Consider the following 57489-nt stretch of genomic DNA (forward strand, 5'->3'; position numbering starts at 1 on the left):
CCGCACGCAGTACGCGCGGCCCGGCGTCCGGCGTTCCCGGGGCCCCCGGTCCTAGCGGCCGGGCCGGCTAGCGGACCAGCTTGTTCTGCAGCTTCATCAGCGTCCGCAGGTCCAGGCCCAGACCGTCCGTGAGGTAGCCGTAGAAGCTCCCGTAGTCGGCCTCCAGCTGCGCCGTCGCCGCGTCCAGGTAGTCCTGGCGGACCTCCTGGAGCGGGATCAGCAGGTCCGGGTTCTGCATCCGCCCCGACTGCTTCAGACCCGCCCGCACCTGGGCGTCGTACGCCGCCCGGAACGTGTTCGAGGCCAGGTAGTCCCGCTCGGCCGTCTCCTCGGGCACGGCCAGCGAACGCAGCAGGACGTAGCTCAGCCAGCCCGTACGGTCCTTGCCGGACGTGCAGTGGTACAGCAGCGGGCCCTGGTTCCCGTCCGCGATCTCCCGCAGCGTCGCCGCCAGCTGCGCCCGGTTCTCGGGGCTGGTCACGAAGGTGCGGTAGATGTCCCGCATGTACGCCTCGGCGCGCCCGCCGCCGAGCATCTGCTCCTGCTTCACGGGGTCGCCGGTGGCGATGGCGCCGACCAGGGTGCCGTACAGGCCCAGGTCGCTGATCGGGCGGGAGGTGGCCGAGAGCCCGGACGGCAGCCGGTCGGCGCCGTCGTACTGGAGCTCCATCGGAATGCGGAAGTCCACGACCTTCGTGAGGCCGAGACCCGAGACGGTGGAGATGTCCGCCGGGGTCAGCTTGCTCAGTGCGTCGGAGCGGTACACCAGCCCCTGGCGGACCTGACCGCCGGTGTAGGTGCGGTAGCCGCCGAGGTCCCGGAGGTTGACGGCGCCCTGGAGGGGGATCTGCCGGATCGTCTCCGGCGCGTACTGCCGGTGGTACGGGTGCCTGGCGGAGGCGGCGCCGTCCGCCGGCGCCGCGTACGCGGAGGCGGCGGGCAGGGTCCCGACGGCGAGGGCGGCGGCGGCCGCCGCCCTCGCCAGGCGGATTCGGGCACGGCTCATCTTTGCGACTCCTGTAACGGAGAAGGGGGATCACCCTGGTGGTGGCAGGGCGTGGAGCGAGTGCAGTGCTTCCATTGCCTGTCGTGCTTCGGCCATGACCCGGGAGACGAGTTCCGCACAGGACGGCAGATCCTCGATCACCCCCGCGACCTGGCCCGATGCCATGACGCCGAGGTCCGTACGGCCCTCGACCATGGACGCCTTCAGGAGCATCGGGGTGTTCGCCGCCAGCAGGACCTGGCTCCAGGACAGGTCCTTGCCGTGTTTCATCGCCAGGCCGTCGCGCACCATCTGCGCCCAGGACAGGCCCGACAGCTTCCGGAAACCGGCCGCGTGCCGGACCGCCCGCGCCAGCGCTCCGGCCCGGCCCGACCGCTCCAGTGCGGTGACCAGCTCGCTGCGCAGCATCCGGTGCGGCAGCCCGTCGACGGCCGTCGTGACGGTGACGTCCTTGACCGTGGCCTTCAGGTACTCGGCCTTCACCGCGTCCGGGACCGTGGAATCGGAGGTGAGCAGGAAGCGGGTGCCCATCGCGATGCCCGCCGCCCCGAACGCCAGGGCCGCGACCAGGCCCCGGCCGTCGCTGAAGCCGCCCGCCGCGATCACCGGGATGTCCACCGCGTCGACCACCTGCGGCAGCAGCACCGTCGTCGCCACGTCACCGGTGTGCCCGCCGCCCTCGCCGCCCTGTACGACCACCGCGTCCGCGCCCCAGGCCGCGACCTTCTCGGCGTGCCGGCGCGCCCCGACCGAGGGGATCACCACCACCCCGGCGTCCTTCAGCCGGGCGATCAGCTCCCGGGAGGGGGCGAGCGCGAACGAGGCCACCCGCACGCCCTCGTCGATGATCAGCCGCACCCGCTCGGCCGCGTCCCCGGCGTCCGCCCGCAGGTTCACCCCGAACGGCGCGTCCGTACGGGACCTGACCTCCTGGACCGCCGCCCGCAGCTGGTCCACGGTCATCGTCGCCGATGCCAGGACGCCCAGCGCGCCCGCGTTCGCCGCCGCCGAGACCAGACGCGGCCCGGCGACCCAGCCCATGCCCGTCTGCACGATCGGGTGGCGGACCCCGACCAGCTTGGTGAATGCCGTCTCCATCGCAGCCTCCTCGCTCCCGCGCCCCCGCGCCTCAGACCCGGACTTCCCGGTCGCGCAGCCCCCGGGGGTCGATCACCTCGCGGATCAGCCGCAGCTCCTCGGCGCTCGGCTCCCGCGTGTACGGGACCGCGTCCGCGACCGCCAGCTCGAACCCGGTCGCCGCGCGGACCTGCGCGACGGTGACGCCCGGGTGCAGGGAGGCCAGGCGCATCGAGTGGTCCGGGCCGGTGAAGTCGAAGACCCCGAGGTCGCTGACCACCCGCGGCAGCCGGTGGAAGCGGGTCACCCCGGCCGCCCGCGCGCGGTCGTACCCGACGCCGCTGACCATGTCGACGCGCTCCACGAACACCCGGGTGGAGTGCTTGGGCACCCAGTAGCTCACCGGGTTGTTCAGGGTGTTGACGGGCGCGCCGCGCACCCCGAGGAGCTGGCGGGAGGGCCGCTCCCAGTCGCCGATGCAGGAGATGTTCTGGTTGCCGTACCGGTCGATCTGGCTGGCGCCCATCATCACGTGCCGCCGGCCGCCGGTGACCATCGTCAGGTGGCGGCGGTACGGCAGCCAGCCCTCGGGCGTGCCGTCGAGGCCGACCAGCATGGCCTCGCCGTCGGTGAGCAGCAGGTCGGGGGAGAAGGTGCGCTTGGCGAGCCGGGCCCCGAAGGAGGGGATCAGCCCCATCGGGCTGGCGAGGACCTCGCCGTTGTCGCGCCAGGCCTCGGCGCAGGCGATCACGCAGTATTCCTGTCGGGTGGCGGCGGTCGCGGCGGTCAATTCTGCTCCTCGTGCCAGGTCCGGACGGCGGTCTGGTAGTCGTGCTCGCCGCCGCCGGCCAGGAAGCGGGCGGCGAACTCGGGCCAGGGGGTGGACGCGTACAGCTTCTGGAAGGCCTCGTCGCGGTCGTAGTCGGGCGCGCAGGAGGTGAAGTGCGCGCCGTTCGGGGTCTCCACGACCCCGGTGACGGAGTGCCGGCTGACCAGGAGGGACTGCGGGGGGCCGGACTTGGCCAGCTCGGCGGTCTCCACGAGCTGTTCGCAGGAGACGTAGGCGGCGTCGGCGGCCTCGCAGAAGAGGTCGTCGAAGTAGGGGTCCGGGCCCAGGTAGCGGGCGTTGCCGAGCCGGTCGGCTCGGTTGAGGTGGACCAGGGCCGCGTCCAGGCGCAGGGCGGGGACGGCGACGAACTCCTCGCCGTCGGCGTACGGGGAGGTGACGGTGCGCAGTTCCGGGTTGACCCGCATGACGTCGGAGCCGATGCCGGCCCGGACGGGCATGAAGGGGAGCCGGTTCGCGGCGGCGTGCAGCCCCCACATGAACATGGCCTCGTCGTACTCGGTGAGGGCGATGGCCCCGCTCTCGCGGGCGGCCCGGAAGTTCGGCTCCAGGGCGATGGAGTCGAGGGTGGCGAAGGGGGCCACGAGTCTGCGGATCCGTCCGGCGGCGGCCAGCAGTCCGACGTCGGGGCCGCCGTACGCGACCACGGTGAGATCGGTGATCTCGGAGCGGAGCAGTGCCCGCACCAGGGCCATCGGCTTGCGCCGGGAGCCCCAGCCGCCGATGCCGATGGTCATTCCGCTGCTCAGCTGCCCGACCACCTCTTCGGGGGTCATCGTCTTGTCCGTCATGCGGTCCGTCCTTTGCCGAAGGTGTCGCGGACGCGGTCGGCGACCCCGCTGAGGTTGGCCTCGAAGGTGAAGCCCTGCTCGAAGCGGTAGCTGCGGCGCACGTCCACGGGGTCGATGCCGTTGATGGCCGCCTTGGCCAGGCGGATCAGGTAGCCGTCCTTCTTGGCGATCTCGGCCGCCAGCTCCAGGGCGGCGTCCCGCAGCCGTTCGGGCGGGACCACCTTCCAGACGGAGCCGTGCGCGTGGAGTTCGGCGGCGGTGGCGGTGCGCGAGGTGTAGTACAGGGCCCGCATCAGGTGCTGCGGGACGAGCCGGGCCAGGTGGGTGGCGGCCCCGAGGGCTCCCCGGTCGAGTTCGGGGAGCCCGAAGACGGCGTCCTCGCTCGCGACGATCGCGTCGGCGTTGCCGACCAGGCCGATGCCGCCGCCCAGGCAGAAGCCGTTCACGGCGGCGACCACCGGCACCTCGCACTCGTAGACGGCGGCGAAGGCCTCGTAGCAGCCGCGGTTGGCCCCGATGAGGGCGCCGTGCCCGGTGTCGCGCTGCATCTCCTTGATGTCGACCCCGGCGTTGAAGCCCCGGCCCTCGGCGGCCAGGACCACGCAGCGGACCTCGGGGTCCCGGCCGGCGGCGCGCAGCGCGTCGGCGAGGTCGTACCAGCCCTGTACGGGGAGGGCGTTGACGGGCGGGAAGTCGGCTGTGACGAGTGCGATGCCCTTGGCCGGGCCGGAGGTGGAGACACCCATGAGCGGATCAGCTACCTTTCCACCAAACATTTGTTAGGTGAGGAAGGTAGCAGCCGATGGAGCTCAATGGGAGGGTTGTCGTCGTCACCGGCGGAACCCGCGGGGTGGGCGCCGGGATCGCGCGCTCGTTCCTCACGGCCGGGGCGGAGGTCGTCGTCTGCGCCCGGCGGCCGCCGGAGGAGCCGGTGTCGGCGGGCGGACGGCGGGCCGCGTTCACCGCCGTGGACCTGCGCGACCCGGCGGCCGTACGGGAGTTCCTCGACGCCGTCGGCGAGCGCCACGGGCGGCTCGACTGCCTGGTGAACAACGCCGGCGGAACCCCGTACCGGCTGCTGGGGGAGGGCGGCGCCGAGCGGCACGCGCGGGTCGTCGAACTCAACCTCGTGGCCCCGATGACGGCCTCGCTCGCCGCGTACCCGTGGCTGCGCGAGAGCCGCGGCTCGGTCGTGATGGTCGGCAGCGTCAGCGGCACCCGCCCCTCGCCGGGGACGGCCGCCTACGGCGCGGCCAAGGCGGGCCTGGAGAACCTGGCCCGCTCGATGGCCGTGGAATGGGCCCCCGAAGTACGCGTCAACTCGCTCGTGCTGGGCATGGTGCGGACCGAGCTGGCGCACCTGCACTACGGGGACGAGGCGGGCGTCGCGGCGGTCGGAGCCACCGTGCCGCTGGGACGGCTGGCCGAGCCCTCGGACGTGGGGGAGGCGGCGGTGTTCCTGGCCTCCGCCCGGGCGGCCTACGTGAGCGGCGCGAGCCTGCTGGTGCACGGGGGCGGGGAACGGCCGGCGTTCCTGGACGCGGCAACGGTCAACAAGGAGAGCTGAGGCGGACATGGGCATTGCGGACGGACGCGTGGTGATCGTGACGGGCGCGGGGCGGGGACTGGGCCGGGCCCACGCCCTGGCCTTCGCGGCGGAGGGCGCGCGGGTGGTCGTCAACGACCTCGGAGTGGGCCTCGACGGCCGCCCGGGGCCCGACAGTCCGGCGTCGCTGGTCGTCGAGGAGATCAGGGCGCTGGGCGGCGAGGCCGTGGCGCACGGCGGGGACATAGCCTCGGAGCAGGGCGCGGCCTCGCTGGTGGACTGCGCGGTCTCCGCCTTCGGCGGCCTGGACACCCTGGTCAACAACGCCGGGTTCCTGCGGGACAGGATGCTGGTCAACCTCGGGGAGGCCGACTGGGACGCGGTGATGCGGGTCCACCTCAAGGGGCACTTCCTGCCGCTGAGGGCGGCGGCCGCGTGGTGGCGGGCCGAGGCGAAGGCCGGGCGGCCGCGGGCCGCCCGGGTGGTCAACACCTCGTCGGGGGCGGGCCTGCTGGGCTCCGTCGGCCAGGGCAACTACAGCGCGGCCAAGGCGGGGATCCTCGGCCTGACGCTGGTGGCGGCGGCCGAGATGGACCGGTACGGGGTCCAGGTCAACGCCATCGCCCCGGCGGCGCGGACCCGGATGACGGAGCAGACCTTCTCCGAGTCCATGGCCGCGCCGGAGGGCGGGGACTTCGACGCGATGGCCCCGGAGAACGTGTCGCCGCTGGTGGTGTGGCTGGGGTCCGGGGACTCGGCCGGGGTCACCGGGCGGGTGTTCGAGGTGGAGGGCGGCCGGATCACGGTGATGGAGGGCTGGCGGCCGGGTCCCACGGCGGACCGCGGCGCCCGCTGGACTCCGTCCGGAGCGGGGGCCGCCGTCACGAAGCTCCTCGCCGACGCGGAGCCGGCGCAGCCGGTGTACGGGGCCCGGTAGGTTCCCCGGCCGGGGGTGGGCCCGGTGGGGGGCGGGTGCGGGTGGTGGGCCGCTGCGCGGGGCCGGGGTCCCCTACCCGCCCTTCGCCCGTTCCCCGGGGGCTCCGCCCCCGGACCCCCGCGCCTCAAACTCCCCCAGCTACCGCTGGGAGGTGCCCCCAGGCGGGGCTGGATTTGCCGCTGCGCGGCAACTTCCAGCCCGCGCGGCGTTTGAGCGCAACGGGGTCAGGGGCGGAGCCCCTGGGAACGGTGGAAGTGGGGGTCCCCCCGGACGGAGTCTGGGGGAGGGTAGGGGACAGCCCCGCGCAGCGGCGCGCCCCCCGGGGGAACCGGACATCGTGTGCCCCGGGGTGGATCAGGGGCGGCGGGCCCCGCCTGATGGGCGGGGTGGCGGAGGCGCCGGCTCCGCCGGTTCCGGCCAGGAGGAGGCCCCGGCGGCCCCCCGGCACGGCGTTGGCCGTATCACGCCCTCCCCGCCCCAGCGGCAGCGTGATGGCATGTCCACGCCGAAATCCCAATTCCCGATCCGAATGGGGACCCCGCATGCCGCTCCGCAGAATCGCCGTCGGCGCCGCCATCACGGTGCTGTCGGCCGTGGCCGCCGCACCCGCACAGGCGCACGCCCCCGCCGACCCCCCGTCCGTCCCGCCGCCCGGCCGCATCACCGTCGACGTCGTCGGAGTCAACGGCTCCGGCTGCCCCCAGGGCACCGCCACCGTCGCCGCCGCCTCCGACAACACCGCCTTCACCGTCACCTACAGCAACTATCTCGCCCAGACCGGCGCCGGCTCCGGCGGCACCGACTTCCGCAAGAACTGCCAGCTGGCCCTGCGGATCCACGTACCCCAGGGGTTCACGTACGCCATCGCCCGCGCCGACTACCGCGGCTTCGCCCACCTCCAGCGCGGGGCCTACGGCCAGGAGCGCGCGAACTACTACTTCCAGGGCAACGCCCAGACGGCCCGCACCACCCACCAGTTCAACGGCCCCTTCACCGACAACTGGCAGGCCGGCGACCAGACCGAGTACGCCGACCTCGTCTGGGCCCCCTGCGGCGAGGAGCGCAACCTCAACGTCAACACCGAACTGCGGGTCTACGGCGGCACCTCCAGCCCCCAGGCGCTGAGCTTCATGAGCATGGACTCCACCGACGGCAGCGTCAGCACCGTCTACCACTTCGAGTGGAAGGAATGTCCCGCCAGCTGACGCCGACGCCTGAAGCAGTTACCCGAAGGTCAGGAGTGACAACGATGTCTCGTCCCAGGACCCGCACCCTGCTCATCGGCGCCGCGGCCGCCGCCCTGGTCACCGCGTCCACCCCCGCCGTCGCCGGCGGCCCGATCACCGTCCCGCCCGACAAGATCGTGATCGAACTCGCCACCGTCAACGGTTCCGGCTGCCGAGAAGGCACCGCCCAGGTCGCCGTGGCCCCCGACAACACCGCCTTCACCGTCACCTACAGCGAGTACATGGCCCAGGTCGGCCCCGGCGCCCCGCCGACCGCCTTCCGCAAGAACTGCCAGCTCAACCTCCGCGTCCACGTGCCCTCCGGCTTCACCTACGCCATCGTGCAGGCCGACTACCGCGGATTCGCCTTCCTCCAGCCCGGTGCGACCGGCCAGGAAAGGGCGAACTACTACTTCCAGGGGATGCCGCAGACGTCCCAGCGGACCCACCAGTTCACCGGCCCCCTCAACGACAACTGGCAGACGAGCGACAAGACGGAGTACGCCGACCTCGTCTGGGCCCCCTGCGGCGAGAAGCGCAACTTCAACATCAACACCGAACTCCGCGTGAACGCCGGCACCTCCAGCCCCCAGACCACCAGCTTCATGGCCATGGACTCCACCGACGCCAGCGTCAGCACCCTCTACCACCTAGCCTGGCAGGTCTGCCCGGGCGGCCCGAAGAAGGGCTAGCGCACGCCACCCGGCCGGTGTTCCCGCTCAGCGGGAACACCGGCTCCCGCACGTCACCGCCCCGCGCCTACCGTCTGCGGCACCACACACCACCGCAGCCGGGAGGACCCCCATGCCGAACGAACGGCTCAGGCGCGAGGCCGCCGGGCTGCTGCGCGCGGCGGAGCTGGCACGGACGCCCGTACGGCCGCTGGCCGAGCTGTTCGAGGGGATCGGCACGCAGGACGCGTACGAGATCCAGCTCCTCAACGTCCGCCGCCGCTGCGCCGACGGCGCCACCGTGACCGGCCACAAGGTCGGCCTCTCGTCGCCCGTCATGCAGGCCATGATGGGCGTCGCCGAACCCGACTACGGCCACCTCCTCGACACCATGGAGCTGCGCCCCGGCACCCCCGTCCGCGCCGCCGCGTACTGCGCGCCGCGCATCGAGGTCGAGGTCGGCTTCCTCCTCGGCGCCGACCTGCCGGGGGAGGGCTGCACCGAGGCCGACGTACTGGCCGCCACCGAACGCGTCGTGCCCGCCCTGGAGCTCATCGACAGCCGCATCGCGGACTGGCGGATCACCATCGCCGACACCATCGCCGACAACGCCTCCTCCGCCGGCTACGCCATCGGCGAGGGCCGCGACCCGCGCGAACTGGACCTGAAGGCCATCGGGGCCCGCCTCGACGCCGACGGCGAAACCCTCGCCACCGGCCGCTCCGACGCCGTGCTCGGCGACCCCGCCACCGCCGTGGCCTGGCTGGCCCGCACCGTCGCCCGCTTCGGCGTCCGCCTGCGCGCGGGCCACCTGATCCTCCCCGGATCCTGCACCCGCGCCGTCGACGTCCACGCCGGACGGACCTACACCGCCACCTTCACCGGGCTCGGCCCGGTCTCCCTCTCCTTCTGTTGAGGTGCGCATGAGAAAAGCGACCGCCGCCATCGTCGGCTCCGGCAACATCGGGACCGACCTGCTCCACAAGCTGCTCCGCTCCCCGTACGTCGAACCCCGCTGGATGATCGGCGTCGACCCCGGCAGCGAGGGCCTCGCCCGCGCCCGCCGGGCCGGGATCGAGGCCTCCCACGAGGGCGTCGACCGGCTCCTCGCCCGACGCGAGCTGCCCGACCTGGTCTTCGAGGCCACCTCCGCGCACGTGCACCGGGCCAACGCCCCCCGCTACGCCGAACTCGGCATCAAGGCCGTCGACCTCACCCCCGCCGCCGTCGGCCCCGCCGTGGTCCCGGCCGCCAACCTCACCGCCCACCTCGACGCCGCCAACGTCAACATGATCACCTGCGGCGGCCAGGCCACCATCCCCATCGTGTACGCCGTCTCGCGCGTGGTGCCCGTCGCCTACGCCGAGATCGTCGCCTCGGTCGCCTCCGTCTCGGCCGGCCCCGGAACCCGCGCCAACATCGACGAGTTCACCCGCACCACCGCCCGAGGCATCGAGGAGATCGGCGGCGCCGCCCGCGGCAAGGCGATCATCATCCTCAACCCCGCCGAGCCCCCCGTCGTCATGCGCGACACCGTCTTCTGCGCCATCCCCGCCGACGCCGACCGCGAGGCCGTCACCGCCTCCGTCAAGGCGGTCGCCGAGGACGTCGCCTCGTACGTACCCGGCTACCGGCTGCGCGCCGAGCCGCAATTCGACGACCCCTCCCCGCAGAACGGGGGCACCGCCCGGGTCGCGGTCTTCCTGGAGGTGGAGGGCGCCGGCGACTACCTGCCGCCCTACGCCGGGAACCTCGACATCATGACCGCCGCCGCCACGAAGGTCGGCGAGGAGTTCGCGAAGGGCCTCCAGCTGTGAATCCCGTGAAACCGGTGAAACCCGTGAAGACGTACTCCGACACGCTGGACGTCCGCGTCACCGACTCCTCCCTGCGCGACGGCTCCCACGCCAAGCGCCACCGGTTCACGGTCGAGGACGTACGGGCCGTCGTCGCCGCCCTCGACGACGCGGGAGTCCCCGTCATCGAGGTCGCGCACGGCGACGGACTCGGCGGCTCCTCCTTCACCTACGGCTTCTCGAAGACCCCCGAGCAGGAACTGATCAAGGCGGCGGCCGAGACCGCCCGCCACGCGAAGATCGCCTTCCTGATGCTCCCCGGGCTGGGCGTCAAGGACGACATCCGCGCCGCCCACGCGAACGGCGGGCGGATCTGCCGGATCGCCACCCACTGCACCGAGGCCGACATCTCCGTCCAGCACTTCGGCCTCGCCCGCGAGATGGGCCTGGAGACCGTCGGCTTCCTGATGATGGCCCACTCCACCACCCCCGAGGCCCTCGCCCGCCAGGCCCGGATCATGGCCGACGCCGGCTGCCAGTGCGTGTACGTCGTCGACTCCGCCGGAGCGCTCGTCATGGACGAGGTCACCGACCGCGTCGCGGCCCTCGTCGCCGAACTCGGCGACGACGCCCAGGTCGGCTTCCACGGCCACGAGAACCTCGGCCTCGGCGTCGGCAACTCCGTCGCCGCCGTCCGCGCCGGAGCCCTCCAGATCGACGGCTCCACCCGCCGCCTCGGCGCGGGCGCCGGCAACACGCCCGTCGAGGCGTTCGCCGCCGTCTGCCGGAGGATGGGCATCCGCACCGGCATCGACGTCCTGAAGATCATCGACGCGGCCGAGGACGTGGTCCGCCCCGTCATGGACGAGGAGTGCCGCCTCGACCGGATGGCCCTGCTCATGGGCCACGCCGGCGTCTACTCCAGCTTCCTCAAGCACGCCTGGCGCCAGGCGGACCGCTACGGGGTCCCCGGCGCCGAGATCCTGCTGCGCGCGGGCGAACGCCGCCTGGTCGGCGGCCAGGAGGACCAGCTGATCGACATCGCGCTCGAACTCGCCGCCGAGCGCTGAGCGCCGAGCCGTGCCCCCGTCCGAGACCGCTCACCCCGAAGAAGTGGAGGGCGCCAGCCCATGACCTCGACCACCCCCACCCCTACCCCCACCCCCGCGTCCGCCGCCGACCCCGACGAGGGCCCCCGCGTCATCCGGGCCGCCGCCGTTCCCACCCGCTTCGCCCGCGGCTGGCACTGCCTCGGCCTCGCCGCCGGCTTCCGGGACGGCGCCCCGCACGAGGTGCGGGCCTTCGGCACCCGGCTGGTCGTATTCCAGGGCGAGGACGACGGCGCACTGCACGTCCTGAACGCCTACTGCCCCCACATGGGCGGCAACCTCGCCCACGGCACCGTCAAGGGCGACACCGTCGCCTGCCCCTTCCACGACTGGCGCTGGTCCGGTGACGGCCGCTGCGCCGCCGTCCCCTACGCCCGCCGCGTCCCGCCCCGCGCCCGCACCCGCGCCTGGACCACCCTGGAACGCAACGGCCAGCTCTACGTCTGGCACGACCCCGAGGGCAACCCGCCGCCCGCCGGAGTCACCATCCCCGCAATCGAGGGCTTCGGCGGCGAGGAGTGGAGCGACTGGAGCTGGAACTCCCTCCTCGTCGAGGACGCCAACTGCCGCGAGATCGTCGACAACGTCGTGGACATGGCGCACTTCTACTACGTGCACTACGCCTTCCCGCACTACTTCAAGAACGTCTTCGACGGACACGTCGCCACCCAGTACATGGAGTCCACCCCGCGCGGCGACGTGGACCTCGGCACCCTCTCCACCGGCGGCGGCCTGCGCTCCGACGCCTCCTACTACGGCCCCTCCTACATGATCGACCGGCTGTGGAGCGACGTCGGCGACGGCCTGGAGATGGAATCCGTCCTGATCAACTGCCACTACCCGGTGGACGAGAACAGCTTCGTGCTCATGTACGGGGCGATCGTGAAGCGGCTCCCCGGCATGAGCGCCGAACAGGCCGCCGGGGCCGCCCGCCTCACCGCCGAGGGCCTCGCCGTCGGCTTCGAACAGGACGTGGAGGTCTGGCGGAACAAGACCCGCATCGACAACCCCCTCCTCACCGAGGAGGACGGGCCCGTCTACCAGCTCCGCCGCTGGTACGAGCAGTTCTACGTGGACGCCTCCGAGGTCCGGGACGAGATGGTCCGCCGCTTCGAGTTCGAGATCGACACCACCCGCGCCACCGCCGCCTGGAAGGCCGAGGTCGAGGCCAACCTCGCCGCCCGCCGCGCCGAGGCCGGCTGATGCGCCCCGTCGTGTGCGGGGAGTGCGGCAACGAGGTGCTGTGCGAGAAGTTCAGCCCCGCCCACACCCAGGTCCAGTGGACCGCCGAAGCCGCCGCCGTCTGCCCGCGCATCGCCGCCGCGGCCGCCGACGGCCGGCCCAGCGCCCGCGTCCGCTCCTGCCCGGCACTGCGCGCCGGCATCGAGGCCGCCGTCCGCGAGGGCCGGCTGGAGGTGCCCGCCGGTGCCTGACCCCGCACCCCTCACGCAGGCCCGCGCGCCCGGGGCCCCGGTGGCGGCCGCGCCCCCGGGCGGAGCCCCGGGCAGCCTGCGGGTCCGCGTCACGGCCCGCGTCCAGGAGACCCCGGACGCCGTCTCCCTCGTCCTGGACCCGGAACTGCCCTACCGCCCCGGCCAGTTCCTCACCGTCCGGATACCCGGCGGAGCGGCCCGCTGCTACTCCCTGGCCAGCTCCCCGCACACCGGCGAGCCGATGCGCATCACCGTCAAGCGGGTACCCGGCGGCGCCGGCTCCACCTGGCTCTGCGACCGCGTCGGCCCGGGCGACGAACTGGAGGTGCTGCCGCCCGCCGGGGCCTTCACGCCCGGACCCGGCGGACTGGACGCCGACCTGCTGCTCGTGGCGGGCGGGAGCGGGATCACCCCCGTGTTCTCCCTGGCCAAGTCGGCCCTGGCGGCGGGCGGGGGACGGGTGGCCCTGGTGTACGCCAACCGGGACCCCGGGTCGGTGGTCTTCCGGGACGAGCTGCGGGAACTGGCCGGGGCGCACCCCGGGCGGCTCACCGTCGTGCACTGGCTGGAGGAGCTCCAGGGGCTGCCGGACGCGGACCGGCTCGGGGGGCTGCTGGCCCCGTACGCCGGGCGCGGGGCGTGGCTGTGCGGGCCGGGCCCGCTGATGGACGCCGCCGAGGCCGCCCTGCGCGCGGCCGGGGCGGCCGGGGGCCGGATCCACCGCGAGCGCTACTTCTCGCTGGGCTCCGACGTGTTCGCAGCCCCCGCCGCCGGGCCCGCGCCCGCCGGGGGCGGGGCCGCCGCCCTCGAAGTGGGGCTCGACGGGCGGACCCGTACCGTCGCCTGGGACCGGGGGACGGTGCTGCTCGACGCGCTGCTCGCCGCCGGGCTCGAAGCCCCGTACTCCTGCCGGGAGGGGGCCTGCGCCGCCTGCTGCTGCCGGGTGCTGGAGGGAGAGGTGGGCATGGCCCGCAACGAGGTCCTGGACGGCGGTGACCTGGCCGACGGGTACGTCCTGGCCTGCCAGGCGCTGCCGCTGACCGACCGGGTCCGGATCACCTACGACCAGTAGTGCGGGCGGCGGTGCCGGCGGGGGCCGAACGGCGGAAGGGCTCCGGGTCCGGCCCCCTGGCGAGGGGTCGGGGCCGGAGCCCTTCTGGTGCGCTGCCATATGACTACCCGCTACATCCACTCGCTGAACCGCAGCCAGCCCATCATGTTGTCCATCGCCCGCGCCGACACCGCCGGCTCCAGGTCGGCGGGGGGTGCGGACGCAGAACGGCCCGCGCGGCCGGGCCCGTAGAGCTCCCGCCACACCGCCCGCGCGCACGCCTGCACGGCCGGCGCGAGCCGGGTCAGTTCGCGGTCGCCCCGGCAGCAGGAGACCGAGACGGCGGCGATCGCCCGCCCGGAGCCCCGCAGCGGCGCGGCCACGCACGAGACCCCCCGGAAGCTCTCCTCCCGGTCGTACGCGACCCCCCGCTCCCGGGTCGCCGCCAGCTCGGCGCGCAGCGCGAGCGGCCGGACCAGGGTGCGGGCCGTGCGGGGGCGCAGCCCCTGGGCGAGGACGTGCTCGACGGTGCCCGGATCGCTGAACGCGAGCACCGCCTTCCCGGCGGCCGTGGCGTGCGCCGGCATCCGCCCGCCGACCCGGGAGGGCACGGCGGTGGCGTCCGAGCCGCCGATCCGCTCCAGGCAGACCACCTCGGCCCCGTCCAGGACCGAGAGGTGCACCAGCCGGCCGGTCCGCTCGTGCAGCTCGTGCAGCAGCGGCAGGGCCGCCCGGCGCAGCCGGTTGTGGTGGGAGGCGAGGGCGCCCAGCTCCAGCATCCGCATGCCCATCCGGTAGTCCCGGCCGTCGCGGTCCAGCCAGCGCAGCCGCACCAGCTGGTCCAGGATCCGGTGGGCGGAGGAGCGCGGGATCCCGGAGCGGCGCACCACCTCGGTGAGCGAGAGCCGCGGCTGCGCGCCCTCGAAGGCACCCAGTACCTTCGCGGCCTTCTCCAGCAGAGACAGCGGCGACAGCGCCGCCGCCCCGGTGTCCATGACCTGGTCGAGCACGAGGAAACCCCCTGCGTGAGGCGTTGGGGCGACCCTGCCACGGGCCCCGGCGCGCAGGGAAGCACCGGGAGCCATGTATTTCATTCAGTAATACTCCTGATAGTCCTGTAGGCCTTCGAAGTGGCTTCCCGCTCAGCGGGAACACGGCGTTCCACGCCCCGAGGCCGCGGACGTACGTTCACCGCACCCCGAAGCCGCCGGCCCGTCCGATGCCCCGTCCGACGACCGTCCGGCGACACAGAGAAGGGACACCATGAGCGACGAAGACGTCCTCGACGCAGTCCGCGCCCTCGCCCCGGCCCTGCGCGAACGCGCGGCCGAAGCGGAGGCCCAGCGCAAGGTCCCCGACGCGAGCGTCAAGGAACTGGCGGACACCGGCTTCTTCCGGCTCCTCCAGCCCCGCGCCCACGGCGGCCGCGCCGCCCACCCCGGCGTCTTCTACTCCGCCGTCAAGGAAGTGGCCAAGGCCTGCGGCTCCACCGGATGGGTCGCCTCCGTCATCGGCGTCCACCCCTGGCACGTGGCCCTCTACGACCCCCGCGCCCAGCAGGAGGTCTGGGGCGAGGACCAGGACACCCGCATCTGCTCCTCGTACGCCCCCACCGGCCGGGTCGTCCCCGTCACCGGCGGCTTCGCCCTCAGCGGCCGCTGGCACTTCTCCTCCGGCTGCGACCACGCCGACTGGGCCCTGCTCGGCGGCCTCGTCACCGACGCCGAAGGCCGCCCCGTCGACATGCGGACCTTCCTCGTCCCCCGCTCCGAGTACCGGATCGACGAGGTCTGGGACACCGTCGGCCTGCGCGGCTCCGGCTCCAACGACATCGTCCTCGACCAGGTCTTCGTCCCCGAGCACCGCGCCCTCGGCTTCGGCCCGGTCACCGCCCTCCAGGTCCCCGGCCACGCCGCCAACCCCGAACCCGTCTACCGCCTGCCCTACGCGGCCGTGTTCACCACCGCCATCTCCACCCCCGTCGTCGGCATCGCCGAAGGCGCCTACGAGGACTACGTGGCCGCCACCCGCGAACGCTTCCGCGTCTCCTACGGCCAGCAGGTCGCCGAGGACCCCTTCGCCCAGGTCCGCATCGCCCGAGCGGCCGGCGACATCGACGCCTCCTGGCTCCAGCTGCGGCGCAACATCGACGAGCTGTACGCCCTCGCCGAACGCGGCGAGCCCCTGCCCGTGCGACTGCGCACGCGCGCCCGCCGCGACCAGGTCCTCGCCACCGAACGCTGCGTCGCCGCCGTCGACCTGCTCATGGAGAACGCGGGCGGCAGCGCCATGCGCACCGGACCGAACCCCCTCCAGCGGGCCTGGCGCGACGTCCACACCGGCCGCGGCCACGCTGCCAACGACCCCGAACGGGCCCTGGTCCTCTTCGGGCAGGGCGCCCTCGGCCTCGACGTCCAGGACACCATGCTGTGAGCGGCGACCGGGCGACCCCCACCTACGAGAACACCTCCCGCTTCGTGCGGGCGGGCGGACTCACCCTCCACCTCCACGAGGCCGGCCCCCCGGACGCCCCCGCCCTGATCATGCTGCACGGCGGCGGCCCCGGAGCCTCCGGCTGGTCCAACTTCGGCGCAAACCTGCCCCACTTCGCCGGACGCTTCCGCACCCTGCTCGTCGACCAGCCCTGCTACGGCCGCTCCGACAAGTCCGAACCCGACCGCCACTACTTCGCCCACAGCGCCCGCGCCACCGTGGCCCTGATGGACGAACTCGGCATCGAACGCGCCCACTTCATCGGGAACTCCCTCGGCGGCGGCACCGCCGCCCGCATCGCCCTCGACCACCCCGGCCGGGTCGCGAAGCTGCTGCTCATGGGCCCCGGCGGAATCTCCCTCAACCTGTTCTCCGCCGACCCCACCGAGGGCATCCGCCGCCTGACCGAGTTCGCCGCCGCCCCCGAGCCCAGCCGCGCGCAGATGCGTACGTTCCTCACCACCCTCGCCCACGACCCGGCGGTGGTCACCGACGCCCTCGTCGAGGAGCGCTACGCCCGGGCCACCGACCCCGAGGCCCGGCTCGGCAACGCCCGCATGGCCGCCTCGTTCGCGAAGTGGCCCGAGGCGACCATGCTCTGGCGCGACGCCCACCGCATCACCTGCCCCGTCCTGCTGACCTGGGGCCGCGAGGACCGCGTCAACCCCGTCGACGGCGCCCTCCTCGCCCTCAAGGCCATCCCCGACGCCCGCCTGCACGTCTTCCCCCGCTGCGGCCACTGGGCGCAGACCGAGGCCGCGGACGAGTTCAACCGCCTCGCCACCGCCTTCTTCCTCCACTGAACAGGGACCCCGCATGGACATCCGCGCACTCGGCTACCTCCGCATCGAGACCACCGACCTCCCCGCCTGGCGCACCTACGTCCTCGACGTCCTCGGCATGGCCGAGGCGCAGGGCGGCACGGACGGCCTGCTGAACGTCCGCATCGACGACCGGGCCCACCGCTTCCAGTTCACCGCCGGGGACCACGACCGGCTCCTCGCCGCCGGCTTCGAACTCCCCGGCGCCCGCGCCCTCGCCGAGGCCGCCGCCGCACTGGAAGCCGCCGGCTTCCCCGCCAAGCCCGCCGACGCCGCCACCCTCGCCGACCGCCGCGTCCAGGGCCTGGTCCACACCGAGGACCCCAGCGGCAACCCCCTGGAGCTCTACTGGGGCCAGGCCCAGGACCACACCCCGCTCCCCGCCCGCTACGGCAACCGGTTCGTCACCGCCGCCGCCGGGCAGGACCTCGGCCTCGGCCACGTCGTGCTCCCCGCCCCCGACACCGACGCCACCCTCGACTTCTACGAGAACCTCCTCGGCTTCCAGCTGCGGGACTCGATGAAGCTGCCCCCGGCCGCCGTCCCCACCGCCGCGCCCGGCCCCGACTTCCACCGGATGCACTTCCTCAGCCCCAACCGCCGCCACCACAGCCTCGGCCTCTACCCCGGCGCACTGCCCCCCGGCATCGTCCACTTCATGGTGGAGCTGGAGCGCCTCGACGACGTCGGCTACTGCCTCGACCGGATGAACGCGGCCGGGATCCCCATCGCCTCCACCCTCGGCCGGCACTCCAACGACCACATGGTGTCCTTCTACGCCCAGGCCCCCGGCGGCTTCCAGGTCGAGTACGGCTGGGACGGCCTGCTCGTCGACCCCGCCGCCTGGACCGCGAAGGAGATCACCGCCGACAGCTTCTGGGGCCACCAGTGGAACGGCTGACCGGCCCGGCCACCGGCACCGCCACCGCCACCGCCTTCCGCGAGGTCCTCGGCGCCTTCGCCTCCGGCATCACCGTCGTCGCCGCCCTCGACGCGCAGGGCCGCCCCGCCGGACTGGCCTGCCAGTCCTTCGCCTCCCTCTCCCTCGACCCGCCGCTGGTCATGCTGTGCGTCGGCAGGTCCTCCGGCAGCTGGCCCCGGATCCGGGCCGCCGGGCGGTTCGGGGTCAGCGTCCTCGCCGAGGAGCAGCGGGCCGTCTGCGAGGCCCTCGGCCGGCCCGGCGGCGACAAGTTCGCCGGGCTGGACTGGGAGGCCGGCGCCGACGGGGCCGTCCGCATCCCCGGCGCGCTCGCCACCCTCGACTGCGCCACCGAGGCCGTCCACGAGGCCGGCGACCACCACCTCGTCACCGCCCGCGTCCTCGGCCTCGCCGGCCGCGCGGACGGATCGCCCCTGCTGTACTTCCGCAGCGACTACGCCACCGGAGCCTTCGGATGACAGAGCAGCACGAGTACGCGTACGAGTACGACGTGGTCGTCGTCGGCTCCGGCGCGGCCGGGCTCGCCGCGGCCGTGACCGCCCGGCTGCGCGGCCTGAGCGCCCTCGTCGTGGAGAAGACGGAGCTGTACGGCGGGTCCACCGCCCTGTCCGGCGGCGCGATCTGGGTCCCCGGCAACCTCCACCTCGACCGGGCCGGCATCGCCGACACCCGGGAGAAGGCGCGCGCCTACCTCGACGCCACGGTCGGCGACCGGGTCCCCGAGGCCCGCAAGGAGGCCTATCTCGGCCACGGTCCGCGGATGGTGCGCGAGTTCCACGAGCGCACCGAGGTCCGCTTCGTGTACACCCCCGGCTATCCCGACTACTTCCCCGAGGCGCAGGGCGGCATGGCCCAGGGCCGCTCGGTCGAGCCGTGCGTGGTGGACCTGCGGCGGCTGGGGGAGCAGGCCCGGTACATGCGCCGGGCGGGTCTGCCCACGTACGGGCTGACGATGACCTCGTACGACTTCCGCTTCCTGAACATGGTCACCCGCACCGGGGCCGGCAAGCGGACCGCCCTGAAGGTCGGGGCGCGGGCGCTGGGCGCGCTCGCCACGGGGCGCAGGCCCGTCTCCCTCGGCGAGGCGCTCGTCGCACGGCTGAGGCTCTCGCTGGACCGGCTCGGCGGGGAGCTGTGGCTGTCCGCCCCGCTGACCGGGCTGGTCACGGACGCGGCCGGCCGGGTCACGGGCGTACGCGTCACGCAGGCGGGCCGCGAGGTCGCCGTACGGGCCCGGGGCGGGGTGGTGCTGGCCTCGGGCGGCTTCTCGCACGACCGGGAGCTGCGGGAGAAGCACCTGCCCGCGCCCACCTCCACCGCCTGGACGCACGCCTCGCCCGGCCAGACCGGCGACGCCCTGCGGCTCGGCGAGGAGCTCGGCGCGGCGACGGACCTGCTGGACCGGGTGTGGGGCGCGCCCTCGGTGTGCCCGCCGGGGGAGAGGCCGTTCTTCCTGGTCGCGGACCGGGGCATCCCGGGGATGGTCATCGTCGACGGGGCGGGGGAGCGCTACGCCAACGAGGCCCTGCCGTACCACGCCTTCGTCGACCGGATGTACGCCGCCGACCGGCCGGAGGCGACCACGGTGCCGTCCTGGCTGGTCCTCGACGCCCGCTCCAGGGCCCGCTACATCTTCGCGGGGCTCTTCCCCGGGCAGCCCTTCCCGAAGAGGTGGCTGGAGAGCGGCTTCCTGAAGAAGGCCGCCACCGTGGAGGAGCTGGCCCGGCAGATCCCGGCGCCCGCCCTGGCGGCGACGGTCCGCCGCTTCAACGGCTTCGCCGAGCGCGGCGTCGACGAGGACTTCGGGCGCGGCGCGAGCGTCTACGACCGCTACTACGGCGATCCGACGCTGCCCAATCCGAACCTGGCGCCGCTCGACAAGGGCCCCTTCTTCGCCGTCCCCGTGCACCCGGGGGACATCGGCACCAAGGGCGGTCTGGTCACCGACGGGGACGGCCGGGTGCTGCGCGAGGACTCCACCCCGATCGCGGGGCTGTACGCCGCCGGGAACTGCTCGGCGGCGGTGACGGGGGACACCTATCCCGGCCCGGGGGCGACGATCGGCCCGGCGATGGCCTTCGCCTGGGCGGCGGTCAACGCGATCGCGGGGGAGAGGGGCGCCGCGGCCGGCGGCCCCTGACGGAGCCGCGTGTTCCGCTGCCGGGTCACGGGAACATACGCCCGATACGACCGGCGGCAGGGGTGGGGCATGAAGGACGAACGCTGGATGACGCTCTTCCTGGGGCTGAACGTCGCCGCGTGGGCGGCGGAGTTCTGGATCCTGTGGGATCCGGACCTCCAGGGCGTTCAGGACGCCATCGGCTGGTGGATGGCCGCCATCTTCTTCGGCTTCCCCATGCTGACGGGCATCCCGTTCGCGATCCTCTACGAGGAGCCCGGAGCACCCGGTGACGGCGGCGGCTCCGGCACCCCCTGCACGCACGAGGAGAGCTGCGGCAGCCAGCGCTACGGCTGCGGGGGCTGAGGAGAGGGCCGGGCGCCGGGCGGCCGCCGCCGGGCGGCCGCCGCCGGGCGGCCGCCCGGGCGCGCCGGGTCAGGACAGCTTGCCGCCGTAGTCCGGGAGCTTGACGGTGCGCTCGGCGTGTCCGCCGACCAGGTCGCTCTCGTTGTTCCCGATGTTGGCGATGATCGTGTAGCCGCGCGCCTCGATCTCCGCCCGCTTGGCCGTCTTGTAGGCGCTGACCTGCTCGAACAGGGCGGGCAGGTCCCGTACGTACAGCCCGCTGACCGGGTAGCCGACCTGCTTCAGGTTCCGCTCGGTCATCGAGTACACGATCCCGGGGCGGGCGGTGACGAAGAAGATCGCCACGCCGCGCTCGTTCGCGTACTGGGTCAGCGCGCGGACCCTCTCGATCGCGGGCGTCGGGAAGGTCCAGAACCAGTGGAAGTCCGTCTCCAGCGACGAGTTGTCGATGTCGAGGACGATCGCGGGCTTCTCGCCGGCCGGGGAGGCGGCGATGCGCCGCTCGATGGCGGGGCGCGCGGCGTCGACGACGGCGGCCACGTCGCGCTGCCAGGTGGCGTAGTCGATGCCGAGGATCGCCGCGTTGCCGCCGGGGGCGGAGGTGATGGCGGCGGCGGTGACCGGAGCCGGGACCGGCGCGGGCGCGGCGGGGGCGGCTCCGGCGGCGGTGGCCGGAAGCAGGGCCATCGCGGCGGCGGCGACGGCCACTGTGGCGGCGGCGGTACGGGACGTGCGGGTGCGGCGGCTGATGCGCATGTGGGGGCGCTCCTCGGTCACGGCTTGGCATGTACGTGACTAGAGTTGGCCAGAAGTCCACCCATGTCTACTGGCCGGTAGGGAACTTTTCGTGGCCGATTGGTGAATGATCTTCGTTCTTCCCGTGGCGGGCCGAACTTGTCCGAAAAGGCGTCCTTGATGGCGGCGCGGTGGCGGATGTGTCATGGACGCGTCATTCACCCGATGACACGCACGGCCCAACCCCCCACGAAAGGCAGTGTGTTGACCGTGACCACCCTTGGCAGAATCGTCAAGCGCTCCCTCGCCGCCGGCGCCGTCGCCCTCGCCGCCGTCAGCCTCCAGCCCGCCGCCGCCAGCGCCTCACCCGCCCCCGTCGTCGGCGGAACCCGCGCCGCGCAGGGCGAGTTCCCCTTCATGGTCCGCCTCTCCATGGGCTGCGGCGGAGCCCTCTACACCCAGCAGATCGTCCTCACCGCCGCCCACTGCGTCAGCGGCTCCGGCAACAACACCTCCATCACCGCAACCGCCGGCGTCGTCGACCTCCAGAGCGGCAGCGCCATCAAGGTCAAGTCCACCAAGGTGCTCCAGGCCCCCGGCTACAACGGCCAGGGCAAGGACTGGGCCCTGATCAAGCTCGCCCAGCCCATCAACCTGCCCACCCTCAAGATCGCCGAGACCAAGGCCTACGACAACGGCACCTTCACCGTCGCGGGCTGGGGCGCCGCCCGCGAAGGCGGCGGCCAGCAGCGGTACCTCCTCAAGGCCCAGGTCCCCTTCGTCTCCGACGCCTCCTGCCAGAGCTCCTACGGCAGCGACCTCGTCCCCGCCGAGGAGATCTGCGCCGGCTACGCCCAGGGCGGCACGGACACCTGCCAGGGCGACTCGGGCGGCCCCATGTTCCGCCGCGACAACAACAACGCCTGGATCCAGGTCGGCATCGTCAGCTGGGGCCAGGGCTGCGCCCGCCCGAACTACCCCGGCGTCTACACCGAGGTCTCCACCTTCGCCGCCGCCATCAAGTCCGCGGCCGCCACCCTGTAAGCACCCGGACGGGCCCCCGGGCCCAGCCCGCTCGTCCTTCCGGCCGGACCCGAACCGGCCGGAAGGACGAGGCGCAATGTCCCGAACGCCCCTAAAGTCGACATCGGTGCCGTCCGCCGCCCCCTGCGGTTGCGGGCGGCAGCGCGCGCGGGTCCCATGGGAGGAATCCAGCGGCATCGGCGGGCGACAGCGACAGTGGGGCAGGCGGCGCATGACGATCAGAGTGGTCATCGCGGACGACCAGGAAATGGTCAGAACCGGATTCCGCATGATCCTCGAAAGCGTGCCCGACATCGAGGTCGTCGCCGACGTCGTCGACGGCGAAGCCGCCCTCGCGGCCGTCGCCGAACACCGCCCCGACGTCCTCCTCCTCGACATCCGCATGCCCCGCCTCGACGGACTCGAAGTCACCCGCCGGCTCGCCGGCCAGGACGCCCCCCGCATCGTCATCGTCACCACCTTCGACCTCGACGAATACGTCCACGCCGCCCTGCACGGCGGAGCCTCCGGCTTCCTCCTCAAGGACGCCAGCCCGGCCATGCTCGTCGAAGCCGTCCGCGCCGCCGCCGCCGGCGACGCCCTCGTCTCACCCGCCATCACCGTGCGCCTGCTCCGCGAAATGGCCCCCCGCACACCCGCCGCCCAGGCCGCCCGTCGCCCCGCCGAACCCCTCACCGAACGCGAACGGGACGTCGTACGCTGCCTCGCGCGCGGGCTCACCAACGCCGAGATCGCCGCCGAGCTCTACGTCTCCCTCTCCACCGTCAAGACCCACCTCGCCAACGTCCAGGCCAAACTCGACGCCCGCAACCGCGTCGAGATCGCCGCCTGGGCCTGGGAAAGCGGCCTCGCCGCCACCACGGCGTGAGCCCCCTCGCCTCCTGGGCCCGCCGCCACCCCCGCGCCGCCGACTGGATCCGGCTGCTGCTCTGCCTGCTCCTGCTCTCCCTCGTCACCTTCGAGGGCGTCGTCCTCGCCCGCCAGCCCAGCCCCCCGCACGCCGCCGTCTGGGCCTCCGGCCTCCTCGTCTGCCTCAGCGCCGCACCCTGGCCCGGCATCCCCCTCCTCGCCCGCGCCTGGTTCGCGGCCGCCACCACCTGGACCGTCACCCTCCTGCTGATCTTCGGCAACCGCCCCGTCGTCGTCTGGGGCGCCGGCGAGGCCATCGCCCTCCTCGTCCTGCTCTCCCAGGTCCTGCTCCGCGCCCCCGCCCGCACCGCCGCCGTACTCGGTCCCCTCCTCGGCCTCGGCTGCATGGCCGCCCCCGTCCGCGACACCAGCCCCGGCCGGTTCACCCTCCTCTTCTCCGTCCTCGCCGTCGTCGTGACCGCCTACTCCCTCCTGCTGCGCCTCCAGTCCGTCCAGCGCCTCCGCGAACTGCACGCCGTACGCACCGCCGAACGCCTGGAACTCGCCCGCGAACTCCACGACCTCGTCGCCCACCACGTCACCGGCATCGTCGTCGAAGCCCGCGCCGCCCGCTTCACCCGCGTCGACGCCGCCCGCGCCGCCGAGGTCCTCGGCCGCATCGAGACCGCCGGCGACGAAGCCCTCGTCTCCATGCGCCGCCTCGTCAAGGTCCTCCGCGAGAACGACACCCCCGGCACCCGCCCCGCCACCGCCCCAGTCGCCGGCCTCGCCGACATCCGCGGACTCACCGAACGCTTCTCCGCCACCGGCCCGCCCGTCGTCCTCTACGTCGAACAGGGACTCGAAGCCCGCCTCCCCGCCGACGTGGCCGCCACCGCCCACCGCATCGTCCTCGAAGCCCTCACCAACATCGCCAAACACGCCGCCACCGCCACCGCCGTCCGCATCGGCCTGCGCACCGTCCCCACCGGACTCGAAGTACGCGTCGCCGACGACGGCGGACACCCCGCCAAACTCTCCGAAAGCGCCCGCGGCGGCGGCTACGGCCTCGCCGGAATGGCCGAACGCGCCGAAGCCCTCGGAGGCTCCCTCACCGCCGGCCCCGCCCCCGAAGGCGGCTGGCTCGTCACCGCCCGCCTGCCCCTGTGAACCCCGAGCCCGGCCCGCCGTCTCACGGACCGACTGACAGAGGTGCCGACGACGCCCGCCACGTAAGCTCGGGGACCATGAACAACAGCGACATCGACGAGATCGACGAGAACGTCACCGCCGAACTGTCCCGCCTGCGCGACAGCATCGACAACATCGACGCGGCCGTGGTCCACATGCTCGCCGAACGCTTCAAGTGCACCCAGCAGGTCGGCCACCTCAAGGCCAAGCACCAGCTGCCCCCGGCCGACCCGGGCCGCGAAGCCAGCCAGATCGCCCGCCTGCGCCAGCTCGCCGAAAGCGCCAAACTCGACCCGGCCTTCGCCGAGAAGCTCCTCAACTTCATCATCGCCGAGGTCATCCGCCACCACGAGACCATCGCCGCCGGCGAGGAGTAACGGGCTCCAGGGCCGGGCACCCGCCCGGCCCCCCCGCCACCCCACCCCGCCCGCGAAACCCCTGGGAGCGGGCCCGGCCATCCGGCAGCATGGGCCGCATGTCCGCACTGACGCGCACCGAAGCGCAGCTCCGAGCCCAGCTCCTCGACGTCCACCACTACGTCGTCAGCCTCGACCTCACCACCGGCGACGAGACCTTCGAGTCCGCCACCGCCATCCGGTTCACCGCGCGCGCCGCCGGAGACACCTTCGTCGAGCTCAAGCCGGAAGAGCTGCTGCACGCCACCCTCGACGGCAACCCCCTCGACCCGGCCACCCTCGACGGCAACCGCCTCCCGCTCACCGGCCTCACCCCCGGCACCCACGAGCTGAGCATCGCCGCCCGCATGCGCTACTCCCGCACCGGCGAGGGACTGCACCGCTTCACCGACCCCGCGGACGGCGAGACGTACGTCTACTCCCAGATGTTCATGGACGACGTCCAGCGCGTCTTCCCCGCCTTCGACCAGCCCGACCTGAAGGCCGTCTTCGAGTTCACCGTCGCCGCCCCCGCGCACTGGACCGTCCTCACCAACGGCATCGCCACCCGCTCCGGCAACCGCGAGGAAGACGGAGCCGGCGTCTGGAAGTCGGCCCCCACCCCCGTCATCTCCACCTACCTCGCCGCCGTCGCAGCCGGCCCCTGGCACAGCGTCACCACCACCCACGCCGGACTCCCCTTCGGCATCCACTGCCGCAAGTCCCTCGCCCCCCACCTCGACGCCGACGCCGACGAGATCCTCTCCGTCACCACCGCCTGCTACGACCGGTACCACGAGAAGTTCACCGAGCCCTACCCCTTCGACTCCTACGACCAGGCCTTCGTCCCCGAGTTCAACGCCGGCGCCATGGAGAACCCCGGCCTCGTCACCTTCCGCGACGAGTTCGTCTTCCGCTCCGCCGTCACCGACACCGAACGCCAGCGCCGCGCCATGGTCATCGCCCACGAGATGGCCCACATGTGGTTCGGCGACCTCGTCACCCTCGCCTGGTTCGACGACATCTGGCTCAACGAGTCCTTCGCCGAGTACATGGGCTACCAGACCCTCACCGAAGCCACCCGCTTCACCGGCACCTGGACCGAATTCGGCATGGAACGCAAGCCCTGGGGCTACGCCGCCGACCAGCGGCCCTCCACCCACCCCGTCGCCCCCGGCCCCGACGACGTCCCCGACACCGCCTCCGCCCTCCTCAACTTCGACGGCATCTCCTACGCCAAGGGCGCCTCCGCCCTGCGCCAGCTCGTCGCCTGGCTCGGCGAGAAGGACTTCCTCGCCGGCATCAACACCCACTTCGCACGCCACAAGTTCGCCAACGCCTCCCTCGCCGACTTCGTGGACTCCCTCGCCGCCAACACCGACCGCGACGTCCACACCTGGGCCGAGACCTGGCTGCGCACCACCGGCACCGACACCCTCACCCCCCGCGTCGAGGACAGCCCCGGCGGCTGGACCCTCACCGTCGACCGCCACGGCAGCCGCCCCCACCGCATCCAGGCCGGCACCTACACCCGCGCAGCCGACGGCGTTCTCGAACGCACCGCACTCCTCGACCTCGACGTCCCCACCGACGAGGTCCTCTCCTCCTCCGGCCCCCGCCCCGACCTCCTCGTCCTCAACGACGGCGACCTCACCTACGCCAAGATCCGCCTCGACGAGACCTCCCTCGAAACCGCCCTGCGCGGCCTCTCCCGCATCCCCGACCCCCTCACCCGGGCCGTCGTCTGGGGCTCCCTGCGCGACATGGTCCGCGACGGCGAACTCGACCCCTTCGACTACCTCCACACCCTCGACGCCCACATCCCCGAGGAATCCGACCTCGCCGTCGTCCAGGGCGTCCTCGGCTTCGCCCGCACCCAGATCGCCGACCGCTACACCGCCCCCGCCGACCGCGACACCGCCCTCGGCCTCATCACCAGCGCCACCCGCGACCTGCTGCGCCGCACCGAGGACGGCACCGACCCGGGCCTGCGCCTCGCCGCCGTACGCACCTTCATCGACAGCGCCACCCAGCCCGACACCATCGCCGCCTGGCTCGCCGACGACACCGTCACCGGCGGCCCCGAACTCGACCCCGAACTCCGCTGGCGCATCCTCGCCCGCCTCTCCGTACTCGGCGCCGTCGACGCGGACACCATCGACGCCGCCCTCGCCGAAGACCCCAGCGCCACCGGACAGCAGGGCGCCGCCCGCTGCCACGCCTCCCTGCCCACCCCCGAGGCCAAGGCCGCCGCCTGGCAGCGCCTCTTCCACGACGACACCCTGTCCAACTACCTCTTCACCGCCACCGCCCACGGCTTCTGGCAGCCCGAACAGGCCGACCTCGTACGCGACTACGTACCCCGCTACTACCCCGAAGCCGCCGCCCTCGCCACCCGCCGCGGCCCCGCCATCGGCGAAGCCGCCGGCCGCTGGGCCTTCCCCGGCCACGCCGTCGACACCGCCAACCTGGAGGCCGGCCACACCTGCCTCGAAGACCCCGCGATCATCCCCATGCTGCGCCGCGTCCTCGTCGACCAGCTCGACGACCTCGCCCGCGCCCTGCGCGTCCGCGGCGCCTGACCCGTACGCACCCCGCCCGCCGGACGGCCGCGCCACCACCGCGGCCGCCCGCCGGGCCCCGCCCACCCCGCGTACCCTTTGTCCCGTGCCCCCCTCCCACCTGCATCGCGTCGCCGTTCTCGTACTGGAGGGGGCCAAACCGCTCGACGTAGGCATCCCCGCACAGGTCTTCACGACCCGCGCGAGCATGCCCTACGAAGTCCGCGTCTGCGGAGCCGCGCCCGGCCTCGTCGCCGGCGGCGACGGACTCTCCTACTACGTCACCCACGGACTCGACGCACTCGCCTGGGCCGACATCGTCTTCGTCCCCGGCTACCGCTTCCCCGACCGCGAAGACCCGCCCCGGCCCGTCCTCGACGCCCTCACCGCCGCCCACCGGCGCGGCGCACGCCTCGCCGCCATCTCCACCGGCGCCTTCGCCCTCGCCGCCACCGGCCTCCTCGACGGCAAACGCGCCACCACCCACTGGCACTACGCACGCGCCCTCGCCGCCAAACACCCCCACGTCCGCGTCGACGAGAACGTCCTCTTCGTCGACGAGGGCAGCGTCCTCACCTCCGCCGGCGCCGCCTCCGGCATCGACCTGTGCCTGCACATCCTGCGCCGCGACCTCGGCGTCGCCGCCTCCAACCACGCGGCCCGCCGCCTCGTCGCCGCCCCCTACCGCAGCGGCGGCCAGGCCCAGTACGTCCCGCGCAGCGTCCCCGAACCCCTCGGCGAACGCTTCGCCGCCACCCGCGAATGGGCCCTGCACCGCCTCGCCGAACCCCTCACCCTCGAAACCCTCGCCCAGCACGCCGCCGTGTCCCCCCGCACCTTCTCCCGCCGCTTCGTCGAGGACACCGGCTACACCCCCATGCAATGGGTCATGCGCGCCCGCATCGACCTCGCCCGCGAACTCCTCGAACGCTCCGAACGCGGCGTCGAGCAGATCGCCGCCGACGTCGGCCTCGGCACCGGCGCCAACCTGCGCCTCCACTTCCAGCGCATCCTCGACACCACCCCCACCGAGTACCGCCGCACCTTCACCCAGGGCGAATGAGCGGACCACCACCCCGGGTGGCGAGATCCTTTTGAACAGTGGCGATCCCGCCCCTGTCACGCCCGCACGCCACGAGCGAACCTGAAGGCGCGAACACGAAGGGACACGCACACATGACTCGCATCGCCATCAACGGATTCGGCCGCATCGGACGCAACGTGCTGCGCGCGCTCCTCGAACGCGACACGAACCTCCAGGTCGTAGCCATCAACGACCTCACCGAGCCCGCCACCCTGGCCCGGCTGCTCGCCTACGACACCACCTCCGGCCGCCTCGGCCGCCCGGTCACCGTCGAGGGCGACGTCCTCGTCGTCGACGGCCACCGCATCAAGGTCCTCGCCGAACGCGAGCCCGCCCAGCTGCCGTGGGCCGACCTCGACGTCGACCTGGTCCTGGAGGCCACCGGCCGCTTCACCTCTGCCGAGGCCGCCCGCGCCCACATCAAGGCCGGCGCCCGCAAGGTCCTCGTCAGCGCCCCCTCCGACGGCGCCGACGTCACCCTCGCCTACGGCGTCAACACCGACGCCTACGACGCGGAACTGCACACGGTCGTCTCGAACGCCTCCTGCACGACCAACGCCCTGGCCCCGCTGGCCGCCGTCCTGGACGACCTCGCGGGCATCGAGCACGGCTTCATGACGACGGTGCACGCCTACACCCAGGAGCAGAACCTCCAGGACGGCCCGCACCGCGACCCCCGCCGCGCCCGTGCCGCCGGCGTCAACATCGTCCCGACCTCCACGGGCGCCGCCAAGGCCATCGGCCTGGTCCTGCCGCAGCTCGACGGCAAGCTGTCCGGCGACTCGATCCGCGTGCCGGTACCGGTGGGCTCCATCGTCGAGCTCAACACCACCGTCTCCCGCGACGTCACCCGCGAGCAGGTCCTGGAGGCCTACCGCACCGCCGCCGCGGGCCCGCTGGCCGGCGTGCTGGAGTACTCGGAGGACCCGCTGGTCTCCTCCGACATCACGGGCAACCCCGCCTCTTCGATCTTCGACTCCGAGCTCACCCGCGTCGAGGGCCGCCACATCAAGGTCGTCGCCTGGTACGACAACGAGTGGGGCTTCTCGAACCGCGTGATCGACACCCTCACCCTCCTCGCAGGCTGACCCCCGCCCCACCGGGGCCCCATACCGAGCGCCGCAGTTGGTACTGACCTGGCAACTGCGGCGCTCAGCCATGCCCGAAACCACCCCCGCCGCACCCTCCAGCAGCGGCCGGCCAAATCCAGCCCCGCCGGCGTTTGAGGCGCGGGCGCGGTAGCGCCGTGCGGTAAGCCCCGCCGGCGCTTGAGGCGAGAACGGTTGAAGGGCGGGTAGGGGACGAGCCCCGCGCAGCGGCACCGCACCGCACCCCCTCCACCGGCACCGCACCCCCTCCACCGGCACCGCACCCCCTCCACCGGCACCGCACCCCCTCCACCGGCACCGCACCCCCTCCACCGGCACCGCACCCCCTCCACCGGCACCGCACCCCCTCCACCGGCACCGCACCCCCTCCACCGGCACCGCACCCCCTCCACCGGCACCGCACCCCCTCCACCGGCACCGCACCCCCTCCACCGGCACCGCACCCCCTCCACCGGCACCGCACCCCCTCCACCGGCAAAGCCACCGGCACCGGCAGGCAACTCACGGCCCCCCACCGGTTACCCCATTCGGGTCTGATCGTTGTACCGGTCGGGTGTCCCGCCCACCCCGGTGACCGCAGGAGGACCGATGACCGAGCCAGCGCCAGCGCCACCGCCCGCGCCGGCGGAACCGCTCGCCGGCGGCCCCCACGCGGCAGAGTCCCTGCGCCCCCTCCTCGACACGGTCCTCACCGCCCTCCACACCGGCGCCGCGGAGCGCAAGGGCCCGCTCCCCGCCGGCGGCCCCGACGCCGTCACGGCCCGCGTCCGGGCCGCACTGGGCGACGTACTCCCCACCCACGGCACCGGCGACCACGAAGCCCTGGCCACCCTCGTCCACACCCTCGCCGCCGGCGCCGCCGACCCCGCGGACCCCCTCTGCGCCGCCCACCTGCACTGCCCCCCGCTCGCCGTCGCGGCCGCCGCCGACCTCGCCGTCAGCGCCCTCAACCCCTCCCTCGACTCCTGGGACCAGGCCCCCGCGGCCTCCGCCATCGAGGCGCTCCTCACCCGCGCGCTCGCCGCCGAGTTCTACGACGGCCCCCGCGCCGACGCCCTCCTCACCACCGGCGGCACCGAGGCCAACCAGCTGGCCCTCCTCCTCGCCCGCGAACGCCACGGCCCCCGCCTCCAGGTCCTGCACGGGGCCAACGCCCACCACTCGGTCCCCCGCGCCGCCTGGCTCCTCGGCCTGCCACCCGCCACCGCCCTGCCGACCCCCACCGGCACCCTCGACCCCGCCACCCTCGACGCAGCCCTCGCCGACACCACCGCCCCCGGCAACACCGGCCCCGTCCTCGTCACCGCCACCGCCGGCACCACCGACGCAGGCCTCATCGACCCCCTCGACGCCCTCGCCGACGTCTGCGAACGCCACGGCGCCGAACTCCACGTGGACGCCGCCTACGGCGGAGCCCTCGCCTTCAGCCCCCGCCACCGCACCAAGCTGAACGGCCTCCACCGCGCCCGGTCCATCACCCTCGACCTGCACAAACTCGGCTGGCAGCCCGTCGCCGCAGGCCTCCTCGCGGTCCCCGACACCACCCTCCTGGCGCCCCTCGCCCACCAGGCCGACTACCTCAACGCCACCGACGACACCGAGGCCGGCCTCCCCGACCTCCTCGGCCGCTCCCTGCGCACCACCCGCCGCCCCGACGCCTTCAAGATCGCCGCCACCCTCCGCTCACTCGGCCGCGACGGCCTCGCCCGGCTCGTCGACCACACCTGCGCCGCAGCCCACCGGCTCGCCGAGATCCTCGACGCACACCCCGGCTTCGAACTCCACGCGCACCCCACCATCACCACGGTCCTCTTCCGGCCCACCCCCACCGACGACGACCGTCTCGCCGCCCTGCGCCGCACCCTCCTCCACGACGGCACCGCCGTCCTCGGCCGCGCCACCGCCGACGGCCGGCTCTGGCTCAAGGCGACCCTGCTCAACCCCCACACCACCACGCGGGACCTGGACACCCTCGTCGCCCTCCTGGAAGGCAGCACCCACCGATGACCGCCCAGCACGATGCACCCCACGACCTCGTCGGAATCGGCATCGGCCCCTTCAACCTCTCGCTCGCCGCCCTCGCCCACGGCCTCCCGCAACAAGGCGCGGACCGCCTCGCCACCGTCTTCTACGACCAGCGCCGGGACTTCCGCTGGCACCCCGGGCTCCTCCTCGACGGAGCCACCCTCCAGGTCCCCTTCCTCGCCGACCTCGTCACCCTCGCCGACCCGGCCAGCCCCTGGACCTTCCTCAGCTACCTCAAGCACAAGGAACGGCTCTTCCCCTTCTACTTCGCCGAGCAGTTCCACATCCAGCGCGCCGAGTACGACGCCTACTGCCGCTGGGTCGCCGGACGCCTCCCCGGCCTCCACTTCGGCCACCAGGTCGACGCCGTCCGCTGGAACCCCGAACGCGACCTCTTCGAAGTCGACTACACCCAGCTCGACACCGACGGGGAGGTCGAAGCCCTCGGCCGCACCTACACCCGCAACCTCGTCCTCGGCATCGGCACCGCCCCCTACGTCCCCGAACCCCTGCGCCCCCTCGCCGACGCGCCCACCGTCCCGGTCATCCACTCCGCCGACTACCTCGACAACCGCCAGCGCATCCTCGGCGCCGAGCACGTCACCGTCATCGGCTCCGGCCAGTCGGGCGCCGAGGTCTTCCTCGACCTGCTCCGCACCCGCCCCGCCGGCCGCGAACGCCTCACCTGGCTGGCCCGCACCCCCTCCTTCGCCCCCATGGAGTACTCCAAGCTCGGCCTCGAACACTTCACCCCCGACTACACCCGCTACTTCCACGACCTCCCCGAACCCGTCCGCGACCGGCTCGTCCCCGCCCAGTGGCAGCTCCACAAGGGCATCGACACCGCCACCATCGCCGCCATCCACGAGGAGCTCTACCGCCGCACCCTCCACGGCGGCTGGCCCGACACCGTCCTCACCCCCGGAGTCACCGTCCGCACCGCGGGCCGCGTCGCCACCACCAAGGTCGAACTCCACCTGGAACACACCCAGCAGGGCACCCGCTCCCGCCTCACCACCGACGCCGTCGTCCTCGCCACCGGCTACAAGGAGCGCCCCCTCACCAGCCTCTTCGCCGGCCTCGACCCCTACATGCGCAAGGACTCCGCAGGCCGCCCCCGCATCGACGACCGCTACCGCATGGTCCTCGACCCCTCCGTCAGCGGAACCGTCTTCGTCCAGAACGGCGAACGCCACACCCACGGAGTCGGCACCCCCGACCTCGGCCTCGCGGCCTGGCGCAGCGCCGCCATCCTCAACACCCTCACCGGCAAAGAGCCATACCCCCAGCCCCACCGCACGGCCTTCACCACCTTCGGCCTCGAACAGCGCACCCCCGTCCGCACCCACCCCCCGGCAGGCCTGCGCCCCCTCGTCGAACACCCCTGAACGCGAACGGCCGGGACCCGCCACAGCAGGACCCGGCCGCACCCACCGCGCGGGGGACTAGAACACCGGCACGCCGGCCCGCGTCAGACGCCAGTCCACCGAGGCGAACTGCGCCGGGTCCACCGTGCCCTTCGCCTTCACCCACTGGATGATCGTGTTGCGGATCTCGTCCGAGTTCGCCCACAGCTGCTTCGCCTTCGGCACGTGCGGGAACGCCCCGCCGCCCGAAGCGCGGTAATTGTTCACCGCGAACACGAACCGACCCGCCGGGTCCACCGGCTTCCCCGCGAAGGACAGCCCCGTGATCCGCGAACCCACCGGCTGCGCGATGTCGATGTCGTACGTCAGCCCGTACACCGCGTCGTAGTTGTAGTCCGGGACGTTCTCGGAGTTCGTCAGCTTCGCCGGATCCACCGCACCGCCCGGAGCCGTCTGCACGTAGTACCGCGCCGAGTACTCCAGGTAGTCCTTCAGCTGCGCACCCGTCATCAGGCGCGCCTCCAGGGTGTTCTCGAACGGGTACAGCCCCGCCGCGTCCCGGATCGTCACCTGGCCCGCCGGTATCGCCGCCGTCCGCGAGAAGCAGGAGGCCTGCGACAGCACCGGCAGCGAACCCCACTCGGTGCCGGCCAGGGCCGTCTTCACCGTCTCCGCCTGCACGTGGTTGATCAGGTCGATGATCGGCACGTCCTTGACCGGGCCGTCGGCCGAGGACATCGCCTGCGTCGAGGTCCCGATCACCTGGTTGACGTACGCCACCACCTTGCGGTGCTCGTCCGACAGCAGCCGCGTGATCTTCGGGTCCTCGGCGGCCGTGTTCGAGTTCAGCACCTTCGCCGAGACCTTCGCCACCGACCAGCGGCCCCGCTCCCACGACAGCTCGAAGTCGAACAGCGTCAGCCGCTGCCCCCACTTCAGCGGCTCCGACAGGACCACGTCCTTGCCGGTCGCCTTGTTCTTCACCCGGTACTCCGGGATCTCCGTGTGCGCGTGCCCCACGAGGATCGCGTCGATCCCCGGCACCTGCTCGGCCACCAGACCCGCCGCGTTCTCGATGTACGGGAGCTGGTCACCGTACGAGGAGGTACCGCTCGACCCCGAGTGCGCCGACACGATCACCACGTCCGCGCCCATCGAGCGCAGCTTCGGCACGTACTTCGCCGCCTGCTCCTCCAGGCCGGGGAACGTCATCTTGCCCTGCACGTTCGCCTTGTCCCAGATCGCGATGCCCGGGTTGGTCAGGCCCAGCACCGCCACCTTCACGTCCCGCCCGTGCGGGGTCCGCAGCCGGTGCATGCTGTACGGCGCGAACGCGGGCCGCAGCGTCTTCGCGTCCAGCGCGTTCGCCCCCAGCAGCGGGAAGCGGCACTGCTCCTCGAACTTCCGCAGCACCGGGATGCCGTAGTTGAACTCGTGGTTCCCGAGCGCCGCCGCGTCGTAGCCGATCGCGTTCATCGCCTGCGCCATCGGGTGCACCGGACCGCGGCGGGCCGTGATCGGGTCCACCTTGGCGTAGTAGTACGAGAGCTGCGTGCCCTGGATCGTGTCGCCCGCGTCGATCAGCAGCGTGTTGCAGCGCCCCTTCTCCGCGCGGACCTGCTCCACCAGAGTGGAGATCTTCGCCAGGCCGACGTCGTTGTGGGCCTTGTCGTCGAACTCCTTGTCCGTGAAGTAGTCCCAGTTGAAGACGTTCCCGTGCAGGTCGGTCGTACCCATCACGGTGAACGCGTAGGTCTTGGAGCCCTTCGACCCGGCCGACGGCGCGGCCGCGGCGGCGGCCGGGGTGCTCGTGGCCCCCGCCATCGCCACAGCGGCACCCGTGGCGGCCGAAGCCCCCATGAACGTCCTACGGTCAAACGCCATTGCCATCTCCCCTTGTGAGGCGTGTTACGAAGCGTGAACGACGCGCGTAGATTCTGACTCACCGGTAACAAGCCGCAACACCCCCCTCAGGTTTCGATCCGATGACCACACCCGAACGGGCGCCGGTGCGAGAGTGAAACCATGACCCAGGACGCCACGAACGCCAGCCACCAGCCCTACGGAACCCCCGAGGTCCCCCGCGTCGCCGTCCGAGGAGAAGCCCGCCTCGAAGTCGACCCCGAGATCGCCCGCATCGGCATCACCGTCAGCGCCCGGGGCACCGACCGCCGCACCGCCCTCGACGACCTCACCCGCCGCAACAACACCGTCCTCGAACTCCTCAAGAGCTACGGCGAACCCGTCGAGAGGATCGAGACCGGCTCCTTCTCCATCACCCCCGAACCCGCCCGCCACGGCCGCGGCGAACGCGTCCGCGCCTACCACGGCCGCGTCCACATCACCGCCGAACTGAGCGACTTCACCGCCCTCGGCGAACTCGCCACCCGCCTCGCCGACCTCGACCTCACCCAGGTCGACGGCCCCTGGTGGGCCCTGCGCCCCACCTCGCCCGCCCACGGCGAAGCCCGCCGCCAGGCCGTCCTCGAAGCCGTCCAGCGCGCCCGCGAATACGCCCGCGCCCTCGGCGCCGACCTCGCCGCCCTCGTCGAACTCGCCGACCTCGGAGCCGAGGACGCCACCCCCTACCCGCAGCCCGGCGGCGGCATGCGCGCCATGGCCTTCGCCTCGCCCGCCGAAGACGCCGGCGCCCCGCCCCTCGACCTCGAACCCCAACGCCAGACCGTCTTCGCCCAGGTCAACGCCCGCTTCACCATGACCCCGCCCCGGCTCTGAGAACCACCTCGGGGGTGCTCATCGGAGCACCCCCACGCACATTCAAATAATGTCAACAACCTTTTGCCCAAAGGTTGTTGAGGAGACGCCCGGACCTCATTTCCTACCACCCGGTAGGGCATACGCTCGCCCCATGCGCCGAGCGAAAATCGTATGTACCCTGGGCCCCGCCACCGACTCGTACGACCAGATCAAAGCCCTGGTCGAAGCCGGAATGGACATCGCCCGCTTCAACCTCAGCCACGGCACCTACGCCGAACACGAGGACCGTTACCAGCGCGTGCGGAAGGCCGCCGACGAAACCGGCCGCAGCGTCGGCGTCCTCGCCGACCTTCAAGGCCCGAAGATTCGCCTCGGCCGCTTCCGCGAAGGCCCCGTACTCCTTGAACGCGGCGACGAGTTCACCATCACCGTCGAGGACCACCAGGGCGACCGCCACACCTGCGGCACCACCTACAAGGGCCTCGCCGACGACGTCACCGCCGGCGAACGCATCCTCGTCGACGACGGCCGCGTCACCCTCGAAGTCACCTCCGTCGACGGCCCCCGCGTCCACACCCGCGTCATCGAAGGCGGCATGGTCTCCGACCACAAGGGACTCAACCTCCCCGGCGTCGCAGTCTCCGTCCCCGCCCTCTCCGAGAAGGACATCGAAGACCTCCGCTGGGCCCTGCGCACCGGCGCCGACGTCATCGCCCTCTCCTTCGTCCGCACGGGCCGCGACATCGAGGACGTCCACCGCATCATGGACGAGGAAGGCCGGCGCCTCCCCGTCATCGCGAAGATCGAGAAGCCCCAGGCGGTCGAGAGCATCGACGACATCGTCGCCGCCTTCGACGGCATCATGGTCGCCCGCGGCGACCTCGGCGTCGAAATGCCCCTCGAACAGGTCCCCATCGTCCAGAAGCGCGCCATCAAGCTCGCCAAGCGCAACGCCAAGCCGGTCATCGTCGCCACCCAGATGCTCGACTCGATGATCGACAACAGCCGCCCCACCCGCGCCGAGGCCTCCGACGTCGCCAACGCCGTCATCGACGGCACCGACGCCGTCATGCTCTCCGGCGAAACCAGCGTCGGCAAACACCCCATCGACACCGTCCGCACCATGGCGCGCATCGTCGAAGCCGCCGAAGAGGACATCCTCGCCAAGGGACTCCCGCCCCTCACCGACCGCAACAAACCCCGCACCCAGGGCGGAGCCGTCGCCCGCGCGGCCGCCGAAATGGGCGACTTCCTCGGCGCCAAGTTCCTCGTCGCCTTCACCCAGAGCGGCGACACCGTCCGCCGCCTCTCCCGCTACCGCAGCCCCATCCCGCTGCTCGCCTTCACACCCGACCCCGCCACGCGCTCCCAGCTCAACCTCACCTGGGGCGTCGAGACCTTCCTCGGCCCCCACGTCGACTCCACCGACGCCATGGTCGCCCAGGTCGAAGAGGAACTCCTGCGCATCGGACGCTGCGTCCCCGGCGACGTCGTCGTCATCACCGCCGGCTCACCCCCCGGCGTCACCGGCAAGACCAACCTCGTCCGCATCCACCACATCGGCGACCCGGTCCGCTGACCCCGGCTACCACAGCCGCTACAGCACCTCGCGTATCAACCGCACCGCGTCGGGCAGCTCCAACCGGCTCTCACCCGTACTGGGGAAATGCCCGCCCGACGCGGTCACGGTCGCCGTCGCCCCCAACTCCGTCACGAACCGCATCACATGCTCAGAGGTCGCCGCACCCGTCACCGGATCATCCGCCGCGTGCAGCACCCGGAACCCCCGAGCCGCCCCACGGATCCGCGCCCAGTCGAACTCCGGAGAGAAGAACGGCGCCAACGCGTCATACCCCACCTCGCCGGCCATCGACGCCACGAACACCACCCCCGCGAACGGCCCCTCGGCCGCGGTGTCGTGCTCCTGGAGCAGACGCAGCACATTCACCCCTCCCAGGCTGTGCCCCACCAGCACCGTCTCACCCGCCGGCGCACCCTCCACCTGCCCCGCCAGCTCCTTCAGCCACGCCCCCGCATCCGGCGCGAACGGCTCCGGGAAGTCCGGCACCCGCACCTCGTGCCCCTCACCCGACAGCTCCCGCGCCACCGACGGGTACCAGTGCTCGCCGCTGCCCATCCCGTACCCGTGCACGATCACGATCCTGCTCATGACTGTCCCCCTGAAGTCCCGCCCGAAAGCCGGGCGACTTATCGAAACGCTACGCAGCGTTTCGATAAACGGTAGGGCTATCGTGATGCCGTGTCAACCACTCCCCAGAACCCGCAGCCGCCCCGCACCGGCGGACGCATCCGCAACGAAGACGCCCACCACTCCGTCCTCGAAGCCACCGCAGCCCTACTCGTCGAGAACGGCTACGGCGCCCTCACCATCGAAGGCGTCGCCAAACGCGCCAACGTCGCCAAGAGCACCGTCTACCGCTGGTGGAAATCCAAGCCCGCCCTCGTCATGGACGCCTACGCCCACGAAACCGCCACCCGCGTCCCCGAACCCGACACCGGCACCCTCGAAGGCGACCTCACCGCCTTCACCACCGACCTCTACGCCATCGGCCGCGACCCCGTCCGCGCCAAAGCCCTCACCGGCCTCATGGCCGAAGCCCAACTCGACCCCGCCTTCGCCGAAGCCTTCCGCGCATGGGTACGAACCCGCCGAGAACTCGTCGGACGCCTCCTCACCCGCGCCCTCGCCCGCCAGGAAATCCCCGCCGGAACCGACCTCACCCACGCCACGGACCTGGTCTTCGGCCCCTTCTGGTACCGCCTCCTCGTCGAACACGCCCCCCTCGACCCCGCCGACGCCGAAGCCCACGTCAGAACCGTCCTGCGGGGCCTCGAACGCCGCGAGTGAGACCGACCCCCTACGACCAGCCGAACCGACGGTCCACCTCGGCCTCGAACTCCTCGAACGACAACACCGCGTCACCGTTCTTGTCGGCCGCGTCGAACAACGCCGACGACGCGTCCCCGTCCCCCAGCCCCCAGAACGGCAGGTCCCCCCGCGCCGCCAGCGTCGGCCCCTTGTCACGCAGCGCCGAGATCACCTCGGCCCGGGTCAGCTCACCGTCATGGTTCAGATCCAGCGCATCGAACAGCTTCCGAGCCTTCTCGCTCACCGAACGTCCCTCCACCACGAACACCGTTGACCCCCTCAACCTAGGGCACCAACCCCGGCACCACCTCCCACCCGTTCACCACCCACACCAACCGCCAATACCGCTCCACCCGAGCATCCACCGGCCCCACCACCCCCGGCGCCCGCCGGAACTCCTCCCGGAACCCCGCGTCCCCCACCAGCCCGGCCAGCTCCACCCACGCCGCCACCTGCCCGGTGGACGGATCCTCCGGCAGCTCCGGCGCCGCAGCCCGCACCATCGCCGCCACCGACTCCTCGGCCCCCTCCACCAACAGCTCCACCCACCGCCGGCGCTCCTCGCCCGCCAACCGCGTCACGTCATGCATCAACCGAACCTCCTCAGGACCCGCCCCACGCTCGGCCACCAGCCGCAACACCGCCCGACGCAACCGCAACGCCCGGATCTGCGCCTCCACCGCATCGGCGTGCACGGCGGCCACCTCGGCCACCGACAGCTCCCGATCCAGCACCCGCCGCACGCCGGTCAGATCCACCCCCAGCTCCCGCAGCGTCCGCACGAGCTCCAGCCGCACCACCGCGCCGCCGTCGTACAGCCGGTACCCGGCACGACTACGACAGGCCGGCACGACGACCCCCTCGTCGGAATAGAAGCGGATGGTCCGCACCGCCAACCCGGTCCGCCGGGCCAGCTCCCCGATCGAATACAACTCCGTCGCGCCGTCCATGCCCCTACCTTGCGGCCTCCACCCACTGGAGACTCAAGCCCGGGCTCAGTACTTCGGCCCGACGTGGGCGTCCATGAGCGCGACGGATTCCTTACGGGCAATGGAGACGTTGTACTTGTTTGCCTGCTTCCACTCGACGCCGACCCGGTCCAAGGTGCCGGTCAGGAGCCCGGAGATGTCCTCGGACTTGTTGGTGAAAGAAGTACCGGGGGTACTCGTACCGCTTGCCGTTCCGGACGGTCCAGTTGGCGGTCCGGCATCCGTCGGAGTGGATGAGGCCGCGGATGAACTCCCATGGGTGGGCTTGCACGACTTCCTGCTGCCAGGTCTCCAAGGCGATTCGCCGCTCGTGCTTCTTCCCCGGGCCATGCTGTGGGAAGAGGCACGTCCAGTGCTGTGTGTGCGACTTGACCTCGACGCAGCCACCTCTGGTGCGACGGCTGACGCGCGGCAGTGGCATGACGTGCCTCATCGCCTGTTCGGCGGCATCGACCAGCCCGGGATGGGTTGCGTCACAGAAGACGGAGAGATGATGCTGCTTGGGCTTGGAGACTATGTGGCCGTCGCCGAGATAGAGGCCGAGCAGGTAGGCGTACGCCCGCTGGTCGAATTCCCGGCCGGTGCAGTGCGGGCCGTCAGTCGGTTGGACGTAGGACTCGCCCCGGCGTCTTCGGTCCTCGTGCCGCCACCATCCGACGGTTCCGCGCGGCAAGTCGAAGAGTTCGGCCACGTCCCGGTTGGGCATGCCTCGGCGGAGAAGCAGGACAGCCTCTTCGCGAATCGAAGAATCGTGCTCCATGCTCTGGAGCTTTCATTGCCGTTCGTCCGGTTGGCCGCAATTCGAAGTTTCGTTCACCGTGACGAGTGAAGATCACCGAAAAGCTTGGCGACCTTGGAATTGAAGGAGAAGTGCCCCGGGTCGGATTCGAACCGACGCTGAATGGGTTTTGAATCCATGGCCTCTGCCGCTGGGCTACCGGGGCTCCTTCGAAACGAAGGATACAGAAGACCCTCCGTGTCACAAACATACAGGAGCTAGGTAGGCTCGGGGGAGCTGAATCGCCTTGCACAAGGAGCCCCCGTGACCGCCGAGCACGAGTCGACGCCCACGCCCGACGCCGACCAGTCGCACGTTCCGCCGCTGACGACCCGCGTCGTCATCGCCGAGGACGAGGCGCTCATCCGTCTCGACCTGAAAGAGATGCTCGAAGAGGAGGGGTACTCCGTCGTCGGCGAGGCCGGAGACGGGCAGACGGCCGTCGAGCTCGCCCGCGAGCACCGGCCCGACCTGGTGATCCTCGACGTGAAGATGCCCGTCCTCGACGGGATCTCCGCCGCCGAGAAGATCGCGGAGGAGTCCATCGCCCCCGTGCTCATGCTCACCGCGTTCTCCCAGCGCGACCTCGTCGAGCGGGCGCGGGACGCCGGGGCCATGGCGTACCTGGTCAAGCCCTTCAGCAAGAGCGACGTCGTCCCGGCCATCGAGATGGCCGTCTCCCGGTTCGCCGAGCTGAAGGCGCTGGAGAAGGAGGTCGCGGACCTCTCCGCGCGCCTGGAGACCCGCAAGCTCGTCGACCGGGCCAAGAGCATCCTGCAGACCGAGTACAAGCTGTCCGAGCCGGCCGCGTTCCGGTGGATCCAGAAGACCTCCATGGACCGCCGCATGTCCATGCAGCAGGTCGCCGAGGCGGTCATCGAGGACGCCGAGGAGAAGAAGCAGAACGCCGGCAAGTAGGGCGGGGCAACGCGTGAGGCCCGTCTCCCCCCGAGGGGAGACGGGCCTCACGGCTTTGCGGAGCCGGCGCGGACTAGTCCTCGCCGAGGTAGGCCTTGCGGACGTCCTCGTTGACGAGGAGCTCGCGGCCCGGGCCCGACAGGACGATCTTGCCGATCTCCATGACGTGGCCCTGGTCGGCCAGCGACAGCGCGGCCTGGGCGTTCTGTTCGACCAGCAGGATCGTGGTGCCCGCCGCCTTGAGCTCGGCGATGGTCGCCATGATCTTCTGCATCATCAGCGGCGACAGGCCCATCGAGGGCTCGTCCAGCATCAGCAGCTTCGGCTGCGACATGAGCGCGCGGCCCATGGCGAGCATCTGCTGCTCACCGCCCGAGAGGGTGCCGGCGGCCTGCTTGCGGCGCTCTCCCAGGATCGGGAAGAGGTCGTAGGCGCGCTGGACGTCCTTCTGGATGCCTTCCTTGTCGTTGCGGAGGAAGGCGCCGAGGAGGAGGTTGTCCTCGATCGACATGCGCGGGAAGATGTGCCGCCCCTCGGGGGAGTGGGCGAGTCCGAGCGAGACGATGTCGTGCGCGGGGACCTTCTTCAGCGACTTGCCCTGGAACCTGATCAGCCCGCCCTTGGGCTTGATGAGGCCGGACAGGGTGCGCAGGGTGGTGGTCTTGCCGGCGCCGTTGGTGCCGATGAGGGTGACGATCTCGCCCTCGTTGACGGTGAAGGAGATGCCCTTGACGGCTTCGATCTTGCCGTAGGCGACGCGGAGGTCCTCGACCTCCAGGAGTGCGGTCACTTGGCCTCTCCGTCCGTGCTGGTGGTGCTGTCCGCCTCGGCCTCGGCCTCGGCGGCTTCGGCCTCTGCTTCGGCGGCTTCGGCCGCGACCTCTGCTTCGGCGGCTTCCTCGGCGGCTTCCACTTCGGCGACCTCCTCGGCGCCGGGGGCGCCTTCGAAGGGCTCTCCGAGGTAGGCGGCGACGACGCGCTCGTCGCCCTGGACCTCGCCGGCGGTGCCCTCGATGAGCTTCTCGCCCTGGACGAGGCAGGCGACGCGGTCGCAGAGGTTGAAGATGAAGCGCATGTCGTGCTCGATGACGAGGACGGCGATGCCCTGGTCCCGGATGGCGAAGATGAGCTCTTCGGCGGCCCGGGTCTCCTGCGGGTTCATGCCGGCGGTGGGCTCGTCCAGGAGGATGAGGCCGGGGTCGCTGGCGAGGGCGCGGGCGATCTCCAGCTTGCGCTGCTCGCCGTAGGGGAGGTTGCGGGCCAGGTGCTCGGCCTTGTGGGCGAGGCCGATGAACTCCAGGAGCTCCATGGCGCGCTCGCGGCTGGCCTGCTCCTCCTTGCCGAAGCTGGGGAGGCGCAGGAGGGCGGACCAGAGGCCCTCCTTGGTGCGGGTGTGGCGTCCGACGAGGACGTTTTCCAGGACCGTCATGTTGTTGAAGAGACGGATGTTCTGGAAGGTGCGGGCGATGCCGGCCGCGGTGACCTTGAAGGACTTGGGGGGCAGGACCGTGCCCTTGTACCGGACTTCGCCCTCGGTGGGGATGTAGAGGCCGGTGAGGCAGTTGAAGAAGGTGGTCTTGCCGGCGCCGTTGGGGCCGATGAGGCCGACGATCTCGCCGCTGCGGACGGTGAGGTCGACGTTCTTGACGGCGGTGAGGCCGCCGAAGCGCATCGTGACACCGCGGGCGTCGAGGACGGTCTCGGCGGTTGCCGTTTCGGTCGTGGTGGTGGTCATGGATCAGGCCCCTGCCTTGCCGAGGACTGTGGGCGCTTCGAGGTCCTTGTGGAGTTCGAGCTGGTTGCGCCGGTTGGGGATGAGGCCTTCGGGGCGCAGGCGCATCAGGATGACGAGCGCGATGCCGAAGACGAGGAGCTGGTACTCGCCCAGGAACTGGAGCTTGTTGGGGATCATGAAGAGGAGGGCGCCGCCGACGAGGGGGCCGGAGATGGTGCCCATGCCGCCGAGTACGACTGCCGCGAGGAGGAACGCGGAGTTCGGGGGGACGGCGTTGGCGAAGACGTACTGGTCCGGGGTGACGGTGTAGTTCACGTGGGCCTGTACGGCTCCGGCGAGGCCGGCGAGGGTGGCGCCGAGGGCGAAGGCGATGAGCTTGACGCGGAAGCCGTTGATGCCCATGGCTTCGGCGGCGGTCTCGTCTTCGCGGATGGCGACCCAGGCGCGGCCGATGCGGGATTCGGCGCTGCGGCGGAAGACCATGATCACGACGAGGGTGACCAGGAGCATCAGCAGGAAGTAGTTGGCGAAGCGGCCGACCGCGATTCCGGCGATGGTGTGGGTGGCGCCGAAGTCGAACCCGAAGAGGTTGACGTTGGGGACGCCGGCGACGCCGTTGGGGCCGTTGGTGAGGTCGGGTCCGCTGACGCCGTCGAGGTTGTTCATCGAGATGCGGAAGATCTCTCCGAAGCCCAGGGTGACGATGGCGAGGTAGTCGCCGCGCAGCCGCAGGGTCGGGGCGCCGATGAGGACGCCGAAGACCATGGAGGCGAGGGCGCCGAGGAGGATCGCGGCCCAGAAGGGGAGGTGCACTCCGAAGGGGGAGTTGGGGGAGCCGGAGACCAGGGCCGCGGTGTAGGCGCCGACGCCGAGGAAGGCGACGTATCCGAGGTCGAGGAGGCCGGTGAGGCCGACGACGATGTTCAGGCCGAGGGCGACGGTGGCGAAGATGAGGATGTTGACGCCGAGGGTCGCGTACTGGTCGTCGGTCTGGGTGAGGGGGAAGGCGGCGGCCGCGACGAAGGCGCCGACGAGGGCGACGTTGCGGTGCTTGTTGGTGAGGGCGGTGAAGCGGGCCACCAGGCCGGCCTTGTTGAGGGCCGTGAAGCCGAAGCCGGCGGTGATCAGGAAGCCGATGAAGAGTTCCTGGTAGGGGGTGGTGACGCCGTAGGTGAAGACGCCGAGGGCGACGGCGAGGACGGCGGTGATGATCAGGATCTCGGCGTAGGCCGGGAGGGCGCGGGCCGGCTTCGGGGTGCCGCTGGCGTGGGCGGCCTTGGTGACGGCCCAGCTGTTGCCGATGTTGTGCTTGGTCTGCTCCCACCAGGTGTCTTCGGGGTCCGCGAGTTCGGTCGCGGGGCGCTCGAAGGGGAGGGAGCGGGCGCCGAGGTAGGCGGCGAGCGCGGTGGCGATGGCGACGAAGCCGCCGGGCTCCAGGTTGACGAGGCCGCCGAGGGTGTTGCTGATCGCCCAGGCGGTGTAGGCCACGGTCAGGAGGGTGCCGAGGGCGCAGAGCTTGATCGCGGCGTCGGTTCCGGCGGGGGCGATCCAGCGCAGGCCCTTGATGCCGTAGGAGCTGAGGCCGAAGAGGGTGGTGAGGGCGCCGCCGGTGAGGACGAGCCACTGGAGGCCGCCGGGGTATCCGTAGACGGTGAGGTCGCCGGGGAAGGCGGAGGTCCAGGTCCAGGCGAGGAAGCAGGAGATGACGGTGAGGGCGCCGCCGGCGGTGGCGAGGGCCCGTGCGGTCTTCTCGGGGAAGGAGATTCCCCGTCGGCCGGTGGCCTGGGTCTGGGGCGTGGTGTCTGTGGTGGTGGTCGTCATGGTTCTCACGCCCTGTCCGCCACGCGCTCACCCATCAGGCCCTGGGGCCGGAAGAGGAGCACGAGGATGAGGAGTACGAACGCCCAGGTGTTGCCCCAGGACTGGCCGCCGAGCTGCTGCATGCCCGGTACGTCGGCGATGTAGGCGGTGGTCAGGGTTTCGGCGAGGCCGAGGACGATGCCGCCGATCATGGCGCCGTAGATGTTGCCGATGCCGCCGAGGACGGCCGCGGTGAAGGCCTTGAGGCCGAGGATGAAGCCCATGCGGTAGTTGACTTCGCCGTACTTGAGGCCGTACGCGACGGCTCCGACGGCGGCGAAGGCGGCACCGAGGGCGAAGGCGACCGTGATGATCCGGTCGGTGTTGATGCCCATGAGCTTCGCGGTGTCCGGGTCCTGGGCGGTCGCCTGCATGCCGCGGCCGGTGCGGGTCTTCTTGACGAAGAAGCCGAGGAAGGCCATGGAGATGGGGGCGGCGAGCAGGAGGAAGACGTCACCGGTCTGGATGGTGATGCTGCCCAGGTGGAAGGGGCCGCCGGGGATTTCGGGGAAGACGACGGAGGACTTCGCGTCGGGGTACCAGGCCCACACGACCTGCTGGAGGACGATGGAGAGGCCGATGGCGGTGATGAGCGGGGCGAGCCGTGGGGCGCTGCGCAGGGGCCGGTAGGCGAAGCGTTCGGCGCCGACGGCGATGAGGGTGGCGACGATGATGGCGCCTATGAGCATGAGCGGCAGCGCGATCCACATGGTGGTGCCGCCGGGGAGCATCAGCCAGACCGTGAGGGCTCCGAACCCGCCGGTCATGAAGATCTCGCCGTGGGCGAAGTTGATGAGCTGGACGATGCCATAGACCATCGTGTAGCCGATGGCGACGAGCCCGTACATGGATCCCAGTAGCAGGCCGTTGACCAGCTGTTGCGGCAGTTCGTGCACCGCAGGTCCTCCGAGTCTTTCGACGGATGTGACACCGCGCGGGGCGCAATGGTGCGCGCCCCGCGCGGCAGGTGAGGGGTGAGGCTAGGGGGTCAGCCGGTGGGAGGTCAGCCGGCGAGGGTGCCGGACTCGACGGTCTTGAAGTCGTCGCCGTCGACCTTGTAGACGGTGAGCTGCTTGTTGGTGGCGTCACCGAACTCGTCGAAGGAGACCTTGCCGGTCACGCCTTCGAAGTTGACGCCCTGGACGGCCTCGAGGACCTTGGCGCGGGCGTCGGAGGGGAGCTTGCCGTTGTTGGCGTCGACGACCTTCTTGACGGCCTCGATGACGGCCCAGGCGGAGTCGTACGAGTAGCCGCCGTAGGCGGAGTAGTCGTCCTTGTAGCCGGCCTTCTTGTAGTTCTCGACGAACTCCTTGGCGGAGGCCAGGCTCTCGACGGGGGCGCCGACGGAGGTGCAGAGGTCGCCCTGGGCGCTTTCGCCGGCGAGCTCGACGTACTTCTTGTCCTTCATGCCGTCGCCGCCGACGAGCGGGATGTTGGTGCCGGAGGCCTTGATCTGCTTGCTGAGCGGGCCGGCCGCCGGGTACTCGCCGCCGTAGTAGACGACGTCGGCGCCCGAGGACTTGACCTGGGTGACGATGGCCGAGAAGTCCTTCGACTCGGGGTCGATGTGGCCCTCGCCCGCGACCTGGCCGCCGAGCTTGGTGAACTCGCCCTTGAAGGTTCCGGCGAGGCCGGCGCCGTAGGTCTTCTTGTCGTCGATGATGAAGACCTTCTTCTTGCCCGCCTTGTTGAAGAGGTACTGCGCCGCGTACGGGCCCTGGATGGCGTCCGTGGTGGCGGTGCGGAAGTAGCTCTTGTAGGTGCGGGTCTTCTGGCCCTCGGCCCACTTGGGGCCCTGGGTCAGCGAAGGGCTGGTGTTGGCCGGGGAGATCTGGGCCAGCTTGGCGTCGTCGAAGACCTTCTGCATGGCCTCGGAGACGGAGGAGTTGAGCGGGCCGACGACGCCGAGGACGTTCTTGTCGGCGGTGAGCTTGGTGGCGTTCTGCTGGCCGGAGGAGGCCTGCGCCTGGTCGTCGAGGGCCTGGATCTTGAAGGTGACGCCCTTGACGTACTTCTTCTCGTTGGCCTGCTTGGCGGCGAGGTCCGCGGAGTTCTTGATGCCGAGGCCGAGGGCGGAGAGGTCGCCCGTCAGCGGGGCGTCGACGCCGATGACCACGGTGGTGCCACCGTCTCCGGTGGATCCGCCCTTGTCGTCGCGCGAGCCGCAGGCGGTGAGAGTGAGAGCGCCCGCGGCGAGGGCGGCGGTCACGGCGATGAGCTGACGAGAACGCACGATCAGTCCTTTCCTGGCGCCGCGTCCCCCGTGGGACGCGTCGAGTCGAACGCGGGGAACCGAACTGAAGAAATCCGGCGGTCGCGGTAACTGGCCGTGACTCTAGGCGGCCCATCGGCGGTTATGGAGGGCTGAGGCCAATGATGTGACTCTCTTGTTATGCCACGGCGTAATACATAGCGGTTCACGGCGGGTGGAACGGGGGAATTCAGGCCGGTTCGTCTTGTCCGCATCCTGAGACAGGGCAGGACCATGGGGCAGTTTGGGTCCTGACAAGCCAGGACTCTGGGGGTTTTTGCTCATGACGGCCCCGAGGTGGCCGTGTCTCGGGCTTCGGGACAGGTCCTGGTCAGCGCGACGGAAAGATCCCTGGCATATCGGTCACCGGGGATGTAACTGTGATCCTCTTTCTGGAATCCATTACTCAGGGTCACTTCCAGGAATGGGAGCCCGGAATTCCGTGCTACATGCACGCAGTCTTTTGCCTGAATGAGAACGAGGAGCTCGCGGACTTCTCCCGCCCCCACCGTGGCCGGGAGGGATGGCCGGATTGTCATGCCCAGCGCCTGTGACGGCTGGCCGATCCGCTCGACCGTGACGGCGGGCCCGCCCGTCGCCCGCACACGCACAGTGAAGGCGAAGGCGGCCCCGTCGGGCGCCGGCTCCACCGGATCCCCGTACGTGAGGGACAGGGCCTGCGAGGGGGCGGGCGGGACCTCGGGCCGGGGCGGCTCGGGCCGCGTGGCGTAGATGCGGGCGGCGGCCGCGGCCAGCACGGCGGCCGACGCGACGCTCAGCACGGCTCTGCGGTGGCGGGCGTAGCGGGAGCGGATCCACTCCGCGCGGGGCGTACGCGGCCCCCTGCGCGGCCCCTGCCCGCCCCCGGTGCCCTCCCCGGGTTCCACCGGGCCGATGCCGGCGCTCACTGCCAGGGCCCGCCGGTCGGGGTGCCCGAGCGGTGGCGCGCGGCGCAGCGGGCCTCCGCGTCGCGGGCGGCGCTCTCGCGGGCGGTGGCGGTGCCCTCGGTGCGCCGTACGGCGCGGGCGGTTTCGAGGACGGCGCGCAGGATCTCGTTCTGGTCGCCGGACAGGCCCATGGACTGGTAGTCGAGGCCGGTGGCGTCCTCGCCCTCGCCCGCGCCGAGGACGACCCCCGCCCAGTGGGTGACGAGGGCGGCGCACAGGGCCTGCGGCGGGGTGGTGCGGGGCGCGGGAGCGGTGCGGGGTGCGCGGGTCGGTCCGGCGCAGCCCGCCAGGAGGGTGGCGGTCAGGGTGGTGGCGGTGAGGCCGGCGGCGAGGAGCGCAGTCCTCCCGCGTGCGGCCGTGGCGCCGCGCGGCGCCGGTCCGGATCCCATGCGGGAACGCTAGACCGGCGCCGGGGGCGGCACAACGGCTCGTACCGGACGGGGTGTTAAGAGTCCGTGTCGCGCAGCAGGCAGGTGAGGCGGGCGGTGCAGACGCGGCGGTCCTGGTCGTCGGTGACGACGATCTCGTAGGTGGCCGTGGAGCGGCCGCGGTGGACGGGGGTGGCGGTGCCGGTGACGTGGCCGTCGCGGACGCCGCGGTGGTGGGTGCAGTTGAGGTCGACGCCGACGGCGATCTTCTTGCTGCCGCCGTGCATCATGGCGCCGACCGAGCCGAGGGTCTCGGCGAGCACGGCGGAGGCTCCGCCGTGCAGGAGTCCGTAGGGCTGGGTGTTGCCCTTGACGGGCATGGTGGCGACGACGCGTTCGGCGGAGGCCTCCAGGATCCGGATCTCCATCCGCTGCCCGAGGGCGCCCGCCGAGAAGAGGGCGGGCAGGTCTATGCCCAGGGCCGCGTACTCGTCGAGGACTTCCTGGGGGAACTTCACGGCGTGCTGCTGCTCGTCGGCCATGGGCCTGCTCCGTTCGTCAACGATCGTTAACCACTGTCCGGTCTCGTTCTATCAGGCCGGTTCGAAGCGGACGACGACGGACTTGCTGGCGGGGGTGTTGCTGGTGTCGGCGGTGGAGTCGAGGGGGACCAGGACGTTGGTCTCCGGGTAGTAGGCGGCGGCGCAGCCGCGCGCGGTGGGGTAGTGCACCACGCGGAAGCCGGGGGCGCGGCGCTCGACGCCGTCCTTCCACTCGCCGACGAGGTCGGTGTAGGAGCCGTCGGCGAGGCCGAGCTCGGCGGCGTCCAGGGGGTTGACCATGACCACGCGGCGGCCGCCGGTGATGCCGCGGTAGCGGTCGTCGAGGCCGTAGATGGTGGTGTTGTACTGGTCGTGGCTGCGCAGGGTCTGGAGCAGGAGCCGGCCGGCGGGGACCTTCGGGTACTCGACGGGGGCGGCGGTGAAGTTGGCCTTGCCGGTCCTGGTGGGGAAGCGGCGTTCGTCGCGGGGGCCGTGGGGGAGCTGGAAGCCCGCCGGGCGTGCGGCGCGGGCGTTGAAGTCCTCGAAGCCGGGGACGACGCGGGCGATGCGGTCGCGGATGGCCGCGTAGTCGTTCTCGAACTCCTCCCAGGGGGTGCTGGAGGCGGTGCCGAGGACGGCGCGGGCCATGCGGGCCACGATGGCCGGTTCGGACAGCAGGTGCGGGGAGGCGGGGGCCAGGTTGCCGCGGGAGGCGTGGACCATGCCCATGGAGTCCTCGACGGTGACGAACTGGCGGCCGCTCTTCTGGACGTCCTTGTCGGTACGGCCGAGGGTGGGCAGGATCAGGGCGCGCCGGCCGGTGACCGCGTGGGAGCGGTTGAGCTTGGTGGAGACGTGGACGGTGAGGGAGGCGCGGCGGATCGCGGCCTCGGTGACGTCCGTGTCGGGGGTGGCGCCGACGAAGTTGCCGCCCATGGCGAAGAGGACCTTGGCCTTGCCGTCGCGGAGCGCCTCGATGGAGCGGACCACGTCGTAGCCGTGGGCGCGGGGCGAGGTGATGCCGAATTCCTTGTCGAGGGCGTCGAGGAAGGCGGGGGCGGGGCGTTCGAAGATCCCCATGGTGCGGTCGCCCTGGACGTTGGAGTGGCCGCGGACGGGGCAGACGCCGGCGCCGGGGCGGCCGATGTTGCCGCGGAGCAGGAGGAGGTTGACGACCTCGCGGATGGTGGCGACGGAGTGCTTGTGCTGGGTGAGGCCCATGGCCCAGCAGATGATGGTGCGCTTCGAGGCCAGGACCATGGCCAGGGCGCGTTCGATCTCGGGCCGGGTCAGGCCGGTGGCGGTGAGGGTCTCGTCCCAGTCCGCGTCCTTCGCGGCGGCGGCGAGGGCCTCGTACCCGTGGGTGTGCTCGCGGATGAAGTCCTCGTCGAGGGCGCCGTCGGTCTCGATGACGAGCTTGTTGAGGAGGCGGAAGAGGGCCTGGTCGCCGCCGATGCGGATCTGCAGGAAGAGGTCGTTGAGGGCGGTGCCCTTGAGCATGCCGAGGGGGGTCTGGGGGTTCTTGAACCGCTCCATGCCGGCCTCGGGCAGCGGGTTCACCGAGATGATCTTCGCGCCGGCCGCCTTGGCCTTCTCCAGCGCGGAGAGCATGCGGGGGTGATTGGTGCCCGGGTTCTGTCCGGCGACGATGATCAGGTCTGCGCGGTGGAGGTCTTCGAGGGAGACGCTGCCCTTGCCGATGCCGATGGTCTCGCTCAGCGCGGAGCCGGAGGACTCGTGGCACATGTTGGAGCAGTCCGGCAGGTTGTTGGTGCCGAACTCGCGGGCGAAGAGCTGGAAGAGGAACGCGGCCTCGTTGCTGGTGCGGCCGGAGGTGTAGAAGAGGGCCTCGTCGGGGGAGGACAGGGCTCCGAGCTCCTCCGCGATGATCGCGAAGGCCTTCTTCCAGCTGACGGGCTCGTACCGGTCGGCGCCCTCGGGCAGGTACATGGGCTGCGTGATGCGGCCCTGCTGGCCGAGCCAGTAGCCGCTGCGGGCGGCCAGCTCGGGGAGCGGGTGGGCGGCGAAGAAGTCCGGGGTGACGCGGCGCAGCGTGGCCTCTTCGGCGACGGCCTTGGCGCCGTTCTCGCAGAACTCGGCGGTGTGCCGCTTGTCGCCCTCGGGCCAGGCGCAGCCGGGGCAGTCGAAGCCGTCCTTCTGGTTGACCTTGAGCAGGGTCCGCGCGGTGCGGGCCATGCCCATCTGCTCGGTCGCGATCCTCAGGGTGTGGCCGATGGCGGGGAGTCCCGCGGCCGCGTGCCGGGGCGGCGTGACCTGGGGCGCGTCCTGTACCGGGTCACCTGCGGGCGGCTTCGTGGCCATGTTGCTCCCCTTCGAGCAGTAATCGCGTACGCATCCGATCCTGTCACGCCCGGCCGACATCGCCGACGGCGGATTTGTCGGTGGGGGCGCCTAGGATCGGGGGCGTGGCAGAGACAGCATCGAAGAAGACCGACCAGCCGACCGCAGCGGACCGCCCCCGCCTGATGCTCATGGACGGGCACTCCCTGGCCTACCGGGCGTTCTTCGCGCTGCCCGCGGAGAACTTCACCACGGCCACGGGCCAGCCGACCAATGCCATCTACGGCTTCGCGTCGATGCTGGCCAACACGCTGCGTGACGAGGCGCCCACGCACTTCGCGGTGGCGTTCGACGTGTCCCGCAAGACGTGGCGCACGACGGAGTTCCCCGAGTACAAGGCGAACCGTTCGAAGACCCCGGACGAGTTCAAGGGGCAGGTCGAGCTGATCGGCGAGCTGCTCGACACGATGAAGGTGCCGCGGTTCGCGGTGGACGGCTTCGAGGCCGACGACGTGATCGCCACGCTGGCGACGCAGGCGGAGGCCCTCGGCTTCGACGTCCTGATCGTCACGGGCGACCGGGACTCCTTCCAGCTGGTCTCCGAGCACACCACGGTGCTGTACCCGACGAAGGGCGTCTCCGAGCTGACCCGGTTCACGCCGGAGAAGGTCGAGGAGAAGTACGGCCTCACCCCGCAGCAGTACCCGGACTTCGCGGCGCTGCGCGGCGACCCGTCGGACAACCTGCCGGGCATCCCGGGCGTCGGCGAGAAGACCGCCGCCAAGTGGATCACCCAGTTCGGGTCGTTCGCGGAGCTCGTGGAGCGGGCCGACGAGGTCAAGGGCAAGGCCGGGCAGAACTTCCGGGACCACCTGGAGGCCGTGAAGCTCAACCGGGTCCTGACCGAGATGGTCAAGGACGTGGAGCTGCCCAAGACCCCCGCCGACCTGGCCCGCGCCCCGTACGACCGCTCCGCCCTCACCGGCGTGCTGGACGTGCTGGAGATCCGCAACGCCTCCCTGCGCGAGCGGCTGCTGGCCGTGGACCCGGGCGCGGCCGAGGCCGAGGCCCCCGCCCCGGCGGCCGGCGTGGAGCTGGACGGTTCCGTGCTGGGCGCGGGTGAGCTCGCGCCCTGGCTCCAGGCGCACGCGGACGGCCCCCTGGGCGTGTCCACCGTCGACAGCTGGACGCTGGGCACGGGCAACGTCAGCGAGATCGCGCTGGCCTCGGCGGGCGGCGCGGCCGCCTGGTTCGAGCCGTCCGCGCTGGACGAGGCCGACGAGCGCGCCTTCGCCGCCTGGGCCGCCGACGCGGAGCGCCCCAAGGTGGTGCACAACGCCAAGGGCCTGATGCGGGTCTTCCCCGAGCACGGCTGGACCCTGGCCGGCGTCACCATGGACACCGCCCTCGCCGCCTACCTGGTCAAGCCGGGCCGCCGCTCCTTCGCCCTGGACGTGCTGTCCGTGGAGTACCTGGGCCGGGAGCTCCAGCCCCCGGCCGCCGACGGCCAGCTCGCCTTCGGCGCCGACGACACCGCCGAGGCCGACGCGCTGATGGCGCAGGCCCGCGCGGTCCTGGACCTGGGCGACGCCTTCACCGCGAAGCTGCCCGAGGTCGGCGCGGTCGAGCTGCTCCACGAGATGGAGCTGCCCACCTCCGAGCTGCTGGCCCGGCTGGAGCGGGCGGGCATCGCCGCCGACCGCGACCACATGGAGGGCATGGAGCAGCAGTTCGCCGGCGCCGTGCAGCAGGCGGTCAAGGAGGCGCACGCGGCGGTCGGCCACGAGTTCAACCTCGGCTCGCCCAAGCAGCTCCAGGAGGTGTTCTTCGGCGAGCTGGACCTGCCGAAGACGAAGAAGACCAAGACCGGCTACACCACGGACGCGGACGCGCTGGCCTGGCTGGCCACGCAGACCGACCACGAACTGCCGGTGATCATGCTGCGGCACCGGGAGCAGGCCAAGCTGCGGGTCACCGTCGAGGGCCTGGTCAAGTCGATCGCCGCCGACGGCCGGGTGCACACCAGCTTCAGCCAGACCACCGCGGCCACGGGCCGGCTCTCCTCCACCGACCCCAACCTGCAGAACGTGCCGGTGCGCACCGACGAGGGCCGCGCCATCCGCCGCGGCTTCGTCGTCGGCGAGGGCTACGAGTCCCTGATGACCGCCGACTACAGCCAGATCGAGCTGCGCGTGATGGCCCACCTCTCCGAGGACGAGGGCCTGATCGAGGCGTTCCTGTCCGGCGAGGACCTGCACACCACCGTCGCCTCGCAGGTGTTCGGCGTGGAGCGCTCCCAGGTCGACGCCGAGATGCGCCGCAAGATCAAGGCCATGTCGTACGGCCTGGCGTACGGGCTGTCCGCGTTCGGTCTGGCGCAGCAGCTGAACATCGAGCCGGCCGAGGCGCGCGGGCTGATGGAAACCTTCTTCGAGCGGTTCGGCGGGGTCCGCGACTACCTCCAGCGCGTGGTGGACGAGGCCCGCGCGACCGGCTACACGGCGACGGTCTTCGGCCGCCGCCGCTACCTGCCGGACCTCAACAGCGACAACCGCCAGCGCCGCGAGGCCGCCGAGCGGATGGCGCTGAACGCCCCGATCCAGGGCACTGCCGCGGACATCGTCAAGGTGGCCATGCTGCGCGTGGACAAGGCCCTCGCCGAGGCCGGGCTGACCTCGCGGATGCTGCTCCAGGTCCACGACGAAATCGTCCTGGAGATCGCCCCCGGTGAGCGGGAGCGGGTCGAGGAGCTCGTGCGCCGGGAGATGGGCGCGGCCGTCGAACTGCGGGCCCCGCTGGACGTGTCGGTCGGCGTGGGCGGCGACTGGGAGTCCGCCGCGCACTGACCGGCGTACGCGCCGTCGCCGACGCCCGTCCCCGCCCGCCTCAGGCGGCGGGGACGGGCGTCCGCGTTTCCAGGTCCGGGCCGACGGGACGGTCCCGGTCGCGGCGGTGGCGCAGCCGGACGAGGACCCCGTACAGCAGCAGCCCGACGGCGAGGCCGCCGCCCGCGCCGAAGCAGACGGTCGGGATGATGTCGAGCGGGGTGCGGATCCGGTCGTAGAAGGTGTAGAAGCGGATCACCCGCAGGGTGATCCCGACGGCCGCGCAGCCGGCGATCAGCGCGGCGGCCCCCCACCGCTCCGCGCGGGTGAGGACCGGCACGGAGGCGGGCGCGGGCCCGGCCGGCAGCCGCCGCAGGCCGCTCACGGTGAACCAGAGCAGCGCGCAGGCCGCCACCGCCGAGGAGCCGTACTGGAGGTAGGAGTAGAGGGGCAGGCCGAAGGCGAGCGGGTCGCCGAGCCACGGCAGGGCGTTCGTCCCCCAGCGGTCCAGGTGCGTGAAGCTGTCCCACACCACGTGGGTGAGGGAGCCGGCCACCGCCGAGAGGTAGAACCACGGCGCGAGCACGGCCGCCCGGCGCCCCCGCCAGTCCTCGCCCCGCACGAAGCCGTGGACCCGGCCCCGCAGGTTCCGCGGCAGGAGCGCGAGGAGCGGCTCGCGCAGCAGCAGCCAGCACGCCGCGAGGAGCGCGGTCAGTACGGCGTCCACGGTGGCCACCCCGAGCAGGGAGTGCGCGAAGTGGCCGTAGCCCATCACGCCGTTCACGACCGCGTCCGCGAAGTAGAAGGTGTCCGGCGCGAACGACCCGAGGACGAGCGCCGAGGCGACCAGCGGCCCCCGGGCGTGACCGGCCCGGCGTATGGCCGGAAGTACGGCGGCCGCGTGGCTGAGAGTGAACGGCACGAGTGCTCCTAGCGGGTTCGGGATCCGGACAGTATGCGTGAGCTGCGAGGGAACGTGGGGATGTGGTGAATTTCCGCGGCGCGACGCGTGCCCTGTGAAGGGAGCTGACGTAGGGTCACGCGGACGTCTAGGGGAGGGGATCCGTCATGTCGGCACGAATATTCGGACGCGGCCTGCGCAGGGGTGCGGCCGCGGCACTGGTCTCGGCACTGGTGGCCGCCGCCATGACGGCGTCCCAGGCCCCCGCGGGCGCCGACGAGGAGCGCACGGCGGCGGCCGGCGAGGAGGCGGCGGGGACGGTCGCCGCCGGCTCCGGCGGAGACTCCGCCTACTTCACCGAACTCCCGCCGCTGATAAGCCCCCAGCCACCCGCGGTGGTCCTGCCGGACGGCCAGTCGGGCGCCCCGGTGCAGCCGCAGACCGCGCCCACGCCCCCCTCGGCCGCGGTGCCGGTGACGGTCCCGCCCGTGGTGGAGGGCGCGCAGGGGATACCGGCGAGCGTGCTCGCGGCGTACCGGGCGGCCGAGCAGCGGGTGGCGGCGAACGACCCCGGCTGCGGGCTGCGCTGGCAGCTGCTCGCGGCGATCGGCAAGGTCGAGTCGGGGCAGGCGCGCGGCGGGCAGGTCGACGCCGCCGGGACCACCCTGCGGCCCATCCTCGGCCCGGTCCTCGACGGGAACGGCTTCGCGAACATCTCCGACACCGACCGCGGGGCCTTCGACGGCGACGCCCGCTACGACCGGGCCGTCGGGCCGATGCAGTTCATCCCCTCCACCTGGGCGGCCTGGGGCCAGGACGCGAACGGCGACGGGCGGCGCGACCCCAACAACATCCACGACGCCGCGCTGGCGGCCGGGCGCTACCTGTGCGCGGGCGGCCGCGACCTGCGGACCGGGGCCGGCCTGGACCGGGCCGTGCTGTCGTACAACCAGTCCGGGGAGTACCTGCGGACGGTGCGGTCCTGGTTCACGTACTACCTCCAGGGCGCGCACGAGGTCCCGGACGCGGGCGGCAGCGGCGCGGGTACCGGTGCGGGCGTCCCGGCGGGCCCCCGCCCCTCGGATCCGAAGCCGAGCCCGACGCCGACCCCGGCTCCGTCCCCGAAGCCCACCCCGACTCCCAGCCCCACCCCGAGCCCGTCGACGAAGCCGACGCCGAAGCCGAGCCCCACCCCCACGCCGAAGCCGACCCCCACGACCCCGACGACCCCGAGCCCGACGCCCACGCCGAAGCCGACCCCTAAGCCGTCGTCGACACCGAGCCCCACGCCGACGCCCACGCCGTCCCCGAGCACCACCCCGAAGACCGGCCCGTCGGCCTCCCCGACCGCGACCGCGACCGCAACGGCGACGGCGACCGCGCAGCCGCCCAAGCCGAGCCCCGGCCCGGCCCGTTAGCCGCCGGTCCCGCTCAGCCGTTGCACCAGGGCGCCGACGGCGAGTCCCGGCAGGGGCTCGCCGGCGCCGGCCTGTCCTCGTGCACCTGGTAGGCCGCCCCCATGACGATCGCCGTCACCGTGGCCATCGCCATGACGCCCTGGGTCACCGCCGTCACCCCCGCGCCCCGCCGGGACGCCCGCAGCGCGACCCACGACATCAGCGCGGCCAGCACCCCGGCGGCCACCAGGTACCCCCACACCGGGTGCGGGGGCGCCGGCGTCGTCGGGTCGAAGTCCAGACCCGTGAGCACCCACACCAGGAAGACCCCGGCGAGCGCGATCAGTTCGAGGACGACCAGTCCCACCGCCCCGGCGATGTCGGCGCCCAGGTCCCCGCGCCGCGTCGGGGCGGCCGTCGTCGTACTCATGACCGCCAGCCTGCCCGCGCCCGGCGGCCCGGACATGAGTACGCGTACTCAACCGGACGGTTCTCATCTCACCCCCGCGTTGCTACGGTACGCCTCCCTGACGACCCATCAGATTCCGGAGGCTCCGCCGTGCGCGCACTCGCCGCCGCCGCCGTCGGGCTGGCCGCCGCGCTCGCCCTCGTCCTCGCCGTGACCGCCGCCGGGGTGCCGGAGGGCAAGACCTCGCCCAGACCCCTGCTCACCACCGCGCCCGCCGCGCCCGGAAAGTAGAGGAGGCCCGGCCGTGCGACGCAGAGCGAGCCTCGTACTGCTTGCCCTGGCCGTGTTCTGCGCAGCCCTCGCACCACTGCTGCGCTGGTACGCGTACCCCCGGCTCGCCAAGATCCCGGCCGGCCAGTACCAGGAGATGGTCCTGGAGGCCAAGGACGCCACCCTCCTCGACTACGCGGGCGGCATGCAGCCCAAGAAGGTCGACAAGGTCACCATCGTCCAGACCCTCAAGGGCAACGTCGAGGCGTCGAAGGAGATCGAGGCCGACGCCGGGAAGGACGTGGTCGTCTGGGACACCCTCTCCTACATCATCGGCCCGGACGGCAAGATGGTCTCCCGGATCCCCGAGCGCTACATCTTCGACGCCCACACCCAGGACCCGGTGCACGCCACCGGCGAGATGGTCGACGGGGACCCGGTCAAACGCGAGGGCATCGAGTTCAAATGGCCCTTCTTCACCGAACCGCGCGACTACCTCTACTTCGACGCGCAGACCCGCACCTCCTCGCCCATCCACTACGTCGGCCCGCGCACCTACCGGGGCATGGACGTCTACTACTTCGAGCAGACCGTCCCCTGGACCAAGGTCCCCATGCCCAAGAAGATGCCGATCGAGGGCATCGACCCCGCCACCATCGAACAGACCACCGGCACCACCCTCTGGTACACGGTCAAGGCCAGGTTCTGGGTCGACCCCGTCACCGGCGCGCCCGTCAACGCCGAACAGGACATCCAGCAGGAGATGCGCGGCGGCATCGCGGCCGGAGCCCCCGACGGCAGA

General features: G+C 72.1%; 54 protein-coding genes, 1 tRNA gene and 2 pseudogenes (1 of these 57 running past the window's edge). 33 read left to right on the plus strand and 24 right to left on the minus strand.

The features are described from left to right. Positions 1-67: 67 nt before the first annotated feature. From OG553_RS25200 to OG553_RS25220, 5 genes and pseudogenes are all read right to left on the minus strand, one after another. A complete protein-coding gene (locus OG553_RS25200) occupies positions 68-1006 on the minus strand; it encodes a tyrosine-protein phosphatase (protein ID WP_405981160.1) in 939 nt (312 codons plus the stop codon). 30 nt (positions 1007-1036) lie between these two features. Then, positions 1037-2113: pseudogene (locus tag OG553_RS25205) on the minus strand (NAD(P)H-dependent flavin oxidoreductase); the annotation flags it as partial. A gap of 22 nt (positions 2114-2135) precedes the next feature. Further along, a complete protein-coding gene (locus tag OG553_RS25210; RefSeq protein WP_405981161.1) occupies positions 2136-2873 on the minus strand; it encodes a CoA-transferase subunit beta in 738 nt (245 codons plus the stop codon). Beyond that, entirely contained in the window at positions 2870-3721 is an 852-nt protein-coding gene (locus tag OG553_RS25215; protein WP_405981162.1) for a CoA transferase subunit A, read from the minus strand. Before OG553_RS25215 ends, OG553_RS25210 begins: the two co-directional genes overlap by 4 nt. Further along, a complete protein-coding gene (locus OG553_RS25220) occupies positions 3718-4467 on the minus strand; it encodes an enoyl-CoA hydratase family protein (protein WP_405981163.1) in 750 nt (249 codons plus the stop codon). Before OG553_RS25220 ends, OG553_RS25215 begins: the two co-directional genes overlap by 4 nt. 56 nt (positions 4468-4523) lie before the next feature. On the opposite strand from OG553_RS25220, the gene OG553_RS25225 reads away from it, so the two are divergent. The 10 genes from OG553_RS25225 (at position 4524) to OG553_RS25270 (ending at position 13511) form a co-directional block, all read left to right on the plus strand. Then, positions 4524-5288, plus strand: coding sequence for an SDR family oxidoreductase (locus tag OG553_RS25225; protein ID WP_405981164.1), 765 nt, complete (start codon positions 4524-4526; stop codon positions 5286-5288). Between the two features lie 7 nt (positions 5289-5295). Then, a complete protein-coding gene (locus OG553_RS25230; RefSeq protein WP_405981165.1) occupies positions 5296-6204 on the plus strand; it encodes an SDR family oxidoreductase in 909 nt (302 codons plus the stop codon). Between the two features lie 542 nt (positions 6205-6746). Next, a complete protein-coding gene (locus tag OG553_RS25235) occupies positions 6747-7409 on the plus strand; it encodes a DUF4360 domain-containing protein (protein ID WP_405981166.1) in 663 nt (220 codons plus the stop codon). Between the two features lie 44 nt (positions 7410-7453). Next, on the plus strand, positions 7454-8122 hold the full coding sequence (locus OG553_RS25240; protein WP_405981167.1) for a DUF4360 domain-containing protein: 669 nt from the start codon (positions 7454-7456) through the stop codon (positions 8120-8122). Between the two features lie 112 nt (positions 8123-8234). Further along, positions 8235-9017, plus strand: coding sequence for a 2-keto-4-pentenoate hydratase (locus OG553_RS25245; protein ID WP_405981168.1), 783 nt, complete (start codon positions 8235-8237; stop codon positions 9015-9017). Between the two features lie 7 nt (positions 9018-9024). Continuing rightward, the gene (locus OG553_RS25250; RefSeq protein WP_405981169.1) at positions 9025-9918 is read left to right on the plus strand and encodes an acetaldehyde dehydrogenase (acetylating); all 894 of its coding nucleotides are present in this window, start codon (positions 9025-9027) and stop codon (positions 9916-9918) included. A gap of 23 nt (positions 9919-9941) precedes the next feature. After that, the gene (dmpG, locus tag OG553_RS25255) at positions 9942-10967 is read left to right on the plus strand and encodes a 4-hydroxy-2-oxovalerate aldolase (protein ID WP_405981170.1); all 1026 of its coding nucleotides are present in this window, start codon (positions 9942-9944) and stop codon (positions 10965-10967) included. A 60-nt stretch (positions 10968-11027) separates the two neighbouring features. Then, positions 11028-12209 carry a Rieske 2Fe-2S domain-containing protein gene (locus OG553_RS25260; RefSeq protein ID WP_405981171.1) on the plus strand — a complete coding sequence of 394 codons (1182 nt, stop codon included), beginning with the start codon at positions 11028-11030 and terminating at the stop codon, positions 12207-12209. Then, positions 12209-12439: a hypothetical protein gene (locus tag OG553_RS25265; protein WP_405981172.1), complete on the plus strand. Its 231-nt coding sequence runs from the start codon at positions 12209-12211 to the stop codon at positions 12437-12439. Before OG553_RS25260 ends, OG553_RS25265 begins: the two co-directional genes overlap by 1 nt. Further along, a complete protein-coding gene (locus OG553_RS25270; RefSeq protein WP_405981173.1) occupies positions 12432-13511 on the plus strand; it encodes a 2Fe-2S iron-sulfur cluster-binding protein in 1080 nt (359 codons plus the stop codon). Before OG553_RS25265 ends, OG553_RS25270 begins: the two co-directional genes overlap by 8 nt. Before the next feature lie 110 nt (positions 13512-13621). Here the strand turns inward: OG553_RS25270 and OG553_RS25275 are convergent, their stop codons facing one another. Continuing rightward, positions 13622-14500 carry an IclR family transcriptional regulator gene (locus OG553_RS25275; RefSeq protein ID WP_405981174.1) on the minus strand — a complete coding sequence of 293 codons (879 nt, stop codon included), beginning with the start codon at positions 14498-14500 and terminating at the stop codon, positions 13622-13624. Between the two features lie 253 nt (positions 14501-14753). Between OG553_RS25275 and hsaA the strand changes: the two genes are divergently transcribed. The 6 genes from hsaA to OG553_RS25305 all read left to right on the plus strand — a co-directional run bounded on the left by hsaA (position 14754) and on the right by OG553_RS25305 (position 20229). Then, complete coding sequence (gene hsaA, locus OG553_RS25280; protein WP_405981175.1) at positions 14754-15923, plus strand: 3-hydroxy-9,10-secoandrosta-1,3,5(10)-triene-9,17-dione monooxygenase oxygenase subunit; 1170 nt, start codon at positions 14754-14756, stop codon at positions 15921-15923. After that, on the plus strand, positions 15920-16786 hold the full coding sequence (hsaD, locus tag OG553_RS25285) for a 4,5:9,10-diseco-3-hydroxy-5,9,17-trioxoandrosta-1(10),2-diene-4-oate hydrolase (RefSeq protein WP_405981176.1): 867 nt from the start codon (positions 15920-15922) through the stop codon (positions 16784-16786). Before hsaA ends, hsaD begins: the two co-directional genes overlap by 4 nt. A 13-nt stretch (positions 16787-16799) precedes the next feature. Then, complete coding sequence (locus OG553_RS25290; RefSeq protein WP_405981177.1) at positions 16800-17705, plus strand: VOC family protein; 906 nt, start codon at positions 16800-16802, stop codon at positions 17703-17705. Beyond that, positions 17693-18202, plus strand: a complete 510-nt coding sequence (locus OG553_RS25295) for a flavin reductase family protein (protein ID WP_405981178.1) — start codon at positions 17693-17695, stop codon at positions 18200-18202. Before OG553_RS25290 ends, OG553_RS25295 begins: the two co-directional genes overlap by 13 nt. Beyond that, positions 18199-19884 (plus strand): FAD-dependent oxidoreductase, encoded by a 1686-nt coding sequence (locus OG553_RS25300; RefSeq protein ID WP_405981179.1) that lies wholly within the window; start codon positions 18199-18201, stop codon positions 19882-19884. The genes OG553_RS25295 and OG553_RS25300 overlap by 4 nt, the downstream gene beginning before the upstream one ends. A gap of 69 nt (positions 19885-19953) precedes the next feature. After that, positions 19954-20229, plus strand: coding sequence for a hypothetical protein (locus tag OG553_RS25305; protein WP_405981180.1), 276 nt, complete (start codon positions 19954-19956; stop codon positions 20227-20229). Positions 20230-20298: 69 nt separating this feature from the next. Here the strand turns inward: OG553_RS25305 and OG553_RS25310 are convergent, their stop codons facing one another. Beyond that, the gene (locus OG553_RS25310; RefSeq protein ID WP_405981181.1) at positions 20299-20985 is read right to left on the minus strand and encodes an HAD family acid phosphatase; all 687 of its coding nucleotides are present in this window, start codon (positions 20983-20985) and stop codon (positions 20299-20301) included. Between the two features lie 204 nt (positions 20986-21189). On the opposite strand from OG553_RS25310, the gene OG553_RS25315 reads away from it, so the two are divergent. The 9 genes from OG553_RS25315 (at position 21190) to OG553_RS25355 (ending at position 32610) form a co-directional block, all read left to right on the plus strand. Next, a complete protein-coding gene (locus OG553_RS25315; protein ID WP_405981182.1) occupies positions 21190-22008 on the plus strand; it encodes a serine protease in 819 nt (272 codons plus the stop codon). A 211-nt stretch (positions 22009-22219) separates the two neighbouring features. Next, complete coding sequence (locus OG553_RS25320; protein ID WP_405981183.1) at positions 22220-22876, plus strand: response regulator; 657 nt, start codon at positions 22220-22222, stop codon at positions 22874-22876. Then, positions 22873-24027 carry a sensor histidine kinase gene (locus tag OG553_RS25325; RefSeq protein WP_405981184.1) on the plus strand — a complete coding sequence of 385 codons (1155 nt, stop codon included), beginning with the start codon at positions 22873-22875 and terminating at the stop codon, positions 24025-24027. The genes OG553_RS25320 and OG553_RS25325 overlap by 4 nt, the downstream gene beginning before the upstream one ends. A 77-nt stretch (positions 24028-24104) precedes the next feature. Next, entirely contained in the window at positions 24105-24425 is a 321-nt protein-coding gene (locus OG553_RS25330; RefSeq protein WP_125817182.1) for a chorismate mutase, read from the plus strand. A 98-nt stretch (positions 24426-24523) separates the two neighbouring features. Further along, a complete protein-coding gene (gene pepN / locus OG553_RS25335) occupies positions 24524-27025 on the plus strand; it encodes an aminopeptidase N (RefSeq protein WP_405981185.1) in 2502 nt (833 codons plus the stop codon). Positions 27026-27110: 85 nt separating this feature from the next. Then, positions 27111-28067 carry a GlxA family transcriptional regulator gene (locus tag OG553_RS25340; RefSeq protein ID WP_405981186.1) on the plus strand — a complete coding sequence of 319 codons (957 nt, stop codon included), beginning with the start codon at positions 27111-27113 and terminating at the stop codon, positions 28065-28067. 113 nt (positions 28068-28180) lie between these two features. Next, positions 28181-29176 (plus strand): type I glyceraldehyde-3-phosphate dehydrogenase, encoded by a 996-nt coding sequence (gene gap, locus OG553_RS25345; RefSeq protein WP_405981187.1) that lies wholly within the window; start codon positions 28181-28183, stop codon positions 29174-29176. A gap of 609 nt (positions 29177-29785) precedes the next feature. Continuing rightward, on the plus strand, positions 29786-31204 hold the full coding sequence (locus OG553_RS25350) for a pyridoxal phosphate-dependent decarboxylase family protein (protein WP_405981188.1): 1419 nt from the start codon (positions 29786-29788) through the stop codon (positions 31202-31204). Beyond that, positions 31201-32610 (plus strand): lysine N(6)-hydroxylase/L-ornithine N(5)-oxygenase family protein, encoded by a 1410-nt coding sequence (locus OG553_RS25355; protein ID WP_405981189.1) that lies wholly within the window; start codon positions 31201-31203, stop codon positions 32608-32610. The genes OG553_RS25350 and OG553_RS25355 overlap by 4 nt, the downstream gene beginning before the upstream one ends. Before the next feature lie 57 nt (positions 32611-32667). On the opposite strand, the gene OG553_RS25360 is transcribed toward OG553_RS25355, so the two are convergent. Next, complete coding sequence (locus OG553_RS25360) at positions 32668-34473, minus strand: bifunctional metallophosphatase/5'-nucleotidase (RefSeq protein WP_405981190.1); 1806 nt, start codon at positions 34471-34473, stop codon at positions 32668-32670. Positions 34474-34614: 141 nt separating this feature from the next. Between OG553_RS25360 and OG553_RS25365 the strand changes: the two genes are divergently transcribed. After that, the gene (locus OG553_RS25365; RefSeq protein WP_405981191.1) at positions 34615-35325 is read left to right on the plus strand and encodes an SIMPL domain-containing protein; all 711 of its coding nucleotides are present in this window, start codon (positions 34615-34617) and stop codon (positions 35323-35325) included. A 133-nt stretch (positions 35326-35458) separates the two neighbouring features. Next, on the plus strand, positions 35459-36886 hold the full coding sequence (pyk, locus tag OG553_RS25370) for a pyruvate kinase (RefSeq protein ID WP_405981192.1): 1428 nt from the start codon (positions 35459-35461) through the stop codon (positions 36884-36886). An 18-nt stretch (positions 36887-36904) separates the two neighbouring features. Here pyk and OG553_RS25375 read toward each other — a convergent pair whose 3' ends face one another. After that, positions 36905-37477: an RBBP9/YdeN family alpha/beta hydrolase gene (locus OG553_RS25375; protein WP_405981193.1), complete on the minus strand. Its 573-nt coding sequence runs from the start codon at positions 37475-37477 to the stop codon at positions 36905-36907. Between the two features lie 90 nt (positions 37478-37567). Between OG553_RS25375 and OG553_RS25380 the strand changes: the two genes are divergently transcribed. Then, positions 37568-38176, plus strand: coding sequence for a TetR/AcrR family transcriptional regulator (locus tag OG553_RS25380; protein ID WP_405981194.1), 609 nt, complete (start codon positions 37568-37570; stop codon positions 38174-38176). 10 nt (positions 38177-38186) lie between these two features. Here OG553_RS25380 and OG553_RS25385 read toward each other — a convergent pair whose 3' ends face one another. The 4 genes and pseudogenes from OG553_RS25385 to OG553_RS25400 all read right to left on the minus strand — a co-directional run bounded on the left by OG553_RS25385 (position 38187) and on the right by OG553_RS25400 (position 40130). Continuing rightward, positions 38187-38441, minus strand: a complete 255-nt coding sequence (locus OG553_RS25385; RefSeq protein ID WP_401251569.1) for an EF-hand domain-containing protein — start codon at positions 38439-38441, stop codon at positions 38187-38189. A 40-nt stretch (positions 38442-38481) separates the two neighbouring features. Then, the gene (locus OG553_RS25390) at positions 38482-39147 is read right to left on the minus strand and encodes a MerR family transcriptional regulator (RefSeq protein WP_405981195.1); all 666 of its coding nucleotides are present in this window, start codon (positions 39145-39147) and stop codon (positions 38482-38484) included. A gap of 45 nt (positions 39148-39192) precedes the next feature. Further along, positions 39193-39946, minus strand: a pseudogene (locus tag OG553_RS25395) (helix-turn-helix domain-containing protein). 111 nt (positions 39947-40057) lie between these two features. Then, a tRNA-Leu gene (locus tag OG553_RS25400) sits at positions 40058-40130 on the minus strand. Positions 40131-40228: 98 nt separating this feature from the next. Between OG553_RS25400 and OG553_RS25405 the strand changes: the two genes are divergently transcribed. Further along, positions 40229-40882, plus strand: coding sequence for an ANTAR domain-containing response regulator (locus OG553_RS25405; protein ID WP_405981196.1), 654 nt, complete (start codon positions 40229-40231; stop codon positions 40880-40882). A gap of 73 nt (positions 40883-40955) precedes the next feature. Here the strand turns inward: OG553_RS25405 and OG553_RS25410 are convergent, their stop codons facing one another. The 9 genes from OG553_RS25410 to OG553_RS25450 form a co-directional block, all read right to left on the minus strand. Continuing rightward, the gene (locus OG553_RS25410) at positions 40956-41672 is read right to left on the minus strand and encodes an ABC transporter ATP-binding protein (RefSeq protein ID WP_405981197.1); all 717 of its coding nucleotides are present in this window, start codon (positions 41670-41672) and stop codon (positions 40956-40958) included. Beyond that, positions 41669-42616 (minus strand): ABC transporter ATP-binding protein, encoded by a 948-nt coding sequence (locus OG553_RS25415; RefSeq protein WP_405981198.1) that lies wholly within the window; start codon positions 42614-42616, stop codon positions 41669-41671. The genes OG553_RS25410 and OG553_RS25415 overlap by 4 nt, the downstream gene beginning before the upstream one ends. A 3-nt stretch (positions 42617-42619) precedes the next feature. Then, positions 42620-44437 carry a branched-chain amino acid ABC transporter permease gene (locus OG553_RS25420; protein WP_405981199.1) on the minus strand — a complete coding sequence of 606 codons (1818 nt, stop codon included), beginning with the start codon at positions 44435-44437 and terminating at the stop codon, positions 42620-42622. Between the two features lie 5 nt (positions 44438-44442). After that, complete coding sequence (locus tag OG553_RS25425; protein WP_362463201.1) at positions 44443-45372, minus strand: branched-chain amino acid ABC transporter permease; 930 nt, start codon at positions 45370-45372, stop codon at positions 44443-44445. Positions 45373-45479: 107 nt separating this feature from the next. Then, positions 45480-46709, minus strand: coding sequence for a branched-chain amino acid ABC transporter substrate-binding protein (locus OG553_RS25430; RefSeq protein ID WP_405981200.1), 1230 nt, complete (start codon positions 46707-46709; stop codon positions 45480-45482). A gap of 299 nt (positions 46710-47008) precedes the next feature. Continuing rightward, a complete protein-coding gene (locus OG553_RS25435; protein WP_405981201.1) occupies positions 47009-47509 on the minus strand; it encodes a Tat pathway signal sequence domain protein in 501 nt (166 codons plus the stop codon). A 122-nt stretch (positions 47510-47631) separates the two neighbouring features. Further along, on the minus strand, positions 47632-48063 hold the full coding sequence (locus tag OG553_RS25440) for a hypothetical protein (protein ID WP_405981202.1): 432 nt from the start codon (positions 48061-48063) through the stop codon (positions 47632-47634). A 56-nt stretch (positions 48064-48119) separates the two neighbouring features. Then, complete coding sequence (locus OG553_RS25445; protein WP_405981203.1) at positions 48120-48584, minus strand: PaaI family thioesterase; 465 nt, start codon at positions 48582-48584, stop codon at positions 48120-48122. Between the two features lie 51 nt (positions 48585-48635). Continuing rightward, on the minus strand, positions 48636-50906 hold the full coding sequence (locus tag OG553_RS25450) for an FdhF/YdeP family oxidoreductase (RefSeq protein WP_405981204.1): 2271 nt from the start codon (positions 50904-50906) through the stop codon (positions 48636-48638). 104 nt (positions 50907-51010) lie between these two features. Here OG553_RS25450 and polA point away from each other — a divergent pair, with 104 nt between their 5' ends. Then, positions 51011-53731, plus strand: a complete 2721-nt coding sequence (gene polA / locus OG553_RS25455) for a DNA polymerase I (protein WP_405981205.1) — start codon at positions 51011-51013, stop codon at positions 53729-53731. Positions 53732-53771: 40 nt separating this feature from the next. On the opposite strand, the gene OG553_RS25460 is transcribed toward polA, so the two are convergent. Further along, the gene (locus tag OG553_RS25460) at positions 53772-54632 is read right to left on the minus strand and encodes a DUF4184 family protein (protein WP_405981206.1); all 861 of its coding nucleotides are present in this window, start codon (positions 54630-54632) and stop codon (positions 53772-53774) included. 146 nt (positions 54633-54778) lie between these two features. On the opposite strand from OG553_RS25460, the gene OG553_RS25465 reads away from it, so the two are divergent. Next, a complete protein-coding gene (locus tag OG553_RS25465) occupies positions 54779-56029 on the plus strand; it encodes a lytic transglycosylase domain-containing protein (RefSeq protein ID WP_405981207.1) in 1251 nt (416 codons plus the stop codon). A gap of 13 nt (positions 56030-56042) precedes the next feature. On the opposite strand, the gene OG553_RS25470 is transcribed toward OG553_RS25465, so the two are convergent. Continuing rightward, positions 56043-56438: a DUF6234 family protein gene (locus tag OG553_RS25470; RefSeq protein ID WP_405981208.1), complete on the minus strand. Its 396-nt coding sequence runs from the start codon at positions 56436-56438 to the stop codon at positions 56043-56045. 129 nt (positions 56439-56567) lie between these two features. Between OG553_RS25470 and OG553_RS25475 the strand changes: the two genes are divergently transcribed. After that, positions 56568-56708 (plus strand): SPW_0924 family protein, encoded by a 141-nt coding sequence (locus OG553_RS25475; protein WP_405981209.1) that lies wholly within the window; start codon positions 56568-56570, stop codon positions 56706-56708. A 13-nt stretch (positions 56709-56721) separates the two neighbouring features. Further along, positions 56722-57489 carry the 5' portion of a DUF3068 domain-containing protein gene (locus OG553_RS25480; protein ID WP_405981210.1) on the plus strand. It continues 204 nt past the right edge of the window, so 768 of the gene's 972 nt are visible here — the first part of the coding sequence; the start codon lies at positions 56722-56724; the stop codon falls past the right edge of the window.

The organism is Streptomyces sp. NBC_00158 (genome assembly GCF_045160885.1).
GTDB lineage: Bacteria > Actinomycetota > Actinomycetes > Streptomycetales > Streptomycetaceae > Streptomyces.

Coding starts and splice junctions, on each gene's coding strand:
- OG553_RS25290 (WP_405981177.1), top strand. CDS start 16,800: ATGGACATCCGCGCACTCGGCTACCTCCGCATCGAGACCACCGACCTC.
- OG553_RS25245 (WP_405981168.1), top strand. CDS start 8,235: ATGCCGAACGAACGGCTCAGGCGCGAGGCCGCCGGGCTGCTGCGCGCG.
- pepN (WP_405981185.1), top strand. CDS start 24,524: ATGTCCGCACTGACGCGCACCGAAGCGCAGCTCCGAGCCCAGCTCCTC.
- OG553_RS25365 (WP_405981191.1), top strand. CDS start 34,615: ATGACCCAGGACGCCACGAACGCCAGCCACCAGCCCTACGGAACCCCC.
- OG553_RS25355 (WP_405981189.1), top strand. CDS start 31,201: ATGACCGCCCAGCACGATGCACCCCACGACCTCGTCGGAATCGGCATC.
- OG553_RS25315 (WP_405981182.1), top strand. CDS start 21,190: ATGACACGCACGGCCCAACCCCCCACGAAAGGCAGTGTGTTGACCGTG.
- OG553_RS25200 (WP_405981160.1), bottom strand. CDS start 1,006: ATGAGCCGTGCCCGAATCCGCCTGGCGAGGGCGGCGGCCGCCGCCGCC.
- OG553_RS25225 (WP_405981164.1), top strand. CDS start 4,524: ATGGAGCTCAATGGGAGGGTTGTCGTCGTCACCGGCGGAACCCGCGGG.
- OG553_RS25360 (WP_405981190.1), bottom strand. CDS start 34,473: ATGGCGTTTGACCGTAGGACGTTCATGGGGGCTTCGGCCGCCACGGGT.
- OG553_RS25450 (WP_405981204.1), bottom strand. CDS start 50,906: ATGGCCACGAAGCCGCCCGCAGGTGACCCGGTACAGGACGCGCCCCAG.
- OG553_RS25220 (WP_405981163.1), bottom strand. CDS start 4,467: ATGGGTGTCTCCACCTCCGGCCCGGCCAAGGGCATCGCACTCGTCACA.
- hsaA (WP_405981175.1), top strand. CDS start 14,754: ATGAGCGACGAAGACGTCCTCGACGCAGTCCGCGCCCTCGCCCCGGCC.
- OG553_RS25235 (WP_405981166.1), top strand. CDS start 6,747: ATGCCGCTCCGCAGAATCGCCGTCGGCGCCGCCATCACGGTGCTGTCG.
- gap (WP_405981187.1), top strand. CDS start 28,181: ATGACTCGCATCGCCATCAACGGATTCGGCCGCATCGGACGCAACGTG.
- OG553_RS25320 (WP_405981183.1), top strand. CDS start 22,220: ATGACGATCAGAGTGGTCATCGCGGACGACCAGGAAATGGTCAGAACC.
- OG553_RS25440 (WP_405981202.1), bottom strand. CDS start 48,063: ATGGGATCCGGACCGGCGCCGCGCGGCGCCACGGCCGCACGCGGGAGG.
- OG553_RS25215 (WP_405981162.1), bottom strand. CDS start 3,721: ATGACGGACAAGACGATGACCCCCGAAGAGGTGGTCGGGCAGCTGAGC.
- OG553_RS25300 (WP_405981179.1), top strand. CDS start 18,199: ATGACAGAGCAGCACGAGTACGCGTACGAGTACGACGTGGTCGTCGTC.
- pyk (WP_405981192.1), top strand. CDS start 35,459: ATGCGCCGAGCGAAAATCGTATGTACCCTGGGCCCCGCCACCGACTCG.
- OG553_RS25265 (WP_405981172.1), top strand. CDS start 12,209: ATGCGCCCCGTCGTGTGCGGGGAGTGCGGCAACGAGGTGCTGTGCGAG.
- OG553_RS25465 (WP_405981207.1), top strand. CDS start 54,779: ATGTCGGCACGAATATTCGGACGCGGCCTGCGCAGGGGTGCGGCCGCG.
- OG553_RS25350 (WP_405981188.1), top strand. CDS start 29,786: ATGACCGAGCCAGCGCCAGCGCCACCGCCCGCGCCGGCGGAACCGCTC.
- OG553_RS25230 (WP_405981165.1), top strand. CDS start 5,296: ATGGGCATTGCGGACGGACGCGTGGTGATCGTGACGGGCGCGGGGCGG.
- OG553_RS25420 (WP_405981199.1), bottom strand. CDS start 44,437: ATGACGACCACCACCACAGACACCACGCCCCAGACCCAGGCCACCGGC.
- OG553_RS25260 (WP_405981171.1), top strand. CDS start 11,028: ATGACCTCGACCACCCCCACCCCTACCCCCACCCCCGCGTCCGCCGCC.
- OG553_RS25470 (WP_405981208.1), bottom strand. CDS start 56,438: ATGAGTACGACGACGGCCGCCCCGACGCGGCGCGGGGACCTGGGCGCC.
- OG553_RS25305 (WP_405981180.1), top strand. CDS start 19,954: ATGAAGGACGAACGCTGGATGACGCTCTTCCTGGGGCTGAACGTCGCC.
- OG553_RS25445 (WP_405981203.1), bottom strand. CDS start 48,584: ATGGCCGACGAGCAGCAGCACGCCGTGAAGTTCCCCCAGGAAGTCCTC.
- OG553_RS25375 (WP_405981193.1), bottom strand. CDS start 37,477: ATGAGCAGGATCGTGATCGTGCACGGGTACGGGATGGGCAGCGGCGAG.
- OG553_RS25390 (WP_405981195.1), bottom strand. CDS start 39,147: ATGGACGGCGCGACGGAGTTGTATTCGATCGGGGAGCTGGCCCGGCGG.
- OG553_RS25310 (WP_405981181.1), bottom strand. CDS start 20,985: ATGCGCATCAGCCGCCGCACCCGCACGTCCCGTACCGCCGCCGCCACA.
- OG553_RS25250 (WP_405981169.1), top strand. CDS start 9,025: ATGAGAAAAGCGACCGCCGCCATCGTCGGCTCCGGCAACATCGGGACC.
- OG553_RS25415 (WP_405981198.1), bottom strand. CDS start 42,616: ATGACCACCACCACGACCGAAACGGCAACCGCCGAGACCGTCCTCGAC.
- OG553_RS25330 (WP_125817182.1), top strand. CDS start 24,105: ATGAACAACAGCGACATCGACGAGATCGACGAGAACGTCACCGCCGAA.
- OG553_RS25240 (WP_405981167.1), top strand. CDS start 7,454: ATGTCTCGTCCCAGGACCCGCACCCTGCTCATCGGCGCCGCGGCCGCC.